This is a genomic window from Streptomyces sp. NPDC005805, from assembly GCF_040630445.1.
Classification (GTDB): Bacteria; Actinomycetota; Actinomycetes; order Streptomycetales; family Streptomycetaceae; genus Streptomyces.
Window position 1 is genome coordinate 1 of sequence record NZ_JBEXXN010000061.1, and the last position, 45,955, is coordinate 45,955.

Annotated in this window: 34 protein-coding genes and 4 pseudogenes; 26 read left to right on the plus strand and 12 right to left on the minus strand. The window is 74.2% G+C overall.

The features are described from left to right. From ABZ457_RS25975 to ABZ457_RS26040, 14 genes and pseudogenes are all read left to right on the plus strand, one after another. The coding region (locus ABZ457_RS25975; RefSeq protein WP_359161776.1) for a cbb3-type cytochrome c oxidase subunit I at positions 1-434 on the plus strand (434 nt) is incomplete at its 5' end. Next, the gene (locus ABZ457_RS25980) at positions 431-796 is read left to right on the plus strand and encodes a hypothetical protein (protein WP_359161779.1); all 366 of its coding nucleotides are present in this window, start codon (positions 431-433) and stop codon (positions 794-796) included. The genes ABZ457_RS25975 and ABZ457_RS25980, both read left to right, overlap by 4 nt. 125 nt (positions 797-921) lie before the next feature. Then, on the plus strand, positions 922-1,509 hold the full coding sequence (locus ABZ457_RS25985) for a DinB family protein (protein ID WP_359161782.1): 588 nt from the start codon (positions 922-924) through the stop codon (positions 1,507-1,509). Positions 1,510-1,639: 130 nt separating this feature from the next. Next, positions 1,640-2,734, plus strand: coding sequence for a winged helix DNA-binding domain-containing protein (locus ABZ457_RS25990; RefSeq protein ID WP_359161785.1), 1,095 nt, complete (start codon positions 1,640-1,642; stop codon positions 2,732-2,734). A gap of 102 nt (positions 2,735-2,836) precedes the next feature. After that, positions 2,837-3,409: a GNAT family protein gene (locus ABZ457_RS25995; RefSeq protein ID WP_359161788.1), complete on the plus strand. Its 573-nt coding sequence runs from the start codon at positions 2,837-2,839 to the stop codon at positions 3,407-3,409. A 67-nt stretch (positions 3,410-3,476) separates the two neighbouring features. Beyond that, a pseudogene (locus tag ABZ457_RS26000) lies at positions 3,477-3,923 on the plus strand (MFS transporter); the annotation flags it as partial. 86 nt (positions 3,924-4,009) lie between these two features. Then, a pseudogene (locus tag ABZ457_RS26005) lies at positions 4,010-4,879 on the plus strand (LysR family transcriptional regulator); the annotation flags it as partial. Positions 4,880-5,622: 743 nt separating this feature from the next. Further along, positions 5,623-6,189 carry a PASTA domain-containing protein gene (locus ABZ457_RS26010; protein WP_359161791.1) on the plus strand — a complete coding sequence of 189 codons (567 nt, stop codon included), beginning with the start codon at positions 5,623-5,625 and terminating at the stop codon, positions 6,187-6,189. Positions 6,190-6,266: 77 nt separating this feature from the next. Continuing rightward, positions 6,267-6,749 carry a hypothetical protein gene (locus ABZ457_RS26015; protein ID WP_359161794.1) on the plus strand — a complete coding sequence of 161 codons (483 nt, stop codon included), beginning with the start codon at positions 6,267-6,269 and terminating at the stop codon, positions 6,747-6,749. Between the two features lie 278 nt (positions 6,750-7,027). Next, positions 7,028-7,447: pseudogene (locus tag ABZ457_RS26020) on the plus strand (DUF6354 family protein); the annotation flags it as partial. Between the two features lie 2 nt (positions 7,448-7,449). Further along, the gene (locus ABZ457_RS26025; RefSeq protein ID WP_359161796.1) at positions 7,450-8,580 is read left to right on the plus strand and encodes a 50S ribosomal protein L11 methyltransferase; all 1,131 of its coding nucleotides are present in this window, start codon (positions 7,450-7,452) and stop codon (positions 8,578-8,580) included. Between the two features lie 223 nt (positions 8,581-8,803). After that, complete coding sequence (locus ABZ457_RS26030) at positions 8,804-9,238, plus strand: VOC family protein (RefSeq protein ID WP_359161799.1); 435 nt, start codon at positions 8,804-8,806, stop codon at positions 9,236-9,238. A gap of 508 nt (positions 9,239-9,746) precedes the next feature. After that, positions 9,747-10,967 (plus strand): cation:proton antiporter, encoded by a 1,221-nt coding sequence (locus ABZ457_RS26035; RefSeq protein WP_359161802.1) that lies wholly within the window; start codon positions 9,747-9,749, stop codon positions 10,965-10,967. A gap of 197 nt (positions 10,968-11,164) precedes the next feature. After that, positions 11,165-23,761, plus strand: coding sequence for an amino acid adenylation domain-containing protein (locus tag ABZ457_RS26040; RefSeq protein ID WP_359161805.1), 12,597 nt, complete (start codon positions 11,165-11,167; stop codon positions 23,759-23,761). 48 nt (positions 23,762-23,809) lie between these two features. On the opposite strand, the gene ABZ457_RS26045 is transcribed toward ABZ457_RS26040, so the two are convergent. After that, positions 23,810-24,541: an alpha/beta hydrolase gene (locus ABZ457_RS26045; RefSeq protein WP_359161808.1), complete on the minus strand. Its 732-nt coding sequence runs from the start codon at positions 24,539-24,541 to the stop codon at positions 23,810-23,812. Between the two features lie 213 nt (positions 24,542-24,754). On the opposite strand from ABZ457_RS26045, the gene ABZ457_RS26050 reads away from it, so the two are divergent. After that, a complete protein-coding gene (locus tag ABZ457_RS26050; RefSeq protein WP_359161811.1) occupies positions 24,755-25,642 on the plus strand; it encodes a bile acid:sodium symporter family protein in 888 nt (295 codons plus the stop codon). Between the two features lie 36 nt (positions 25,643-25,678). On the opposite strand, the gene ABZ457_RS26055 is transcribed toward ABZ457_RS26050, so the two are convergent. The 6 genes and pseudogenes from ABZ457_RS26055 to ABZ457_RS26080 form a co-directional block, all read right to left on the minus strand. Then, positions 25,679-26,647: an NAD(P)H-quinone oxidoreductase gene (locus ABZ457_RS26055; RefSeq protein ID WP_359161814.1), complete on the minus strand. Its 969-nt coding sequence runs from the start codon at positions 26,645-26,647 to the stop codon at positions 25,679-25,681. Between the two features lie 85 nt (positions 26,648-26,732). Beyond that, a complete protein-coding gene (locus ABZ457_RS26060; protein WP_359161817.1) occupies positions 26,733-27,689 on the minus strand; it encodes an MMPL family transporter in 957 nt (318 codons plus the stop codon). Between the two features lie 310 nt (positions 27,690-27,999). Further along, positions 28,000-28,971: pseudogene (locus ABZ457_RS26065) on the minus strand (MMPL family transporter); the annotation flags it as partial. A gap of 125 nt (positions 28,972-29,096) precedes the next feature. Continuing rightward, the gene (locus ABZ457_RS26070; protein ID WP_359161869.1) at positions 29,097-30,341 is read right to left on the minus strand and encodes an NADH:flavin oxidoreductase/NADH oxidase family protein; all 1,245 of its coding nucleotides are present in this window, start codon (positions 30,339-30,341) and stop codon (positions 29,097-29,099) included. A 190-nt stretch (positions 30,342-30,531) separates the two neighbouring features. Then, positions 30,532-31,245: a type 1 glutamine amidotransferase domain-containing protein gene (locus ABZ457_RS26075; protein WP_359161820.1), complete on the minus strand. Its 714-nt coding sequence runs from the start codon at positions 31,243-31,245 to the stop codon at positions 30,532-30,534. Positions 31,246-31,285: 40 nt separating this feature from the next. Further along, on the minus strand, positions 31,286-32,347 hold the full coding sequence (locus ABZ457_RS26080) for a DUF3533 domain-containing protein (protein ID WP_359161823.1): 1,062 nt from the start codon (positions 32,345-32,347) through the stop codon (positions 31,286-31,288). Positions 32,348-32,601: 254 nt separating this feature from the next. Between ABZ457_RS26080 and ABZ457_RS26085 the strand changes: the two genes are divergently transcribed. The 4 genes from ABZ457_RS26085 (at position 32,602) to ABZ457_RS26100 (ending at position 37,110) form a co-directional block, all read left to right on the plus strand. After that, a complete protein-coding gene (locus tag ABZ457_RS26085) occupies positions 32,602-33,576 on the plus strand; it encodes an alpha/beta hydrolase (protein ID WP_359161826.1) in 975 nt (324 codons plus the stop codon). A gap of 195 nt (positions 33,577-33,771) precedes the next feature. Then, complete coding sequence (locus ABZ457_RS26090; RefSeq protein WP_359161829.1) at positions 33,772-34,692, plus strand: acetoacetate decarboxylase family protein; 921 nt, start codon at positions 33,772-33,774, stop codon at positions 34,690-34,692. 14 nt (positions 34,693-34,706) lie between these two features. Then, on the plus strand, positions 34,707-36,317 hold the full coding sequence (locus ABZ457_RS26095; protein WP_359161832.1) for a succinic semialdehyde dehydrogenase: 1,611 nt from the start codon (positions 34,707-34,709) through the stop codon (positions 36,315-36,317). Positions 36,318-36,495: 178 nt separating this feature from the next. Further along, entirely contained in the window at positions 36,496-37,110 is a 615-nt protein-coding gene (locus ABZ457_RS26100) for a TetR/AcrR family transcriptional regulator (protein WP_359161835.1), read from the plus strand. Between the two features lie 33 nt (positions 37,111-37,143). On the opposite strand, the gene ABZ457_RS26105 is transcribed toward ABZ457_RS26100, so the two are convergent. Continuing rightward, positions 37,144-37,569, minus strand: a complete 426-nt coding sequence (locus ABZ457_RS26105; protein WP_359161838.1) for an arsenate reductase ArsC — start codon at positions 37,567-37,569, stop codon at positions 37,144-37,146. A gap of 116 nt (positions 37,570-37,685) precedes the next feature. On the opposite strand from ABZ457_RS26105, the gene ABZ457_RS26110 reads away from it, so the two are divergent. Together ABZ457_RS26110 and arsB are read left to right on the plus strand one after the other, a co-directional pair. Beyond that, positions 37,686-37,991 carry a metalloregulator ArsR/SmtB family transcription factor gene (locus tag ABZ457_RS26110; RefSeq protein WP_359161841.1) on the plus strand — a complete coding sequence of 102 codons (306 nt, stop codon included), beginning with the start codon at positions 37,686-37,688 and terminating at the stop codon, positions 37,989-37,991. Beyond that, entirely contained in the window at positions 37,988-39,073 is a 1,086-nt protein-coding gene (gene arsB, locus ABZ457_RS26115; protein ID WP_359161844.1) for an ACR3 family arsenite efflux transporter, read from the plus strand. The genes ABZ457_RS26110 and arsB overlap by 4 nt, the downstream gene beginning before the upstream one ends. Positions 39,074-39,106: 33 nt before the next feature. Here arsB and ABZ457_RS26120 read toward each other — a convergent pair whose 3' ends face one another. Both ABZ457_RS26120 and ABZ457_RS26125 read right to left on the minus strand, forming a co-directional pair. Further along, a complete protein-coding gene (locus tag ABZ457_RS26120) occupies positions 39,107-39,610 on the minus strand; it encodes an N-acetyltransferase family protein (protein ID WP_359161847.1) in 504 nt (167 codons plus the stop codon). Further along, entirely contained in the window at positions 39,607-39,969 is a 363-nt protein-coding gene (locus ABZ457_RS26125) for a metalloregulator ArsR/SmtB family transcription factor (RefSeq protein ID WP_359161850.1), read from the minus strand. The genes ABZ457_RS26120 and ABZ457_RS26125 overlap by 4 nt, the downstream gene beginning before the upstream one ends. 126 nt (positions 39,970-40,095) lie before the next feature. Between ABZ457_RS26125 and ABZ457_RS26130 the strand changes: the two genes are divergently transcribed. The 3 genes from ABZ457_RS26130 (at position 40,096) to ABZ457_RS26140 (ending at position 42,635) form a co-directional block, all read left to right on the plus strand. Beyond that, positions 40,096-41,484: an NAD(P)-binding domain-containing protein gene (locus ABZ457_RS26130; protein WP_359161852.1), complete on the plus strand. Its 1,389-nt coding sequence runs from the start codon at positions 40,096-40,098 to the stop codon at positions 41,482-41,484. A 78-nt stretch (positions 41,485-41,562) separates the two neighbouring features. Beyond that, positions 41,563-41,904, plus strand: a complete 342-nt coding sequence (locus ABZ457_RS26135) for a metalloregulator ArsR/SmtB family transcription factor (RefSeq protein WP_359161855.1) — start codon at positions 41,563-41,565, stop codon at positions 41,902-41,904. After that, positions 41,904-42,635, plus strand: a complete 732-nt coding sequence (locus tag ABZ457_RS26140) for a cation transporter (RefSeq protein WP_359161857.1) — start codon at positions 41,904-41,906, stop codon at positions 42,633-42,635. The genes ABZ457_RS26135 and ABZ457_RS26140 overlap by 1 nt, the downstream gene beginning before the upstream one ends. On the opposite strand, the gene ABZ457_RS26145 is transcribed toward ABZ457_RS26140, so the two are convergent. Next, entirely contained in the window at positions 42,623-42,796 is a 174-nt protein-coding gene (locus ABZ457_RS26145) for a hypothetical protein (RefSeq protein WP_359161859.1), read from the minus strand. The two genes, ABZ457_RS26140 and ABZ457_RS26145, sit on opposite strands and share 13 nt — an antisense overlap. A gap of 440 nt (positions 42,797-43,236) precedes the next feature. Between ABZ457_RS26145 and ABZ457_RS26150 the strand changes: the two genes are divergently transcribed. After that, on the plus strand, positions 43,237-44,349 hold the full coding sequence (locus ABZ457_RS26150; protein ID WP_359161861.1) for a glutamate--cysteine ligase: 1,113 nt from the start codon (positions 43,237-43,239) through the stop codon (positions 44,347-44,349). A 28-nt stretch (positions 44,350-44,377) separates the two neighbouring features. Here ABZ457_RS26150 and ABZ457_RS26155 read toward each other — a convergent pair whose 3' ends face one another. Next, on the minus strand, positions 44,378-45,343 hold the full coding sequence (locus ABZ457_RS26155; RefSeq protein ID WP_359161863.1) for a pirin family protein: 966 nt from the start codon (positions 45,341-45,343) through the stop codon (positions 44,378-44,380). Positions 45,344-45,485: 142 nt separating this feature from the next. Between ABZ457_RS26155 and ABZ457_RS26160 the strand changes: the two genes are divergently transcribed. Beyond that, positions 45,486-45,833, plus strand: a complete 348-nt coding sequence (locus ABZ457_RS26160; protein ID WP_359161866.1) for a tetratricopeptide repeat protein — start codon at positions 45,486-45,488, stop codon at positions 45,831-45,833. Positions 45,834-45,955: the final 122 nt, after the last annotated feature.

Below are 45,955 nucleotides of genomic sequence, written 5' to 3' on the forward strand. Positions count from 1 at the left end.
CCGGCAAGATGCTCGACGAACGCCTCGGGAAGATCACCTTCTGGACCCTGTTCATCGGCTTCCACGGCACCTTCCTCGTCCAGCACTGGCTGGGCACGGAGGGAATGGTGCGGCGCATCCCGGACTATCTGGCGGCGGAGGGGCTGACGACCCTCAACACGGTCTCCACCATCAGCTCGTTCGTCCTGGGCCTGTCGATCCTGCCGTTCCTGTACAACGTCTGGAAGACGGCCAAGTACGGCAAGCCCGTCGCGGTGGACGACCCGTGGGGCTACGGCCGCTCCCTGGAGTGGGCGACGTCCTGCCCGCCTCCGCGGCACAACTTCCTCACCCTGCCCCGCATCCGCAGTGAATCCCCGGCGTTCGACCTGCACCACCCGGAGATCGCGGACCCGGCGGCGGCGGATTCCGCCCGGGAGTTGGTCTCCCGGTGACGGCGACGGACGGGCACCGGGCCGAGGCCCGCGCCCTGGTGAACGACATCGAGGGGCATCTGCTGCTCTCCGCCACCCGGGAGGAGGGCCGGCGGGCGGCGGAACGGTTCGCCTCGGACCTGTGGCCGGCCGGCTCCGAACGGGAGCTGGTGTGCGCCCGGTTCGAGGCGGAGTACCTGGCGCTCGCCCGCGAGTCCTGGCAGCGCACGGCCACGCGGGCCGAGGAGTTGCGCGCCGAGTACGAGGAGGCGTTCCGCGTCCTGCGCCGCCGGCTGCTGGCGCGGTGCGCGGCGGGGTGCGCGGTGTTCCTGGCCGTGGCGCTGACGGCGGTCCTGGCCGTGGTCCGGGGCGCGGGCGGCTGACCGCGTGGCACGGTTCGTCCGTGGACACGCGGCATAGCGGACAGGATCTGTCCTCGATGGCTGTCACGGTGGGTCCAGTGCCGCACCAGGGCACGACGAGGACGACCCGGAAGGATTCGATCACCATGTCCGCTGCCACGCCCACTCCCCCGACCACCACCGCCCTGGACGGGGAGCGCGCCGACCTGCTCGGCGCGCTCTCCACCGCGCGGGCGGCCCTGCTCACCACCGTGCGCGGGCTGGACGACGAGCAGGCCCGCCGGTCCCCGACGGCCGGCACCCTCTGTCTCGGCGGCCTGGTCAAGCACGTCACCGCGATGGAGGAGCGCTGGACGCGCTTCGCCGTGGAGGGCTCCGAGGTGCTGCGCTTCGACCTCCCGGAGGGCGTCACCTGGGAGGACCTCGCGGCCGGCACCGCGCGGGAGGTCCCCCAGTGGGCGATCGAGCACGAGGCCGGCTTCCGTATGGAGCCCGGCGAGACGCTGGCGGGGCTCCTGGAACGCTACGAGGAGGTCGCGGCCCGGACGGCCGAACTGGTGGCCTCGGCACCGGACCTGTCGGCCACCCATCCGCTGCCGGAGGCGCCCTGGCAGAAGCCCGGTGAGGTACGCAGCGTCCGGGGCGTGCTGCTGCACATCATCACGGAGACCGCGCAGCACGCCGGACACGCGGACATCGTGCGCGAGACGCTCGACGGGCAGACGTCCACCTGAGCGCGCCCGCCCCGCGACGCCCGCACGGACCACCGCCGCACCGCCCGAACCACCGCCCGACGGAAGGAACGCCCACCGCCATGCACCCGCACCCGCACCACCGGCCGCCCGGCCACCGGGACGTGGGCCCGTGACCGTCGCCGTCCTCGACCGGCGGGCGCTCAACCGCGCCGCGCTCGCCCGGCAGTTGCTGCTCGACCGCGCCGGACTCCCCGCCCTGGACGCCGTCCGCCACCTGTGCGGACTCCAGGCGCAGGAACCGCAGGAGCCGTTCACCGGGCTGTGGTCCCGGCTGCGCGACTTCGACCCGGCGTCACTGTCGGAGCTGCTGACCGGGCGGCGCGTGGTGCGCACCCATCTGATGCGCCGCACCGTCCACCTGCTCACCGCCGAGGACACCCTCGCCTGGCGGACCCGGCACGACGCGATGCTCCTCCAGCGCGTCGTCGGGGTCTACCGCGGTCGGCTCGATGGCGTCGATCCCGCCGAACTCGCCGCGGTGGGACGGGAGCTGACGGCGGACGGCGAACCCCGCCCGGTGGGTGAGCTGGGCCGGGCCCTCACGGAGCGCTGGCCGGACGCGGGCCCCCGGCCGCTGGGCGAGATGCTGCTCGCCGTCCTCCCGATGGTGCAGTGCCCGCCGCGCGGGGTGTGGCGCGCCAAGGCGGCCGGGGCGCGGCACGCCGCTCTGTCCTCCTGGCTGGGCCGGGACGCGGCCCCGGCCCCGGACGACCCGTCCGATCCCGTGGGCCAGGACCTGGTCCGGCGTTATCTGGCCGCGTACGGCCCCGCCGCCTCGGCGGACCTGCGCGCCTGGTGCGGGGTCTCGGGGCTGCCCGCCGCGGTGGCCGCGGTCCGCGAGGAGCTGGTCACCTTCCGGGACGAGCGCGGCCGGGAACTGCTCGACCTCCCGGACGCGCCCCGCCCGGACCCCGACACCCCGGCCCCGGTGCGCTTCCTCCCCGCCTTCGACAACGCGATCCTCGGCTACCACGACCGCAGCCGGATCATCGACGACGAGCACCGGGGCCTGTCCGTCGCCGGGGAACGCGTCGTCCTGGTCGACGGCCGCGTCGCCGCGACCTGGACCGTCCGTGAGGACACGATCTCGGTCACCCCGCTCCACCGCCTCACCCCCACCGCCCGCGACGCGGTCGCCGAGGAGGGCCGCGCGCTGGCGTCGTTCCTCTCGGAGGGGGAGAGCGAGCGGGTGCGGGTGGGGTGAGGCCGGGATCACACAATCACGCTGTGCCGCCCGGTCGTGAGGACCGGACCGGGATCGGATATTCGGTGTTCTGCCCGCCCCTTGGGACACAAGATGGTGCGCATGACTCTGGCCACCCCCGTACTGCACACCGCCCGCCTGCGGCTGCGGCCCTTCACCGACGCCGACGCGGACCACCTCTTCGCGCTGCACAGCAGCACCTGTGTGATGCGCTACTGGGACTCCCCGCCGTGGACCAAACACGCCCGCGCCGACCGCTTCATCGCGATGTGCCGGAAGATCGCGGACGAAGGCACCGGGGCGCGGGTGGCCGTCGACCGCGCTTCCGACGGTGCCTTCGTCGGCTGGTGCGGTCTGACCGGATGGAACCCGGACTGCCGCAGTGCGTCGCTGGGCTACTGCCTCGACGACGCGATGTGGGGCCACGGCTACGCGACCGAGGCCGCGCACGCCTTGCTGCGGTGGGCATTCGACACACTGGACCTGAACCGGGTCCAGGCCGAGGCCGATACGCGCAACGAGGCATCCGCCCGGGTACTGGAGAAGGTCGGATTCGTGCGTGAAGGGACGTTGCGGGAAGACTGCGTCGTGAACGGCGAGGTCTCCGACTCGTGGGTGTTCGGTCTGCTCAGGCGGGAATGGCAGCCGTCGGCCGTGCCGACTCCGGCCCGCTGAGAGGCCGGGCCGCTCGTCCGACGTCCGGGGCGCGGGTCCGGCCGCTCGCGGCGCGGGCAGCGGCCTGGTGGCGGCGCTGACGCTGACCACGGGACTGGTCGTCCAGCCGTTCGCGGCCCGGCTCGACCACACCGGCAGCGCGCGGGCCACCCTCGCGGCCGTGGCGACCGTGATCGCCGGACTGCTCACCGGGGCGCTCGCGGTGCACCGGGGGTCGGTGGTCCTGGTGCCGGCCGCGGCGGTCGTCCTCGGTGCCGGATACGGGCTCACCCTGGTCTCCGGGCTGAAGGAGACGGAGCGGCTGACGCCCGAGCACGCGCGCCCGTCGGCGGCCTCCCTGTACCAGGGCACCACCTCCATCGGCTTCCTCGCGCCGCTGCTGCTCGCGGTCACGGCGGGCAGCGTCTCCTATCCGGCGCTGCTGGTCGCGATGGCGGCGGTCGGGCTGCTGTGCCTGGTGGTCACGGCCGCGTACAGCCGCCGGCATCTGCCTGCCACGGACGGGGTCCGACCGGGTTCTTCGGCGGCGGCGCCACCGCCCGGCGCGCCGGCCGTGGTAGCGATGTACCGACCGGACACCGACCACCCCGAGGGACAGCGATGCTCTTCCGCCAGCTCGAATACCTGGTGTCCCTCGCCCGGGAGCGGCACTTCGCCCGTGCCGCGCAGTCCTGCCACGTCTCGCAGCCGGCCCTGTCCGAGGCGATCCGCAAGCTGGAGGACGAGCTGGACGTCCTCCTGGTCCAGCGGGGCCGGACCTACGAGGGACTGACCCCCGAAGGCGAGCGCATCGTGGTGTGGGCCCAGCGCATCCTGGCCGACCGGGACGCCCTCAAGGACGAGGTCACGGCCCTGCGCACCGGTCTGAGCGGGCGCCTGCGGATCGGCTCGGTCCCGACCGCGTCCGGCGCCGTCTCGCTTCTGACGGCCCCGTTCTGCGCGGCGCACCCGCTGGTGACGGTGGAGGTGGTGACGGACCTGCGGTCGGAGGAGACCCTCGAACGCCTGCGGGGCTTCGAGCTCGACGCCGGACTCACCTATCTCCACGAGGACCTGGGCGAGCACTTCCGGACCGTCACCCTCTACAAGGAACGGTACGTTCTGCTGACCGGGGTCGCGGACGACCCCGCCCGCCGGACGACGGCGACCTGGGCGGAGGCGTCCCGTCTGCCGCTGTGCCTGCTGACTCCGCGTATGCAGGGCCGTCGGGTCCTGGACGCGGTCTTCACCGAATCCGGCCTGCGGGCGGCCCCCCGCGTCGAGACCGACTCGGTCGCCTCCCTCTTCGCCCACGTCCGGACGGGCCGTTGGGCGAGCATCGTCCCGCAGGCATGGCTCCACGTCTTCGGCGTCCCACCCGGAATGCGCGCACTGCCCCTGGTCGACCCCGTCCGCACGGTCCCCATCGGCCTGGTCATCGCCGCCCGCGAACCGGACTCCGCCGTGGCCCGCGTCCTCCTGGACACGGCCCACGAGGCGGGGCTGTCGGGGGTGGAGGGGGGTGAGGGGGGCGGCGGGGCGGCCGACCGTGGGCCTTCCGGCCGGTGGCCCATGGACACCGGGCCGGCTCCCTGGCAGCGGCGGGGGTACGCGCGCACGTCATCGAACACGGCGGCCGGGCGGCCCGGGTGTGCCGCACGAACGGGTGGATGCGTCCCTGGGGTGCGGACGAACACTTCGGACGGGGCATCGGCCACACGAGGCCCGTGGCAGCTCGGCCCGGTACAAGACGAACGCGCCGACGGCGAACCATGCGGCACCAGCACCGGCGTCTTCGACGGACCAGCCGCGGCGCCGCGGCTGCTCTGCGAGGATGATCCCCATGCGGCAGGGCCCAAGCGAGGCAAAGAAAGCGCAAAGGCCTCCCGAAGAAGCAGCTCAGCAAGTGTGGTTCCCGCGCAGGCGGGGGTGTTCCGGCTGTTTCGTCCCAGGGGGACCATGAACTTCACCACGCGTACCCGCGCGGTGTTCGACCATGTCGCGGCCGGGCTGACCGAGAACACCGGCTACTTCGTCCTGATCAACTGTTCGACCGGGGGACGCCGGAGGTCGACAACCGGCTCGCGAACGGCCGCAAGGCGGTCGGCATCAACGGGACGGCTGCGACCGGCCTGAAGGACGGCGAGGTCGAGTACGAGGCCAACACCCGCCGGACCTGCCCCGCCTGACCCATCTCTCATCCACCGCCTACGCCCGCAAGGAGGACGTATCCCATGAACGGCAGCTACCCGCCTCCGCACCAGCCCTACCCACCGCAGCCGTACCAGACGCCCGCGCCTGCGGTCCGTCCCCTGCACAAGATGAAGCGGGTCTGGGCCGGTGGCGTCGCGATCCTGGTCATCGGCACCGGCTGTGGTGCGGCGATGAGCGAGAACGACGGCACGGCCCCGGCCGGTTCGGCGAAGGCCGGGCCCCAGCCGACGGTCACGGTAACCGCCACGGCCACCGAGACGGCCCGGCCGACGGCCACGGCGACGAAGACGGTCACTGCGACCCCGGCGGAGAAGCCGAAGAAGGCGGACGACAAGCCCGCCGAGAAGGCCCCGACCGTCGAGATGGGCACCCTGCCCAACCTCGTTGGCCTGACCCACCAGGACGCCCAGGACACCGCCCAGGCGGCCGGGTTCTACTCCCTGCGGGAGAAGGACCACACGGGCATGGAGCGGATGCTGCTCATGGACAGGAACTGGAAGGTGTGCAAACAGGAGCCCACCCCGGGCAAGCACGCCGTCGAGAAGACGATCACCCTGTACTCGGTGAAGCAGACCGAGTCCTGCTGACCGCGCACCGCCGGGCGGCGGCCCGCGCCCCGGGCCGCCGCCCATCCACCCGCCACCACCCCGGAAAGGACCCCGCGATGCGCACCGTGCGGGCCGCCGCCACCCTCGTCCTGCCCGCCCTGCTGCTCCTGACGGCCTGCCAGAACAGCGACCGCACCGGCGCCGAGCCGTCTCAGCCGCCCGTCACCGTGCCTGTCGAGCCGTCTCCTTCCGAGACCATGTCGGAGGCCGAGCGGGAGGTGTACGGCGTGTTCGGTCAGAACGAGAAGAACCTCGAAGAGATGGCGCGGCAGGGCGCTGAGGCGGCCGCCAACGACCCGTTCGCCGACCCGAAGACGGCCGACCTGGCCGACCTGACCGGCGGGTCTCTGGAGTTGGGCGAGCGCCTCGCGGAAGCGGCCGGGTTCCGGTACGTCGTCAGCGAGGATGCTCTCGGGCAGGATCGGGCCCAGGTGCCCGGCAACTGGGTCGTCTGCAGCCAGACCCCCGGACCCGGCACGTACCAGTTCGAGGTCCTCGTGACCCTGCAGACCGTCTTGGACGGCGAGACCTGCCCCTGACCCCGGAAGAAGACGGCCATGATCGAGAAGAATCAGGTGTACCGGGCCATGGAGCCCGGCGGCCCCCGGATCAAGGTGACTGACGGACGACCGGGGTTCGGCTACGACTAGGGCAAGGTCCAGGTCGTCACCCTCACCGCCGACGGCCGCGAGCTGCTCCTTCGCCGGATAGAGGCGTCGCAGCTCCACACCAGCCCCACCACCCGCCACGGCGTGCCCCGCGAGCACGGGTACATCTTGGAGGAGAAATCGTGATCGCATAGGACGTTCAGCCCGGGCAGTTGTTCCGGGACCTCGCGCCGGACATGAAGGAGCGGGACCGGCGGATGCGGGTCCTGGGCATCGAGGGGAGCTGGGCCCGGCTGGCCGTTGAGCACGACCTCCGCGGCCAGGTGGGCAAGGAGACGTACGCGAGCCTGATCCGGCTGTGCAGCGGCGCGTTCGAGCTGCTGAAGGACCCCGCGCAGGCGGGGCTGTTCCGGGGACCATCACCGCCCGCACCCTCTCCCGCTTTCCTGCCGACCGGTAACGTCAGGCAGCAGCGCCTGGCCGACATCGTGCTCAGCCCCGAATACGCGGCTGCGCCCGCTGTGGTCGGCCCCGATCGCCAAGGACGGCCGGCCGCCCGACGACTCCGGCGACTGAAATCCCGCCGACACCGAGGCCCCCGGCCTGCCCCGCCTACGACCAGGAGCTGACGATGCAGTGGGAGAAGCACGCAACGACCCTCGCCGAGCAGGCGACGGACCCCGGGTCGCGGTGGCGGCCTCTCGTCGCCGCCGTCCCGCGCCACCGGTTCATGCCCCGCTGGTGGCATCGCCGCGCCGGCGCCTGGGCGCTGCGCGACGGCCCGTCGGACGAGACCGCCTGGGCACAGCACGCCTACGCGGACCGGTCCGTGATCACCCGTGTCGGGCCGCACCACGCGGACTTGGCCGCGTACGGAGGCGCCCCGGCCGGGCTGCCCACCTCGTCCGCGACCCTCCCGAGCCTGGTCGTACGCATGTTCCAGCACGCCCGCATCGCCGACGGCTGCGAGCTCCTGGACATCGGCACCGGCTCCGGCTACGGGGCCGCCCTCGCGGCGCTGCGGCTGGAGGAGCACCGGGTCACCAGTATCGACGTCGACGAGTACCTGGTGAACGCGGCCCGGCAGCGCCTGGACCGGATCGGACTGCGCCCACAACTTGAGGTGCTGGACGGCACAGGCGTACTGCCGGGAGAGTACGACCGGATCGTGGCCACCGTCGCCGTGCGCCGGGTCCCGCCCTCGTGGCTCGCCGCGCTGCGCCCGGGCGGACGCCTGGTCACGACGATCAGCGACACCACGCTGATCGTCACCGCGGAGAAGCGGGAGGACGGCACCGCCGTCGGCCAAGTGGAGTGGGACAGAGCCGGCTTCATGCAGGCCCGCGCCGGGGACGACTACCCGGACACCCTGCCCGAAGGGCTCCGGGACGCCGCCCGGAACCGGGACGGGGACTCCGTCACGGGGAGCGACTTTCCGGCCCTCGACATCCAGGAGGCCTGGGACGTGGCCGCGATGCTCTCGATCGAGGCGCCGGGGACCCTGTACGGCTTCGACGAGACCGACGGCCACCGGGTGACGTGGCTCGCGCACCCGGACGGCTCGTGGGCACGGGCGTCGTCGAACGGCACCGGGCCGACCATCGTGCACCAGAGCGGTCCGCGCCGCCTCTGGGAGGTCCTGGACGGCATCCGCGGCTACTGGCTCACCCACGGCGAACTCCCGGTCCGCGGAGCCCGCGTCCTCATCACGCCGGACGGCCGGACCCGGCTGGCACGCGCCGGCTGGCGGGCCACGCTCTGAACGCGGGTCCCGCGCCCGGCCCCAGCCTCACGCCCCACAAGACGTGCGGATGAGCGTTGACGGGGCACACGCACCCCATGACGTTCACGGTCCTGACCCTGACCCCACTCGTGCTGGCCGTCCTCGTCCTGTACCGCCCCGGGCGTCACGCCCACCGGCGCCGACGGCACGCCCGGCGGTGAGGGACCCCCGAGCCGACGGCGCCGCTGCGTAGGGTCGGCCCATGGCGTACACCTTCGATGTGACGGTCGACTCGGCCACCCCGCATGCGCTCGCCGACTGGTGGGCCGAGGCCCTGGGCTGGGAAGTGGAGCCGGGGGACGAGGCGTTCATCCGGCGGATGGTCGCCGAGGGGCGGGCGAGTGAGGAGGACACCACGACGCACCACGGCGTCCTGGTGTGGAAGGCCGGTACCGCGATCCGGGACCCGGAAGGCACGGACCGGACGCCGCGCATCCTGTTCCAGCTCGTGCCGGAGCCCAAGGCGGTCAAGAACCGGGTGCACCTGGACGTGAAGACGGGGCCCGACGAGCCCCGGGCCGTCGTCGAGCGGCTGATCGCCAAGGGGGCGACGTTTCTGCACCACGGCAGTCAGGGCCCCTACGCGTGGACCACCCTCGCCGATCCCGAGAACAACGAACTCTGCATCCTGGGTTGAGCGGGCCCGCCCCCCCAGTACCGTTCCGGACCGCCCGTCACCGTTCCGGCCCGCCCAGCCCCTGCGGGTCCGCCAGGGATGCCATGTCCGTCAGGAGGGGGTCGCGCAGGGCGGCGGCCGCGAGGCGATCCAGGGCCCGGCGGCGCACCGTGAGCGCCGGCCGCGACCAGGAGGTCGCGTGCGCTGCTCGTGACGGGGCGCGGCGGGCGGGCCCGGCGCGAGGTCGTCGTCCGCGGCGGATCCGCAGTCCGGTTCGCGGTCCGGTTCGAGGGACGGTTCGCGGTCCGGTTCGGCGGTCGGCTCGCGGGCCGGTCCGGGGGACAGTTCGCGGTCCGGTTCGCGGGTCACGGCGGCCGGCCTCCCCCGGGGCCGCCACCGGGGCGCCGTCCTGTGCGTGCCGTCGGGGTGAGCATGGGCGGGCGCGCCGGCGGCAGCACCCGCCGGGTCGGGGCGCGCGCGGGCGGCGCGTCGCGCCCGGGAGGCCGGCGCGACCAGGTATGAGACCTGCATGTCCCAACCCGGCACCCTCGTCCTGATCATGGCCGCCGCCGTGCTCGCGCCCCTGCTCGCCGACCTGGCGGGCCGTCGGATGCGCGTCCCGATGGTGGTCTTCGAGATCGCGCTCGGCGTCCTCCTCGGTCCGCAGGTCCTCGGCTGGGCGCACGGTGGCCAGGTCACCGACACCCTGGCCGACCTAGGACTGTGCATGCTGATCTTCCTCGCGGGATACGAGATCGACTTCGCGGCCGTCCGGGGGCGGACCCTCAACCGGGCGCTGCTGGCCTGGCCGGTCTCCCTCGCGGCGGGCATCGGGATCGCCCTCCTCTTCGCCGACGAGCACGGGCTGTCCGGGGTGTTCGTGATCGCCACCGCGCTGACCAGCACCGCCCTGGGCACCGTACTGCCGATTCTGCGGGACGGCGGCGACCTCGACACGCCCTTCGGCCGGACGGTCTCGGCCTTCGGGGCCGTGGGCGAGTTCGGCCCGGTGGTCGCCGTCGCCCTGCTGCTCAGCGGCCGGAAGCCCGGCGAGTCCGCCGTGCTGCTGGTCCTGTTCGCGGTCATCACGGCGGCCGCCGTCTTCTGGGCGCTGCGGCCGAGGCCGCCCTGGTTCTCCCGGCTGGTCGACGAAACCCTGCACAGCAGCGCCCAGTTCGCCGTCCGCTTCGTGATGCTGCTCCTCGCCTCGATGCTCGGCCTCGCCACGGCGTTCGGCCTGGACATGCTGCTGGGCGCGTTCGCCGCGGGGGTGGTGACCCGGCTGGTCCTCCAGAGCGCGGCCCCGGAAAACGGGCGGGAGGTCATGGGCAAGGTGGAGGCCATGGGGTTCGGCTTCCTCGTCCCCCTCTTCTATGTGGTGACCGGCATCGAGTTCGACCTCGACGCCCTGCTCCACGACGGCGGCGCGCTGCTGCTGGTCCCGGTGTTCCTGCTGCTGTTCGTCCTGGTCCGGGGCGGTCCCGTGTACGCCTTCGCGCCACGGGAGCCCGGCCGCGCCGACCGGGCGGCCCTGGCGCTGTTCTGCTCGACCTGTCTGCCCCTGGTGGTGGCGATCACGACCATCGGCACGGACCAGAAGATCCTCGGCACGGACACGGCGGCGGCCCTGGTCGGCGCGGCGATGATCTCCGTCCTGGTGCTGCCCCTCCTCGCCACGAGGATCGGACGCGGCGGCGCGGCGGGCCGCAGGACGGGGGCGCGCCCGGCGGACGAGACGGAGGCGTGGTGAGGTGAGGTGAGGGCACACTCGGCGCGTCGGTCCCGGGAGGTAGGCGGGCTCCTCACTGCGGTTGATTCCCCACGATCGGGAGGCTCATAGGATCATCACCGAGGGCGTTGACCGGTTGACCGCGGCGGAGCCCTCGGCGGGGGAAGAACGACCAGTGCGCGCGGTGCCGTGCGCGTGACGAACGGACCGTTGTGCCGGTGGACGACGACAAGACACTGCTGGACGTGCTGCTGGACGCGGTGCGGGAGGCTCCCGGGCAGACCGTCGTCCATGTGCGCGGGGACGGCGGCGAGTTGACCGTCACGCTGCGCGAACTCCTCGGCGAGGCGATGCGCGTGGGCGGGGGTCTGCGGGCGGCCGGGGTGGCGCCGGGGACCTGTGTGCCGTTGCTCGCGGACCGCGGCGAGGACTTCCAGGCGATGTTCTGGGGCGCGCTCGCCGCCGGTCTGGTGCCCGTGCCGCTGGCGCCCGACGTCCGGCGCGTGGGGCCCGTCTGGGACCAGCTGGGCCGGCCGCCCGTCGTCGTGGACGCCGCGAACGCGTCCGTGGCGGAGCAACTCCCGGACGGGGCAAGGCCGCTGGCCCTCGCCGCGCTGCGCGAGGGGCCGGTGCTGCGGGAGCCGGTGGCCGTGGCGCCCGACGAGGTCGCGTTCCTGCAGTTCTCCTCGGGGAGCACCGGCGCGCCCAAGGGCGTGGAGGTCACCCACCGTGCCGTGCGCGCCAACCTGGAGCAGATACGCCGGGCCTCGGCGCTCTCCGCCGACGACGTCGTGGTGAGCTGGATGCCGTACTTCCACGACATGGGGCTCATCGGGACCCATCTCGCCCCGCTGGCCGCCGGGGCCCGGCAGGTGAAGATCGGGCCGCTGACCTTCGCGAAGCACCCCCGGATGTGGTTCGAGGTGGCGGCCCGGCACCGGGCCACCGTGCTCTCCGCCGCCAACTTCGCCCTCGCGCTGGCCGTACGGCGGGTCCCCGACGAGGTCCTGGCCGGGCTGGACCTGTCGGCCGTGCGCCTGCTGCTGGTGGGGGCCGAGCCCATCGCACCGGCGGTGTGGCGGGACTTCGCCCGCAAGACGCGTCCGGCGGGGCTGGACCCGGCGGCGGCCCAGCCGGTCTACGGACTGGCGGAGGCGACCCTCGCGGTGACGTTCCCGCCGCCCGGGGAGGTCGCCGAGCCGCTGGCCCTGGACCGTGCGGCGCTGAGCCGGGGTGAGGCCGTGGACGCGGCGCCGGGCGACGCGGCGGCCGTCGAGCTGATGGACGTCGGCTCCCCGGTCGCGGGCTGCGCGCTGCGGATCACGGACGACGCGGGCGCGGACCTCGGGGACCGGCGGGTCGGTCACATCCTGGTGCGCGGGCCCCAGTTGGCCCGCGGCTACCACGGGCTGCCGGAGGTGAGCGCCGAGGTCTTCGCCGACGGGTGGCTGCGCACCGGCGACCTGGGCTTCCTGCGCGACGGACGGCTCTGTGTGACCGGGCGGCACAAGGACGTGCTGTTCCTCAACGGCCGTACGTTCCACGCCCCGGACATGGAGGAGGTCGCCGCGGCGACGCCGGGCCTGCCGCGCGGGACCTGCGCGGTGGTCGGCTCCACCGACCCGTCGACGGGCGCCGAGCGCGTCGTGGTGTTCGTACCCTGGGCCGGTCCGCCGCGCGAGGCGGCCGAGGCGCTCGGCCGGGTCGCCGCCCGGGTGCGCGAGGCGCTGCTCCACGACGACGTACGGGTGCTGGCCCTGCCGCCGGGCGCCTTCCCCCGGACGACGAGCGGGAAGCTCCAGCGGCAGCGGCTGCGTGAGCGGTACGAGGCGGGTGAGTGGGGCGGGGGTCATGGGGGTCCGTCCGCCGTCCCGGAAACGGCCGGCCCGTCCGCGCGGGCCGGGGCGGGACCGGAGTCCCGTGCCGGGGCGCCTCGGCGGGAGGCGGGGGTTCCGCGTACGCGGGCCGAGGCCGAAGGGGTGGTCCGGGAGATATGGGCCCGGGTGCTGGGGCTGCCCGCGGGGTCGATCGGGCGCGAGCAGCGGTTCGGGAGCCTCGGGGGGACCTCGCTGCGCGCCATGGAGGTCCTGGTCGCGCTGGAGGAGACCTTCGGTACGACGCTGCCCCCGGCGGTGATCCGCGACCACGGCACGGTCGCCGCGCTCGCCGCCGAGCTGCTGCGGACCGTCCCGGCCACCGGCACGGACGGCGCGGCGAGCACGGACGGCGCGGCGAGCGCGGACGGTGCGGGCAACGGAAGCGCCCGGGCGGGCAACGAGGGCGACGCATCCCATGCGGGCGGGCCCGCGCCCGGTCCGGCCGCCCCCGCCACCACGGCCACGTCCGCCGCCACGGCCACGTCCGCCGCCGTCATCGGTATGGCCTGCCGCTTCCCCGGCGCCGACACCCCCGAGGCGTTCTGGGACCTCCTGACCGCCGGTCACGACGCCGTCGCCCCCGTGCCCGAAGGGCGCTGGGGCACCGGACGGGACACCTCCCGTCCGCGCTGGGCCGCGCTGCTCGACGCCCCCGAGCGCTTCGACGCCGGGTACTTCGGCATCGACGAGGCCGAGGCCCGCGCACTCGACCCGCAGGCGCGGATCTTCCTGGAGCTCGCGCACGAGGCCCTCGAACGGGCCGGGTACGCGGGGCCCCGGCGGCACGGCCGCCGGGTCGGCGTCTTCGCGGCCGTCGGGGAGAGCGGCTACCGCGAGGTACTGGAACGCGCCTGCGCCGACGGGCCGCCGCTGCCCGGCACCCTCACCGGGAACCTGCCCAACCTGATCGCCGCCCGGGTCTCCCAGTGCCTCGACCTCGACGGTCCGGCGCTCGCCGTGGACACGGCCTGTTCCTCGGGGCTGGTGGCCCTGCACCTGGCACGGCGCAGCCTGCTGGACGGCGAGTGCGATCTCGCCGTCGTCGGCGGCGTCAACCTGCACCTCACCGGCACCGCGCACCGGCTCCTGGAGGAGGCGGGGGCCCTCTCCCCCACCGGGCGCGGCCGCGCCTTCAGCGCGGACGCCGACGGCTTCGTCCCCGGGGAGGGCGGTGCGGCGCTCGTCCTGACACGGCTGGACGCGGCCCGGGCCGCCGACGACCACGTCCTCGCGGTGGTCCGGGGAACGGCCGTCAACAACGACGGCCGGTCGATGAGTCTTCTGGCACCCAATCCGCTGCGCCAGCGCGAGGTCATCACCCGCGCCCATGAGGCGGCGGGCACCGACCCGGCCTCGGTGAGCTATGTGGAAGCGCACGGCACCGGCACGGCGGTGGGCGACCCCATCGAACTCCGTTCTCTCGCCCACGCGTTCCCGGCGCGGCCCGACGGCAGCCCCCGGCTGGTGGGTTCGGTGAAGACGAACGCCGGCCATCTGCTGAACGCGGCGGCCCTGCCCGCCCTGGTGAAGGTCGTCCTGGCCCTGGGGCACCGCAGGCTCCCGCCGTCCCTGCACCACGCGCCGCCCGCGCCGGGGCTCGCGCCCGCCGGATTCTCCGTGGTGACCGAGACCCGGGACTGGGTCTCGCCCGAGCCGCTGCTCGCGGGGATCAACGCCTTCGGTTTCGGCGGCACCAACGCCCACGCCGTCCTCGAAGAGGCACCGCCCCGCCCTGCGCGCGCCACGCACGGCACCGGGAACGCACAGGGCGCCGGGGCCGCACACGGCACCGGTCCGCACCTGCTGACCCTGTCGGCCCGCAGCGCGTCCGCGCTGCGGGAGGCGACCGCGCGGCTGGCCCGCCACCTGGACGAGCACCCGGAACTCGCCGAAACCGAAGGGGACGTCTGCCTGACGGCGAGCACCTCGCGGGACGACGGCCCCCACCGGCTCGCCGTCGTCGCGGACGGCGACCTGCGCGACCGGCTCGCCGCCGCGCTCCGGGAAGCGGACGGGCACACCGGGCGCGTCGCCCGTTCCCGCCCGCGCCTCGTCTTCCTCTTCCCCGGGCAGGGCGCCCAGTTCCCGGGCCGGGACCGGGCCCTGTACCGCACGGCGCCCGTGTTCCGGGAGACGCTGGACGAGGCGTCCGCGCTGCTGGGGCCGGTACGCGGGCGCCCCCTGCGGGACTGGTGCCTGGACCCGGAGGTGGACGTCGCCGCGCAGGCCGCCACGGAGGTGGCGCAACCCCTGCTCGTCGCGTCCGGGGTGGCCCTCGCCCGCCAGTTGCGGGCCTGGGGCGTGGAGCCCGACGCGGTGGCCGGACACAGCGTCGGGGAGCTCGCCGCCGCCTGTGCCGGCGGGACGCTGAGCCTGGGCGACGCCGTGCGGTTCGCGGCCGAACGCGGGCGGCTGATGGGCGCGTTCACGGAGCCCGGCGCCATGCTCGCGGTCCGCGGCGGCGAGGACGCCGTGGCCGCCGTGGTGGCCGGGGCAGGCGGTGACCTGGTGGTGGCCGCGTACAACGGCCCCGGGTTCCAGGTCCTCTCCGGCAGCGTCACGGCGGTGGAACGCGCCGCCCGTGAGCTGGACGGGCTGGGCGTTCCGGCACGCCGTCTACGCGTCCCCCACGCCTTCCACTCGCCGCTGATGCGTCCCGTCGCCGAACGGCTCGCCGAGGCGGCGCGCGGGCTCATGCCGCAGGCCCCGGCCGTCCCGTTGATGAGCACGGTCACCGCCGAGTGGCAGCCGGTCCTCGGTCCGGAGTACCTGCGCGACCATGCCCTGCGGCCCGTGCGCTTCGGGGACGCCGTGGCGCGCCTGGCCCGGGAGGGCTACGACACCTTCGTGGAGATCGGGCACGGCCCGACCCTGTCCGCGGCGGCACAGGCGGCAGCGGCAACGGCGACGGAGGCCGGGGCGGCGGAGGCGGTGGTGACGCCCGCCCTGCCCGGCGGTTCCGGCTCCGGTCGCGGGGCGCTGCTGGAGACCGTCGGCCGGCTGTGGTCCCGTGGCGTGCCCCTGGACCGCACCGCGCTCGACGCGGGCCACCGCCGGGTTCCGCTGCCCACCTACCCCTTCCAGCGCGCGCGTTACTGGCCGGACCCGCCGACGGCCCCGCTGCACCGGGTCCGGTGGGAGGAGGCCGCACCGGACGGCATCCAGGACACGACGGATACGGCGGCCCCGGCACGCACCGTCCTGCTGACCGGCCCCGACACCGTGTCCGCCGACCGGCTCGCGGCGGAGCTGGCCGCCGAGGGCGTCCCGGTGCGCACCGGAGGCGAGGGACCGGCGGACACCGTCCTGCTGGTGGCCGGGTCCGCGCCCGTCCAGGAGGACGCGGACGCGCTCGCCCGGACGCAGGCCGAGGCGCTGGCGGCCTTCGACACGGCGCTGGCCCTGCTGGACGAGAGCGGGGCGAGCCGGCTGGTGGTGGTGACGGAGGACGTCCACACCACGGGCCACGGGCGCGAACGGCCGCGCCCCGCGCAGGCCGTCCTCGGCGGACCGCTGCTGGCCCTGCCGCAGGAGACCCCGGGCTGCTCGGCCATCGGCGTCGACCTCTGTTCGCTGGACACCCCGGCCCAGCGGCTGGCGGCCGTGCTCGCCGAACTCCGGGCGGCGGACGCACCGGGCCGGTCCAGCGCGGTCGCCTGGCGCGCGGGCCGCAGGCTCGGCCGGGAGCTTGTGCCCGTGGTCCCGCCGGGCGGGGCGGTGTCGCCGCTGCCGGCGGACGGCACCTTCCTGATCACCGGAGGCGGCGGCGGAATCGGCGGCGCGCTGGCCCGGGATCTGGCCGCGCGGGGCCGCCCCACGCTGATCCTCGCCGGGCGCTCCGCCCACCCTCCGGCGGGCCTCGTCGAAGAGCTGCGCGCACTGGGCGCCACCGTCCACTACCGGACGGCGGATGTGACAGCGGAACGGGACGTGGACGCGCTGCTGCGTCAACTGCCCCGGCTGGACGGCCTGTTCCACGCGGCCGGGGTCGTCCGGCCGGGCACCCTGCGCACCCGGGACGCGGACGGGACGGCCGAGGCCCAGGCGGCCAAGACCCGGGGCACCCTGCTGCTCGCGCGGGGCCTGCGACGGCACGGGCTCGACCCGGCGGTCCGGGTGGTCCTCTCCTCCGTCTCCGCCCTGCTGCCCGGCCTGGCGGGCGCGTTGAGCGACTACGCCGGGGCCAATGCCTTCCTCGACGCCTTCGCCGCGTCGGAGCGGCGGGCAGGGCGGCCGTGGCAGTCCGTGAGCCTCGCCGCCGTCGCCGGGACGGGCATGGCCGCCGCCCTCGGCACCGGGACGGCCCGCGGCTCCTCGGCCGCGCCACCACGGCCCGGGGGCCGGCCGCTGGACGCCGGTACCGTGTTGGCGGCGCTCCGCACGGCGTGCGCGGTCGACGCTGCGCATCTGCTGATCGCCGACCCGGCGGGCCCGGTGCTCGCCGACCCCGCGCGCCCCTTCCTCGCCGACGCGACGCGCTCCTTCCTCGCCGACCCGGCCCCGTCGTCACACGGTCGGGCGGACCTCGCACCGGGCGGGGTGAGCGCGGCGGCCGCCTCGGTCCCGGCCCCGGACGCCCGCCCGGAACCGCCCGCCGCCGCCTCGCAGAGGACGCCGGGCCCCGGGACGGCCGACGCGGACACCGCCGCGCTGCTGCGCCAGCTGCTCGCCACGGCACTGCGGCTGCCGCCCGCCGAGATCCCCGACGACGCGCCGTTCCTCTCCCTCGGCCTCGACTCCCTCACCGCCGTCGACCTCGTCCGGCGGCTCGAACGGGAGCTGGGCACCGACCTGCCCGCGACCCTCTTCTTCGAGTACCGGACGGTCCGCGAAGTCGCCGCCCATCTGGACACCGCGGCCGGGAACTCGGCCACAACCGCCCCCGGGACCCCCGCCCCCTCCCCCGTCACGGACGGCGAGCCGTTCCCGCTGACCCCCGGGCAGCGCGCCCTCCACACCGGCGGCCGGCTGTATCCGGACCTTCCCGCCCACGGCTACCTCCGCCAGACCGTCCACGGGCCGCTGGACGCCCGGCTCCTCGGCCGTGCGCTGGCCGCGCTCGCCGAGCGGCACCCCATGCTGCGGATCAGGGTTCGCGACACGACCGACGAGCACGGCGCGCCCTCGACACACCAGTACGTCGCCCCCGCCGCCGAGTTGTCCGACTGGTACGAGGTCCGCGAGCGCACCGGCGGCGTCGAGGAGCTCGAAACCACCCTGCGCAACCGGCCGTTCGATCTGGCCGCCGAGCCTCCTGTCCGCGCGCTCCTGGTCCGGGAGAGCGAGGAGCCGGCCCACCTGGTCCTGGTGATCCACCATGTGGCGGGGGACGGGTTCAGCCTCAACGTCCTCGCCCAGGAACTCTGGTCGCTCTACACCGCCCTGGCCGAGGGGCGCGAGCCGTCGCTGCCTCCGCTCGCCGGCGACTTCGCCCGGCACGCCGCCGCCCTCGCCGAGGAACGTTCCGCCCCGGCCGGTGCGGCGGCCCTCGCCGCCGACCTGCGCCACTGGTCGCAGCGGCTGAGCGCCCGGGGCGGGGCGCTGCGGCTCCCGTACGACGGCGACCCCGGCGCCCTGCCCGGCGGGCCCCTGACCGCGTGGCACAGCGCGCTCGACGCGGCCGGGACCACCGCCGTGGAGAAGCAGGCGGCCGCCCACGGGGTGAGCCTCTTCCATCTGCTGCTCGCCGCGCAGGTGCGGTGCCTGGCGCGGTGGAGCGGGCAGCGCGAGATCGCGGTGAACGTGGCCCGCGCTCGCCGGGACGCCCGGCTGCCGGGGCTCGACCGGCTGGTGGGACCGCTCGCCGACACCCTGCCCCTGCTCTGTACGACGGACCCCGACGAGCCGGTGGGGGCCCTGGCCCAGCGGATAGCGCGCATCTGGCTGGAGAGCGAGCAGCATGCGGTCCCGACCAGCCTCGATCTGGCGCGCCTGCTCCCGGCCGACGCGGCCCAGGCCGGACCCCGCACGGTGAGCCCGGCCGGTTTCAGCTTCGCCCGCTTCCCGGCCGTGCTCGACGGGCGGTGCCCGGTGACGGTCCGGCCGTCGGCGGCCGGGACCGGTACCGCCGCGACGCGGCTGAGTCTGCTCTGCTGGCAGGACGGGACGGGGCTGCGCTTCTCCTGGAACTTCCCCGTCCGCCTCTTCGACCCGGCGACGGTGGCCCGCCTGGACCGCGAATTCCACGAGGAGCTGGCCGCGCTCACCACCGCGCCCGCGACACCGGCGGACCGGCTCGACGCGGGCCCGGCCCCGGAGTCGGGCGCGGGCGCGGCCCCGGGCTCAAACGCGGCCCCGTCTCCGGAGTCGGGCTCGGCCTCCGGCTCGGGCGCGGGCCCGGGTTCGGGTTCGGGTTCGGAGACGGCCTCGGACCCGGGCTCAAACGCGGCCCCGTCTCCGGAGTCGGGCTCGGCCTCCGGCTCCGGCTCGGGCGCGGGCCCGGGTTCGGGTTCGGAGACGGCCTCGGCCCCGGCGTCGGCGTCGGCGTCGGCGTCGGCGTCGGCGTCGGCGTCGGCCACGATCGTGGCCCGGCTGCTCGCCCGGTTCCGGGCCACGCCCGACGCCATTGCCGTCGACACCGGTGCCACCACCCTCACGTACGCGGACCTGGACCGCGCCTCCGGCGCGCTCGCGGCCCGGCTGGCGGCGTCCGGCGTCACCCCGGGGAGCCTGGTCGGGCTCCTCACCGAGCCCGGTGCCGACGCCGTCGTGGCGGTGGTCGCCGTGCTGCGCGCGGGTGCGGGCTGGGTGCCCCTGGACCCCGCCCACCCGGCCGCGCGTCTCCGGGACCAGCTCACCCGCTCGGGCGCGCGTACGGTGCTCTGCCACGCGGCCACCCGGGAGGTGGGCGAAACCCTCGGCGGCGTGACCCTGTTGTCCGTCGACACGCCGGAGACCGACGACCCCGCACCCCGCCCCGGAGCCGGTCCGGACGTTCCCGTCGACGCCGGCACGCTCGCCTATGTGATCTTCACCTCCGGCTCCACCGGCCGGCCCAAGGCCGTCCCCATCACCTACCGCTCGATGGAGAACTACCTCGGCTGGGCCGTCGACACCTTCGGCTACGACGCGCACGACCGGCTCGCGCAGACGGCCTCGCTCTGCTTCGACGCCTCCGTCCGCCAGCTCCTCGCCCCGCTGCTGGTGGGCGCGACCGTGGTGACCGTCGACCGGGACCTGCTGCGTGACCCCGAACTCCTGCTGGAGCACGTCGAACGCGCCCGGATCACCGTGTGGAGTTCGGTCCCCACCCTCTGGGAACAGCTCCTCGCCGCCGCCGAGGCGCGGGTCAGGAGCGGCGCGGCGCGGCCCGACCTGTCGGCCCTGCGGTGGATCCACGTCGGTGGCGAGGCCCTGTCACCCGCCCATGTGCGCCGCTGGTTCGACCTCTTCGGCGACGGACAGCGCATCGCCAATCTGTACGGCCCGACCGAGGCGACCATCAACACCACGTGTCACCTCATCCGTTCGCGCCCCGGCGAGGAGGTGCGACGGCTCCCGATCGGCCGCCCGGTCGCCGGGACCGAGGTGGCGGTCGTCGGCCCGGACGGGGAGCCCCGGGAGCCGGGCGAAGCGGGCGAGCTGCTGATCGCCGGGGTGGGACTGACACCCGGCTACCTCGGCGAACCGGCCCTGACCGAGGCCGCGTTCACCGTCCGCGACGGGCGGCGCTGGTACCGCAGCGGCGACCGCGTACGGGTCTGTCCGGACGGCACCCTCGACTTCCTCGGGCGGCTGGACGACCAGGTGAAGATCCGGGGCAACCGCGTGGAGCCGGGCGAGGTCGAGGCCGTCCTCCAGGCCCATCCGGACGTGGTCCGGGCCGTCGTCCTCGTCCTGGACGGGCGGCTGGCCGCCTTCGTGACCCATGGACCGGACGCGCGCGGTGCGGACGCCGTGGCGCTGCGGCGTCATCTCTCCGGGACGCTGCCGCCGTACATGGTCCCCTCCCGGATCACCTCGGTGGACCGGATGCCGCTCACGGGGACGGGCAAGATCGACCGGCAGGCGCTGCTCGCCCTCCCGGCGCCCGGGCCGACCGCCGCGCCGGAGCCCGCGGAGGGCACGCGCACACCGCCCCGGACACCGACCGAGGTCCGGCTCGCGCGGATCTGGTCCCTGCTCCTGCGGACCGACGAGGTGTGCCGGGAGGACGACTTCTTCGCGCTGGGCGGCGACTCGCTGCTCGTGCTGGAGGTGTTCGCGCGGCTGGAGCAGGGCGGCGAGCAGGGCGGGCCCCTGCCGAGGCCGACCGTCGTCTACCGCCACCGCACCCTGGCCGCCCTCGCCACCGCGATCGACACGGCCGCGGCCGAGGTCGACGCGGCCGGGGGCGCCGCGACCGGGGTCAGCGGGCCCGGGGTCGACGCGGCCCCTGCCGGCGGTCCCGCGGCGGACGCACCCCCGGGGCCGGCCCCGGCGGGGCCCGCGCCCTTCCCCGTCACCCCGAGTCAGCGCGGCTTCCTGCTGGCCGAGGCCCTCGCGCCGGGCCGTACCTCGTCCGGGCTCACCCGGCTGCGCCTGCGCGGTGCCCTCGACACCGCCCTGTTCCAGGCCGCGGTGGACACGCTGGTCGCCCGGCATCCGATGCTGCGCACCGTCTTCCCGGCCGGGGCGCGCCCCGCGACGCAACAGGAGCTTCCCCCGTCGCTGCGTCTGCCGGTCGACTTCGAGACCCTCGCCGCCCCGGACGCCCCGGACGCCCTGGAGGCGCGGGTGGACGCCGAACGGGCGCGCCGCTTCGAGCCCTGGGCGTGGCCGCTGCTGCGCCTGCGGGTGCTCACCCTCGCACCGGAGGAGCACGTACTCCTCGCGCACGCCCACCATCTGATCGGCGACGGCTACAGCGCGGCGCTCCTGGTGCGGGAGCTGACGACCGTGTACGAGGCTCTCGCCCGTGGTGAGGAACCGTCCCTGCCGGCCCTGCGCGGCACCTTCCGCGACTACGCCGTACGCCTCGCCGTACCCGCCGCGCGGCGGGAGGGCGGGGACCGGTGGGCGCGGCTGAGCGCGCCCTACCGTCCCCCGGTGCTCGGTGCGGGCCCCGGGCCCGGCGAGGCGGACCGTCACGCGCCTTTCCACACCCGCGGTATGACGATCGGGGCGGACCAGGTGGAGAAGCTGCGCGGCCTCGCCGGGCGCGCGGGTGCCACCCTCTACGCGCCGGTCCTCACCGCCTACTACCGGGCGCTCGTGGCGGCGACCGGGCGGGCGGACCTGGTGCTCGGTCTGGCGGTGAGCGGCCGCGACCACTCCCTGCCGGACGCGCACCGGGTGTTCGGCCCCTTCGCGGCGGCCGTGCCCCTGCGCCCGGCCGGACCGGACTCGGGGCGGCCCGGCGACGCGGACTTCGGCGACGATCTGCGGCGCGTCGCCAGCGAGGCGACGGCGGCGCGGCTCCACGAGGGGCCCGTACCGGCGCGGCCCGACGGACTGCCCCTGGCCTCGCAGTTCTTCTTCACCTATCTGGACTTCTCCGCCCTGGACGCCGCCGCGCCGGGCCCGGCGCGCGGCCGGGCCCTGACCGTCGAACGGGAGGGCGGCGACAGCGCGTACGCGCCGCCGCCGATCGGTACGGATGTGTTCCTGGCGGCCGCCCTCGACGGCGGGCGGCTGCGGCTGACCGTGCGCGGGTCCGCGACGGCGTTCACCCCGGCCGCCCTGGACGCGTTCGCCGAAGCGTTGCGCGAGGCCCTGGCGCAGGCGGCGGCCACCTCCCCCGGGAGCCGGCCCGCCGCGACGCCCCCACCGGCCCCGGCGCCGACACCCACCCCAGCCCCCGCCCCGGAACCCGCCGTGGACGCCGCCCTGGTCGGCTATCTCCCCTCCCCCGCCCATCTCGCCCGGCTGGCGCACCTCCCGGAAGCCGCGCTGCCGCGTGAGGAGCTGCGGTCGCTGCTCTTCCCCGACGGGCGGCCGCGCCTCCTGGAGACGCTGAGCACCCCGCTGGGCAGCTCCGGCTTCGTGTGCCTGCCCCTCTTCGCGGACGAACTCGCCCCCGGGGACGCCCTGCTGGGGCACACCGTCCACGGCACGGAGCTCGCCGCCTCCCTCGGCGCCCGGTCCGTCTCGCTCGCCGGGATGATCCCCTCGCTCACGGGCTACGGGTTCGATGTGCTGCGCGCCCTCGGCCCCGGCGGCACCGGGCCGTCCGTCGCCGTCACCACGGGCCACGCCGCCACCGTCGTCTCCGTGGTGAAGACCGTGCACGCCGCCCTGGAGGCGACCGGGCAGCGACTGGGCGGTCTCACCGTGGCGTTCGTGGGGCTCGGCTCGATCGGCGCGTCCTCGCTGGAGCTGCTGCTCGACCGGGCCGCCGAGCCGCCCGCCCGGCTTCTGCTCTGCGATGTCCCGGGCAGCCGACCCCGGTTGACCGAGCTGGCCGACCGCCTCCGCGCACGGGGTCTCGCCGGTGCCGTGGAGGTTCTCGCCTCGGGCGGGGGGCTTCCCGACGCGGTGTACGGGGCGCGGCTGATCGTGGCGGCGGTCAGCGGTGGCGGCGCCCTCCTCGACGTGGACCGCCTGGAACCCGGGACGACCGTGGTGGACGACTCCTTCCCGCACTGCTTCGACACGGCCCGCGCCCTCGACCGGATGACCCGGGCCGGGGACGTCCTGGTCGTGGGCGGCGGGCTGCTGACCGTGGGGCCGACCGAGCGGCGGGTGGCCGAGGGGCTGCCGGCCGCCGCGGTGGCCGGCCATCTCGCCCGGCCCTCCCTCGCGGACACCATCGCCTCCTGCCGTCTGGAGTCCCTGCTCCACGCCTCGGGTGCGGGCGTACCGCTGGTGCACGGCACGGTCGACGCCCCTACCGGGCTGGCCTACTGGGCGGCGGCGGAGGCCACCGGGACCCGCGCCGCGCCCCTGCACCTGGGGACCCGTGCCGTCGACCCGACGGCGCTCGGCTCGTTCCCCGGGACTCGGGGCGCACGGCGATGACGCGGGCGGCGGCGGGGTCAGGGGTGCCGCGTTCAGCGGTGACGGCGCTCAGCCGTGAACGGCCGTCTCCCGGGCGAAGCGGCGGACCGCGTCGGTGAAGGCGTCCGGGTCGTCGAAGTTCGCCAGATGCCTCGCCCTCGGGATCAACTCGACGCGGGCGTGCGGATGCGCGCGCACGAACTCCCTCTCGCCGGACCGGAAGACGGTGTCCTTCTCGCCGTTGAGCAGCAGGACGGGCGTCTTCACCCGTCGCAGGGAGTCCGCGTCGAAGCGGCCCAGCACCTCGCCCCAGGCGGCCGGCAGGGTGTGGAAGGCGTAGCCGGCGCGGATGGTGGCGTCCACCACCTCGGGCGGGTAGAGGCGGCGCAGCAGGGCGTCGTTCCAGCGGGTCAGCCGGTCCGCCGGCAGACGGGGGACGAGTCCCGCGATCCACCGGTACGGGGCCGACCACCCGCCGCGCGTCGAGGCGCTGGCGCCCGCGAGGACCAGCCCGCGCAGGCGCTCCGGGTGCCTGTGGGCGAACTCCAGTGAGGCGTAACCGCCGAGGGAGTGCCCGACGACCACCGCCGGTCCCCGGTCCAGCGCGTCCACCGCGTCGGCGATGACGTCGGCCGCCGCTTTCAGGCTCCAGGGTTCGGTGGACCGGGCGCCGTGGCCCGGCAGGTCGACCGCCGTCACCGCGAACTCCTCCTGGAGGGCGGCGAGCTGAGGGCTCCACTGGCCCGCGCTGAACCTCGTCCCGTGGACGAGGACGATGGATGGTGTGTCCGCTGCCGTCATGACTCCCCCCGAGTTCACGCGTTCCTCGGACCGACTCTACCGGTGCCGACCTGACCCGTGACCAATGTTGACAGTGCTCACTCCCGCGCTTAGTGTGCGCGGAACGATCGGCACCCGGGCCGGCCGGAGGCCCGGCCCGCTCCCGGCCCCTCCTCCCCTCGCATCCCCCGCACTTGCTCCGCGCCACCCTCGCCCCTGGAGACGAAGCCGCGCATGGACACTCCCCTCGCCACCGTGTTCCTTCCGCTCGCCCTCGCCGTCATCATGTTCGGCCTCGGCCTGTCCCTCACCGTCGACGACTTCCGCCGGGTGCGCCGCCACCCGCGGGCCGTCGTCGTGGCGATGGCCTGCCAGCTCCTGGTCCTGCCCGTCGTCTGCTTCGGCCTGGTGGTCGCCTTCGACCTCTCCCCCGTGCTCGCGGTCGGCATGATGCTGCTGGCCGCCTCACCGGGCGGGACGACGGCGAACCTCTTCAGCCATCTCTTCGGCGGCGACGTGGCCCTGAACGTCACGCTCACGGCGGTGAACGCGGTGCTGGCCATCGTGACCCTGCCGGTCATCACCAATCTCGCCCTGGGGTACTTCGAGCCGGACATAGGACAGGACGGCCTGGGGCTGCAGTTCGGCAAGGTCCTCCAGGTGTTCGCCCTGGTCCTCGTCCCGGTGGTGGTCGGCCTGGTCGTGCGCCGCCGCTCGGAGGGCTTCGCGCTGCGCATGGACCGCCCGGTGCGGCTGCTGTCGGTCGTCGTCCTCGTCGCCGTCATCATCGGCGCGCTGGTCGCCGAGCGGGACAACATCGTCGGCTACCTGGTGGACGTGGGACCGGCGGCGCTGGTCTTCTGCGTGCTCAGCCTCACCACGGGGTACGCCGTGCCGCGGCTGGCGCGGCTCGACAAGCGGCAGTCGATCGCCTGCTCCATGGAGATCGGTGTGCACAACAGCGCCGTGGCCATGACCCTGGCGATCAGCGTCCTCGGCAGCGTCGGCCTGGCAGTTCCGGCCGCCGTCTACGGGGTGCTCATGTACCCCGTGGCGGCTCTCGCGGGGATGCTGATGACCCGGGGTTCCCGCCCCGCCGAGGAACCCACGCCGGCCGCCTGAGCGGGACCGGCCACCGGGAGGGCCGGCGGCCTCGGGTCAGGCGCTCTCCTCGTTGACGAGGAGGATCTTGCCGAGGTGCCCGCCGGCCTCCATCAGGCGGTGCCCCTCGGCGGCGTCGGCCATGGGCACGGTCCGGTCGACGACAAGCTGCACGGCACCGCTCTCGATCATGGGCCAGACGTGCTTCTGGACCTCGGCCACGATCTCGGCCTTCTGCTCCTTGGAACGGGTCCGCAGGGTGGTGCCGTGCACCGACGCCCGCTTGAACACCAGCTCGGCCAGGTTGAGCGGCGCCTCCAGCCCCTTCTGCAGGCCGATCACGACCAGCCGGCCGTCGGGGGCCAGCGAAGCGACGTTCCGCTCCAGGTAGTCACCGCCCACGACATCGAGGATCACGTCGTACGGGCCGTGCTCCGTGAAGTCCTCGGTGCGGTAGTCGATCGCCAGGTCGGCGCCCAACTCCCTTGCCCGCTCGGCCTTCTCCGGCCCGCCGACGGTCGTGACGACCCGGGCGCCCAGAGCCTTGGCGACCTGGATCGCCATGGTGCCCACACCGCCGGCGCCGCCGTGGACGAGGATCGTCTCGCCCGCCGTGAGACCCGCGGTCATGACGATGTTGGACCAGACCGTGGCGGTGGTCTCGGGAAGCCCCGCGGCCTCCACCAGTCCGATGCCCTTGGGGACGGTGAGGAGCTGGCCCGCCGGGACGGCGACCTTCTGCGCGTAGCCGCCGCCGGTCAGCAGGGCGCAGACCTCGTCGCCCACCTGCCGGCCGGTGACTCCCTCGCCGAGGGCGCTGATCCGGCCGGAGACCTCCAGGCCGGGGTACGGCGACCAGCCGGGCTGGAGGGGGTACAGGCCCCAGCGCTGCATGACGTCCGCGCGGTTCAGGGCGCTCGCCACCACATCGACGACCACCTCGCCCGCGGCGGGCGCCGGGTCCTCGGCGTCGGTCCACTCCAGGACCTCGGGACCGCCGTGCTCCTTGATCGACACAGCCTTCATGACCACTCCGTTCTCACCACCACAAGGGCAGCTGTCGCTTTGTTTCCTTTGTTCCTTTTGTTCGTGTATACGCGAGCCCTCTGGTTCACACCGCGCCGGACACCTCCTTGCCGCGGGCGCTCTCCTCCACGGCCGCCGCCGGCCCGGCCGGAGCCGCCGCGGGCAGCCGCGCGCCCTCGATGTCGACGTCCGGGAGCAGCCGGTCGAGCCACCGGGGCATGCTCCAGGCGCGCCGCCCGAGCAGTGCCATGGCGGCGGGCACCAGCGTCATCCGGACGACGAAGGCGTCGATGAACACACCGAAGGCGAGCGCGAAGCCGATGGCCTTGATGATCGGGTCCGCGTTGAAGACGAATCCGCCGAAGACCGCGACCATGATCAACGCGGCGGCCACGACGACCCGCGCGCTGCGGGAGACGCCCTGGGCGATCGCCTCGGCCGGGTCCCCGCTGTGCTCGTAGTGCTCGCGCATCCGGCTGACGAGGAACACCTCGTAGTCCATGGCGAGGCCGAAGAGCACACCGGTGAGCAGGATCGGGAGGAAGCTGGTGACCGGCCCGACGGCCGCCACGTCGAGCAGTCCGTTCAGATGGCCCTGCTGGAAGACCCAGACCGAGGCGCCCAGGCTCGCGCCCACCGAGAGCAGGAATCCGAGGGCCGCCTTGAGCGGTACCAGGACCGAGCGGAAGGCGATCGCCAGCAGGATCAGGGCCAGGACCACGATGACGCCGATGAACAGGGGCAGGGCGTCGCCGAGCTTGTCCGCGACGTCGATCGCCATGGCCGTCTGTCCGGTGACGTAGAGGGCGCCGCCCGCGGCGGCGATCTCGGGCGCCTGGTCGCGCATCCGGTGGACCAGGTCGGTGGTGGCCTCGGCGTCGGGGCTCGACTTCGGTACGACGGACATGACCACGACACCGCCGGAGGGGCCGGCGACGGGCGGCGAGACGGCGGCCACGTTGCTGTCGGCGGCCAGTGTGCCGCGCAGCGCGGTCACGGTGTCCTGCCGCTCCTCCGCCGGGACGCCTTCGGTGTCCACCACGGTGATCAGGGTGGCGTTGAAGCCGGGTCCGAAGCCCTCGGTGAGCAGGTCGTAGCTCTTGTGCTGGGTGCTCGCCTCGGGCTGGGAGGCGTAGCTCGGCAGACCGAGGCGCAGGTCCTTCGCGGGCAGGGCGAGCGCCAGCAGGCCCAGGACACCGGCGAGCAGGACGACGGCCGGGGCGCGGGTGACCGTACGGGCCCAGGCCAGTCCCCAGGAACCGGCGGGACGGCCCGTGCCCTTGCCTGCCCTTCCGCTTGCTCTTCTTCCTGGGCCCGCGCGGGCGCATCCGCTCGCCGAACACGCCGAGTACGGCCGGGAGGAGGCTGATGGCGACCAGGACGGCGATCAGGACGGTGGCGGCGCCGGCGAGGCCCATGATCGTGAGGAAGGGGATGCCGGTGATGGCCAGGGCGGCGAGGGCGATGACGACCGTGGCGCCGGCGAAGACGACCGCGCTGCCGGCGGTGGCGGTGGCCCGCGCGATCGACTCCTCCCAGTCGGTGCCGGGGTCGGCGAGCTGCTCACGGTGCCGGGAGATGACGAAGAGCGCGTAGTCGATGCCGACCGCGAGGCCGATCATCAGGGCGAGCACGGTCGCGGTGCTCGTCATCTCGACGAAGCCGGAGACGAACATCGTGCCGAGGACGCCGACGGCGACGCCCAGGAGCGCGGTCAGCAGCGGCAGTCCGGCCGCGACGAGGGAGCCGAGCGCGACGGCGAGGACCACGAAGGCGATGACGACGCCGACCAGTTCGGCCGGGCCGCCCGCCTCGGCCTGCGGAAGCATGGCCGAGCCGCCGAGTTCGACCTGCATCCCGGCGTCCCGGAGGGGCTGCACCGCGTGGGCCAGTTCCTCCTTGGCCTCCTCCGGGACCTCGGGGGCCTCCTCGGTGAAGCGGACGTCGGCGTAGGCGATGGTCCGGTCGGCGGACACCGCGCCGGTCCCGGCCGGATCGGAGACGGCGACGACACCGTCCACGGCCGCGGCCTCGCCGAGGACGCCGTCGAGCGCCTTCCGCTGCGCCGGGTCCGTGACCGTCGCGCCCTCGGGGGCGGCGACCACGATGCGTACGACACCGCCGGCGGCGGGCGGGAACTTCTCCTTGAGCAGGTCCTGCGCCTCCTGCGATTCGACGCCGGGGACGCTGAACTCCGTGGACGTCTTTCCGCTCAGGGTCGCGCCCAGTCCGCCGACGACGGCGAGGACGAGTATCCAGGTCGCGATCACCCAGCGGCGGCGGCGGACCATCCAGCGAGCCCAGGCGTACAGGCGTGAGGCCATCGGTGGTTTCCTAACGATGAGCAAGGGGGGTGTGTACGGGGTGGAACGGGGCGCCGGCGCCCCGGAGGCGGGCACGACCCGCGCACGCGACCGGCGGGTGGCGCGGTCGCGCTCCGGGCCGTGGCTCAGGCCGCGCCGTGCGACTCGGCGAGCCAGGCGCGGTAGCTGCGCAGGGCGCGGCGCTGCCTGCGCTGCTCGGAGATCAGGGCGATCGCCGGGTGGGTGCCGGGCCGGGGGTCGCTGCCCCGGGCGATGCGGCGCAGCTGGTGGCGGACCTGCGCCATGCCGGCGGCCGAGGCGAGGGCCTTGTCGGACCACGTCACCGGACGCAACTGCCGGTCGGCCTCGCCGCCCCGGCGCCAGCGCTCGGGCAGGTCGGGGGTGACCGCCAGGGCGGTGCCCATCCCGATGACGGCGACGCCGCTGCCGAGGACCTGCTCCGCGGTGTCGCGCCGGGTGATGCCGCCGGTGAGCATCAGCGGCAGGGGGCTGGTGGCGACCAGGTCCTTGGCCAGGTCGAGGAAGTACGCCTCCCGGGCCCGGGTGCGGCCGTCGGCGGCGCGTCCGGTCATCGCGGGGCTCTCGTAGCTGCCGCCGGACAGCTCCACCAGGTCGACGCCGAGCGGTTCCAGCATCCCGATCACCCGGCGCGCGTCGTCGGCGTCGAAGCCGCCCCGCTGGAAGTCGGCGGAGTTGAGCTTCACGGCGACCGCGAAGGCGGGTGAGACCTCGGCCCGGACGGCGCGGACGATGTCGAGCAGCATCCGGGCGCGGTTCTCCAGGGAGCCGCCCCACTGGTCGGTGCGCGTGTTGACCAGGGGGGACAGGAACTGCGACAGCAGATAGCCGTGGGCGGCGTGGATCTCCACCCCGTCGAAGTCGGCTTCCTCGGCCCGGCGGGCGGTGACCGCGTACCGGGTGACGGTGTCCTCGATCTGCCGCGGGGTCATGGCGGTCGGCCGGCCGAAGCGGCTGCTGTGCTTGCCGAGGGAGACGCCGACGTCGGACGGGCCCCAGACGACGCCGGGCATGTCGGCCTGGATCTGCCGGCCGGGGTGGTTGATCTGCATCCAGATCGCGCCGCCGCCCGACTTGCCGGCCCGGGCCCAGTCGGCGAACGGCTGGAGCGGCGCGTGCTCGTCGAGTACGACTCCCGCCGGGCCGGTCAGCGCCTCGGCGTGCACCATCACATTGCCGGTGATCAGCAGCCCGGTGCCGCCGGCGGCCCAGCGGCGGTACAGCGCGAGCAGCTGCCGGTCGGGGAGCTGGCCGGCACCGGCCATGTTCTCCTCCATGGCCGCCTTCGCGATCCGGTTGCGCAGCACCTGCCCGGAGCGCAGGGGCAGGGGCGAGAACAGCTCGCGGGTCATCACGGGTCCCTCTTTCGTCATCGACGGCAATGTATGCACCACTCACATTAAGGCAGCAATGTGAGTGGTGCAAACATCAGAGGGTGTGGGATGGCTCGCAGCACCGCCGCGCACGGTCAGGCAGTGCCTGCCGCGCCGCCCCTCGGGGCGGACCGATGCGCGAGACGAGGGGCAGAGGCGCCCCGGCCGTCTAGCGTGCCGCGCCCGCGCGCACGTCGGCGACGATGCGTTCGGCGAGGGGCTCGGAGGAGGGCGGGTTCTGGCCGGTGTACAGGTTGCGGTCGACCACCACATACGGCCGCAGCGGCAGACGCGCCTTGGAGTACCGCGCGCCGCTCTCCCGCAGGCGGTCCTCCAGCAGCCAGATCGCCTTGCGTCCGAAGCTGTTGAACTTCTCCTCCAGGTTGGACAGCCCCGTCATCCGGTAGCCGGTGAACGGCCACGAGCCGTCCTCGTTCTTCGCCGCGAAGGCCGCCGCCGGCGCGTGGCAGAGCAGGGCGAGCGGCTTGCCCGAGGCGAGGACCTTCGTGATCAGCGCGCCCGACACGGGATCGACCGACAGGTCCTCCATCGGCCCGTGCCCGCCGGGGTAGAAGACCACGTCGTACTCGCCCGGGTCGATCTCCGCCAGCACCCGCGGCGTGGCCAGCTCCGTCTTGATCGAGTCCAGGTAGGTCGCCACCTCGCGGAGCTTCTTCGGCCACCCCGCCGTACGCGACATGCTCAGCCGGTCCAGGGTGGGGACCTTCCCGCCCGGCGTCGCCACCGTGATCTCCCACCCCGCCCGCGAGAAGATCTTGTGCGGCATCGCCAGTTCCTCGCCCCAGAACCCCGACGGATGGACCTCCCCGTCCCGCAGGGTCCACCGGTCCGCCGCGGACACCACGAACAGCACCCCGGTCATACGGCCTCCTCCACTGAGCCCATCATCCGCCCCGAGGGGGTCACGGGCTACCGCTCGCCACCGGCCCCGGCTCCGTCTCCGCGCCCGGCCCCGGTTCCGGGGACCGGCGCTGCCGCAGCACCGCGGCGACCATCGTGACCAGGATGCCGGCGACCGCCCACGCCGCGAGCACCAGCAGGGCCGAGGTCATGTTGTTGCCGTCGAAGTAGGAGATCGAACGGGCCGCCCAGGTGCCCGCGCCCGGTGGCAGGGCGGGGCCGATCGCCTCCCAGAAGGGCGGCAGCATGGGCGCCGGGAAGGCGCCGCCCGCGCTCGGGTTGCCCGCGATCACGATGATCAGGATCGCCAGCCCGATGCCCACGACCCCGAAGAGCCCCTGCAGGGCGAGCGTCGCGGCGCCGACCGCGAAGATGATCAGCGCGCCCAGCCCCCACAGCGCCCACACCCCGCCCGGCAGTGCGCCCAGGACCGGCCCGACGATGACCGCGCCGCCGAGCCCGCCGACGAGCGAGACCAGGGTCATCGTGCCCAGCCGGGTCGCCGCGCGGACCGGGTTGGCCGGGCGGGCCCCCGCGCTGATCGCCAGGATCGACGCGCACAGATAGGCGCCGACACACCAGCCGATGACCAGATAGAACGAGGACAGGCTGTTGAAGTCGGAACTGGAGACCGGGGTCACGTCGACCGTTCGGGCGGTACGGCCCTGGGCCTCCTCCACGTCCGCGATCAGCGCGCCGAGCGCCAGGGACAGGGCCCGGCCACCGCCGGACGCGACGAGCAGGGTGTCCCGGGTGCCGGCGGGGTCCACCACGAGCGCGCCGTCGAGGTCCCGGTTCATGATCTGCTCCCGGGCCGTCCGTTCGTCGGGGAGGGCGCGGGCGTCCAGCGGCGTGCCGGGCAGCTCGTTCAGCCGGGTCACCGTCTGCCCGGCGGCGGCTCCCGGTGCCACGACACCGAAGGCCACCTCCTTGAGCCGGGGTTCGTGCAGGGCGCCGACATAGGAGGCGACGAACAGCAGTTGCAGGACGATCACTCCGACGACCAGCAGCGTGGCCCTGGGGGTGACCGCGTCCTTCACCTCGGACAGGGTGCTCTGTTTCATGGTGTCCACGGTCGGCGAGGTCGGGTACGCACGCTGGCCCGGGGCACCCGAACGGCTGGCGCCGGACTCCCCGGCGCACCGGACTGCCGCCCGCCCGGACACTCCCTGGGCACCGGTTGCGCTTCATGCCCGAGGTATGAGGATGGACGGGGGGTGTGAACAGCCCGGGGCGGCTGTACAGGGGGGAGTCAAGGCGCGGCCGCGAGGCCGCGGAAACAGAGGGCACCCGTGTGCCCGCACGACAGGGAGTGGACATGTCCGAGCTTCCCCCGCCGATCACCCCCTATCTCGAACCCGCCGCGAAGGAGCTGTGCGAAGCGACCGATCCCCATCCGCGGATCTACGAAGTGCCCCCGGAAAAGGGCCGGGACATCCTCCTGAGCCTGCAGAGCGACACGAGCGTGCCGCGCCCCGACGTCGACGAGGAGTGGGTCGACGTGGACGCGGGCGAGTGGGGGACCGTCCGTACCCGCGTCATCCGGCCCAAGGGGTCCACCGGGCAGCTTCCGGTGGTCGTCTACATCCACGGCGCCGGCTGGGTCTTCGGCGACGACAGGACCCATGACCGCCTCTTCCGCGAACTGGTCGTCGGGGCGGGCGCCGTGGGCGTCTTCCCCGTCTACGACCGGGCGCCGGAGGCGAAGTACCCCACCCAGGTCGAGCAGAACTACGCCGTGGGCCAGTGGGTCATGAAGCACGGGGCGGAACACGGGATGGACACCTCGCGGGTGGCGGTGACCGGCGAGTCGGTCGGCGGCTGCATGTCGGCGGTCTTCGCGCTGATGAACAAGGAGCGCGGCGGCATCGACCTCAAGGCCCAGGTGCTGCTCTACCCGGTGGCCGACGCCGACTTCGACACCCCGTCCTACCTCCAGTTCGCCGAGGGCTACTACCTCACCCGGGACGGGATGAAGTGGTTCTGGGACGCGTACACCACCGACCCCGCGCAGCGGGCCGAGCGCTACGCGTCGCCGCTCCGGGCGACCGTCGAGCAGCTGAGGGGCCTGCCGACCACACTGGTGATCACCGACGAGGCGGACGTCCTGCGGGACGAGGGCGAGCAGTACGCCAACAAGCTGCGCGAGGCCGGCGTCGACGTCACCTCCGTCCGGGTCGCGGGGATGGTCCACGACTTCCTGCTCCTGGACAGCCTGCGCGACACCCGCGCGGCCAACGTCGCGCGCAAGCTCGCGATCGACGCGCTGCGGACGGCGCTGCACGACGACTGACCGCACTGTCCGTCCCCCGTACGTGAGCGCCGCACGGCGCACGGTCCGGGTCCCCTGGACGCCCTTCGCGGGCGCGGGCGGGCCCGGACCTTTCCCGTCGGCCTCGCGGCACGGGAGACCTTCAGGTGTTGACGGTGCATACATTGCGCGTTACCTTCATGTGAGCACTGCAAACATGAGAGAGGAACCCGCACCATGCCTACGACTCCGAAGGAGACCGTCAAGGTCGACCTGGGTGGCCGTTCGGTCTCCGTGCCGAAGGGCGGTCTCTACGACCGGTACCGGATGGACCCCGACCTCGACGCCATCGCCCGCGACCCGCGCGTCAGCGGCGTGGACTTCTTCCGGCGGCTGCCGAAGATCAAGGTCGATTCGCCGATCGGCGAGACCCTGACCCCGAACTTCTACTACCGCGTCTCGACCGCCCGGCTCACGATGCTCGCGCCCTCCCGCGCGATCCGCTCCCGCCTGCCCCGGGATCTCGACCCGCTGGAGCTCGCGCCCGGCCTCGGTTTGATCTCGGTGATGTTCTTCCGCTACGACGTGTGCGACATCGACTTCTACACCGAGGCCGCCGTCGGCATCGCCGTGAAGCCCGCGCGGCACGGCGGGCTCGGCTTCGTCGACCTCGTCGCGGGTCTCAAGAACGAGCATCTGGACTCCTACGTCCTGTCCCTGCCCGTGAGCACCGAGATCGCCCAGGTCCGCGGGCACGACGGCTACGGCTTCCCGAAGTGGGTCACCGGCCTCGACGTGGACATCGACGACCGCCGGACGACGGCCCGGGTCGCCAACGACGCCGGCGGGACGGACCTGTCGCTCGTCGCGAACACGCCGAAGCAGACCGCTTACCCGAGCGGTGAGCGCGTCACCTCGCTCACCTCGTACACGACCATCGGTGACGCCTGGCACTCCACCCTCAGCCAGACCCATGTGCTCAACGCGGGCACCACCCGTTCCCGGCGCGGCGTCAGCCTGGAGGTCGGGGAAGGCCGCATGGCCGACGACCTGCGGTCGCTCAAGCCGAAGAGGGCCATCCAGTTCGACGTGGTCACCGAGGGGCAGCTCGCCCTCCACATGCCCGTCCCCACCTCGATCCGCAGCCGGAACAAGTGACGAGGAGCACCGCCATGACCACCGAACACGCCACCCGCCCCGCCCCCTCCCCCGCCACCGCCCGCGGCCCGGCCCTGCCGGCCACCCTGGCCCCCGCCCGGCTCGAACGGCTGGCCGCGCGGGTCTCGGCCGCCCCGGACGCCGAGCGGGTCACCACCCACGCCCCCTACACCGGGGTGCCCCTCGCCGACCTGCCCGTCTCCGCGCCGGCCGATGTCGAGGAAGCCTTCGTCCGCGCCCGCAGGGCGCAGAAGTCCTGGGCGGCGACGCCGATCGCGGAGCGCAAGAGGATTCTGCTGCGCTACCACGACCTGGTCCTCGCCCGGCAGGACGAGGCGCTGGACCTGATGCAGGCCGAGAACGGCAAGACCCGCCGCGACGCCTTCCTCGAAGTGGTCGACATCGCGATCACCTCCCGGTACTACGCGCGCAACGCCGCCAAGTACCTGAATCCCAGGCGCCGTCGGGGCGCGATCCCGCTGCTGACGCACACCACCGAACTCCGCCACCCCAAGGGGGTCGTCGCCATCGTCTCGCCGTGGAACTACCCGCTGAGCATGGCCGCCGGCGACGCCATCGCGGCCCTCGCGGCGGGCAACGCCGTCGTGCAGAAGCCCGACACCCAGACCGCGCTCACCGCCCTGTGGTCCCTGGACCTGATGTACGAGGCCGGACTGCCCGCCGACGTCTGGCAGATGGTGGTCGGGCGGGGCAGCTCCATCGGCGGGGCGCTGATGGACAACGCCGACTACATGATGTTCACCGGCTCCACCGCGACGGGCCGCCAGATCGCGAGCGACGCGGGCCGGCGCCTGATCGGCGCCTCCCTCGAACTCGGCGGCAAGAACGCCATGATCGTCCTCGACGACGCGGACATCGACAAGGCCGCCGAGGGCGCGGTGGCCGCCTGCTTCCCCTCCGCCGGGCAGCTCTGCGTCTCCGTCGAGCGCCTGTACGTGGCCGAGTCCGTCCGCGAGAAGTTCCTCGCCGCCTTCGTCGCCCGGACCAAGGCGCTCAAGATCGGGGCCGCGTACGACTACAGCGTCGACGTCGGCAGCCTCACCACGCCGTCGCAGCTCAGGACGGTGACCGAGCACGTCGACGACGCCGTGGCCAAGGGGGCCACCGTGCTGGCGGGCGGCCGGGCGCGGCCGGAGCTCGGCCCGCTGTTCTACGAGCCGACCGTCCTCGCCGACGTCACCCCCGAGATGACCCTGCACGCCCACGAGACCTTCGGCCCCGTCGTGTCCGTCTACTCCTACCGCGACGTCGACGAGGCGGTGGCCCTGGCCAACTCCTCGCCGTACGGCCTCAACGCCAGCGTCTGGTCCCGCGACGGAGCCCGGGGCCGCGCCGTCGCCGCCCGGATCCACGCCGGCACCGTCAACGTCAACGAGGCGTTCGCGGCCGCGTGGGGCAGCATCGACGCCCCGATGGGCGGTATGGGCGACTCCGGGCTCGGCCGCCGCCACGGGGCCGACGGCATCCTCAAGTACACCGAGCCGCAGACCGTCGCCCACCAGCGGATTCAGGGGTTCACCCCGCCCGCCCGCATCTCCCCCGAGACCTGGGCCGGGCTGCTGAGCGGGGCGCTGAAGGTCATGAAGGCGGCCGGGATGCGCTGAACGGTGTCCGCCGCGCGCGACCGCCGTGGCCCCGGTCGCGGCAGGGCAGGGATGGGGCAGGGATGGGGCGGCCTGCCCCGCGGCAGGTTCGCCTCCTCCCTGTCGATCACTTAGGATGTATACGCCGTTCACATCGAAAAGGTGGCAGAAGCACCACAGACGTTCAGGAGTGTGACCCGTGGCCCAGACCGGCTCGTACCACCACGGCGATCTGCGCGCGGCCTCCCTGCGCGCCGCGCGGGAGCTGCTGGAGGAGAACGGCAGCGGCGCGCTGTCCCTGCGCGCGGTCGCCCGGCGGGCCGGTGTCTCCCCGACCGCGCCCTACCGGCACTACGCGGACCGTGACGCGCTGGTCTCCGCCGTCGCCGCCGAGGGGTACCGCGAGCTGACCCAGGCGCTGGCCGCCGCCCACCCCGCCCCCCGGACGCCCGACGACCTGGCCGAAGTCGCCGTCGTCTACGTCCGGTTCGCGCTGGAGCACCCCGCCCTGTTCCGGGCGATGTTCGCCGAGCCCTGCGACCCGAGCAGCGAGGAGCGCGTCGCCGCGACCGAGGTCATCACGGAGTACGTCCAGGCCATCGTCCGGGACGCCTTCCCGGGCACGGACGCGCCCGCCCTGGCGACCACGGTGTGGGCACTCGTCCACGGACTGGCCTTTCTGCACCTCGACGGCAAGCTCGACACCTCGACCCCCGAGATCGTCGCCGAGCAGGTCCGGGCGGCCGTGCAGGCGCTCTTCACCGTCGCGCCCGCGCTGTCGGGGCGGGCCGCCGAGCCGTCCCGCCCGGTCTAGTCGACCGGCGCCGCCTCCCCCGCGACCGGCCGGTCAGGGGGTTCGCGTCCCCCGCCCGGCGTCGATCTCGGCGACCAGACCCTCGACCAGGCCCCTGATCTCGTCGCGGATGGGGCGGACCGCCTCGACGCCCTGCCCGGCCGGGTCGTCGAGGCTCCAGTCGAGGTAGGTCCTGCCGGGGAAGTACGGGCAGGCGTCCCCGCAGCCCATGGTGATGATGTAGTCCGATGCCCGGGCCGCCTCGGGGGTGAGGACCTTGGGCCTCTGGCCGGAGATGTCGATGCCCAGCTCGGCCATGGCGGCGACGGCGGAGGGGTTGATCCGGTCGCCCGGGAGGGAGCCGGCGGAGCGGACCTCGACGCGGTCACCGGCCAGGTGCCGGAGGAAACCCGCGGCCATCTGGGAGCGGCCGGCGTTGTGGACGCAGACGAAGAGCACGGAGGCGAGCGGAGCGGTCATCGGGTCTTCCTCAGGTCTTCCTCGGGGGCTGGGGTCGCGGGGTTCAGGAGGTTCGGGGAGGTTCAGGAGCCCCGCCTCGCTGGTATCAGCGGAGGCTGATGTGACAGTATCAGCCCATGATGACGTCAGTCGACACTGATCTGATGCGGGTGCTGAGCGATCCCCTCCGGCTCCGGATCGTGACCCTGCTCGCCCGCGAGGCGCTGTGCACCACCCACCTGGTGGAGGAGACCGGCGCCCGGCAGACCAATCTCTCCAACCACCTGAGAGTCCTGCGCGAGGCCGGGGTCGTGGACACCGAACCCTGCGGCCGGTTCACCTACTACCGGCTCGCCCCCGAGGTCATCGAGACGCTCGCCGGCCAGTTCACCGCCCTCGCCGCCACCGCCCGTGCCAACGCCGGCTCCAAGAGACCCTGTTGACGCCCACCCGAGCACCCGCCCCGGCCGGGGACACCCCGGTCGCCGCGAGGCTGTCGACGCCGGACCGCCTCCTCGCCGTCTGGATCCTGCTCGCCATGGCCCTGGGCCTCGGGGTGGGGCGCCTGGTCCCCGGACTGGACGACACCCTGGCGGCGGTCGAGATCGGCGGCATCTCCCTGCCGATCGCCGCGGGTCTGCTGATCATGATGTATCCGGTCCTGGCGAAGGTCCGCTACGACCGGCTCGACGCCGTCACCGGTGACCGGAAGCTGCTGATCGTCTCCCTGGTCGTCAACTGGGTCCTGGGGCCGGCGGTGATGTTCGCGCTGGCATGGGTCTTCCTGCCGGACCTGCCCGAGTACCGCACCGGCCTGATCGTCGTCGGCCTCGCCCGCTGCATCGCCATGGTCATCATCTGGAACGACCTGGCCTGCGGCGACCGCGAGGCCGCCGCCGTCCTGGTCGCCCTCAACAGCGCCTTCCAGGTGGTCGCGTTCGGCCTGCTGGGCTGGTTCTACCTCGACCTCCTGCCCGGCCTGCTCGGCCTGGGCGAGGGTGAGGGCCTGGACATCTCCGCGTGGAAGATCGCGCTGAACGTCGTCGTCTTCCTCGGCGTCCCGCTGCTGGCCGGGTTCCTGACGCGCCGCGTCGGCGAGAGGAGACTCGGCCGCGAGACCTACGAGTCCGCGTTCCTGCCGAGGATCGGCCCCTGGGCCCTGTACGGCCTGCTGTTCACGATCGTCGTCCTCTTCGCCCTCCAGGGCCGGACCATCACCTCGCAGCCGCTGGACGTGGCCCGGATCGCGCTGCCGCTGCTGGTGTACTTCGCGGTGATATGGTTCGGCACCTTCGCGCTCGGCAAGGCCATCGGCCTGAACTACGGGCGCACCACGACCCTCGCGTTCACGGCCGCGGGCAACAACTTCGAACTCGCCATCGCCGTCGCCATCACCACCTTCGGCGTCACCTCCGGCCAGGCCCTCGCCGGCGTCGTGGGCCCGCTGATCGAGGTCCCGGTCCTGGTCGCGCTGGTGTACGTCTCGCTGGCCTGGCGCAGAAAGTTCACCCCGGACCGGCGGTAGGCCCCGCCACGGGCCGGGGCCGGCGGAGGGCGGTCACGTCACGGCGGTGCTGCGGCGCTCCACGAGGGTCACGTCCCGCCACACACCGTGGTGCCGGCCGATCCGCTCGCGGGTGCCGATCACCCGGAACCCGGCCCGCGCGTGGACGGCGAGGCTGGCGGTGTTCTCGGGGAAGATCCCGGACTGGATCGTCCAGATCCCCGCCGCTTCCGTCGAGTCGACCAGCGCCCTCAGGAGCACGGCGGCGACACCCCGGCCACGGGCACCGGGGTGGACGTAGACGGAGTGCTCGACGACACCCGCGTACGCACACCGGTCGGACACCTTCGACGCGGCGACCCAGCCCAGCACGCGGCCGGTCCCGGCCAGCGCGACGAAGCGGTGGCCGGGCAGCCTCGACGCGTCGAACTGCTCCCAGGCCGGCGCCGCGGTCTCGAAGGTGGCGTTCCCCTCGTCGATCCCGGCCCGGTAGATCGCGATCACCTCCCCGGCGTGCGCGGCCGTGAGCGGCACCACCCTGACCTCGGGAGCCGTCATGCGGCGGCGGCCCTGGTCAGCAGCGCGCCCATGGCGGCCAGCACGGCGGGCTCGACGCGGTAGTACACCCACGTTCCGCGCCGCTCGGAGGACAGCAGGCCCGCCTCCTTCAGCTTCTTCAGATGATGGGAGACGGTCGGCTGGGAGACACCGACATCGGAGATGTCGCATACACACGCCTCCCCGCCCTCGTGCGACGCCACGGCCGAGAACAGCCGCAGGCGCACCGGGTCGCCGAGCGCCTTGAACATCACGGCGGTCCGCTCGGCCTCCTCCGCGGTCAGCGGCCGCTCGGTGAGCGGCGAGCAGCACGGCTCGACGGCGAGTGGGAGCAGCGGCAGCGCCTTCGTGTTCGACATACGTCGATATTGGCACACCAGCGCAAGCATTTCGATGGCCGCCTATATTGACATTTGCCAAAACAGCAGGGACGCTGAGGGCACGGGATATCGACAAGCATCGAAACACAAGGGGATGAGCACGCCATGAACACCACCAGCGCCACCACCGAGCGCCTGCCCGTCGTGGTCGTCGGAGCCGGCCCGGTCGGTCTGGCCGCCGCCGCCCATCTGGTCGACCGCGGCATCGAGCCGCTGGTCCTGGAGGCCGGCGCGCAGGCGGGCGCGGCGGTGCGCGAGTGGGCGCATGTGCGGCTCTTCTCCACCTGGGGCGAGGTCACCGACCCGGCCGCCGAGAAGCTCCTCGCCCCGACGGGCTGGGTGAAGCCCGACGCGCGGACTTACCCGACCGGCGGGGACTGGGCCGAGCGCTACCTCCAGCCGCTCGCCGACGCCCTGGGGGGCGCGGTCCGCCTCGACGCCCGGGTCACCGGCGTCTCCCGCACCGGGCGGGACCGGCTCGTCGACGCCGACCGCGAAGCCCAGCCGTTCACCGTCCATGCCACCCACGGCGACGGGCGCGAGGAGCGGATCCTGGCCCGCGCCGTCATCGACGCCTCCGGTACCTGGGCCGCCCCGGGCCCGGCCGGGGGCGACGGCCTCCCCGCTCCCGGCGAGCGCGCGGCGGCCGAGCGGATCTCCTACCGGGTCCCCGACCTGAACGACCCGGCCGTACGGGCCCGTTACGCCGGCAGGCGCACCGCCGTGATCGGCTCCGGCGCCTCCGCCTTCACCGCCCTCGCCGGCCTCGCCGACCTGGCCAGGTCCGCGAACGGCACCGGCACGCACGCCACCTGGATCCTGCGCCGGGGCATCTCCGGCTCCACCTTCGGCGGCGGCACCGCCGACCGGCTCCCCGCCCGCGGCGCGCTCGGCCTCGCCGCCAAGGCCGCCGTCGACCAGGGCCACGCGGATGCCGTCACCGGCTTCCGCACCGGCGCCGTCGAACGCGGCACCGACGGCCGCCTCACCCTGGTCGCCGAGGACGGCCGGCGTCTCGACCCGGTCGACGAGGTCATCGTCCTCACCGGCTTCCGCCCGGACCTGTCCTTCCTCGGCGAGCTCCGTCTCGGCGTCGACGAGCGCCTCCAGGCACCGGTGGCGCTCGCCCCGCTGATCGACCCGAACCAGCACTCCTGCGGCACCGTCCGCCCGCACGGCGCCAAGGAGCTCTCCCACCAGGAGCAGGGCCTCTACCTGGTCGGGATGAAGTCCTACGGCCGCGCCCCGACCTTCCTCGCGCTGACCGGCTACGAGCAGGTCCGCTCCGTGGTCGCCGCCATCGCCGGCGACCACGAGTCCGCCGGGCGCGTCGAACTCGTCCTTCCGGAGACCGGGGTGTGCGGCGGCGCCGGTCTCTTCGACGAGTCCGCCGCCACCGACGAGACCGCGACGGACGGCGGCGGCTGCTGCGCGCCCGCGCCCGCCGTGATCCAGCTCGGCACCACCACCTCGGCGCCGGCCTGCGGCGCATGACCGGGCCGCCCCGAGCCGGGACTCCCACCCTTCGGTTCACCATTTCCTGAATTCAGGGTGTCGTGTACTGTCGCGGCTATGCTCCCTCTCGCCACCGACATCGACATCGACGCGCTGTCCCGGTTCGGCCGCGCGCTCGCCGATCCGATCCGCTGCCGTATCCTCCTGGCCCTCCGTCAGGCCCCGGCCCACCCGGCCGACCTGGCCGACCGTCTGGACATCTCCCGCACCCGGCTCTCGAACCACCTCGCCTGTCTGCGCGACTGCGGCCTGGTCGTCGCCGTCCCCGAGGGCCGCCGGGTGCGGTACGAACTGGCGGACGCCCGGCTCGGACACGCCCTGGACGATCTGCGCGGTGCGGTCCTCGCCGTCGCCAACGACCGCACCTGCCCCGACGCGGACGCCAAGGACTGCTGCTGATGACCACACCGCCCACCCTCGAACCCGCGCCCGACCGGCGGGCGCGACTCACCCGGCGTATACGGCTCCTGGTCGCGGCGACCATCGTCTACAACGTGATCGAGGCGGTCGTCGCGATCACCGCCGGGACGCTGGCCTCCTCCACCGCCCTGATCGGCTTCGGCCTCGACTCGGTCATCGAGGTCTCCTCCGCCACGGCCGTCGCCTGGCAGTTCTCCGCCTCCGACCACGCCGTGCGGCAGGCGCGGGAGAAGACGGCGCTGCGCGTGATCGCCGTCTCCTTCTTCGCCCTCGCCGCCTATGTCACCGTCGACTCCGTGCGTGCGCTGACCGGCGCGGGCGAGGCGCAGCACTCCACCCCGGGCATCGTGCTCGCCGCGCTCTCCCTCGCGGTGATGCCGTTCCTGTCGGCGGCCCAGCGCCGGGCCGGCCGGGAACTGGGCTCCGCCTCCGCGGTCGCGGACTCCCGGCAGACCCTGCTCTGCACCTACCTGTCCGCCGTCCTCCTCGTCGGCCTGCTCCTCAACTCCCTGCTCGGCTGGTCCTGGGCCGACCCGTTCGCCGCCCTGGTGATCGCCGCGATCGCGGTCAAGGAGGGCCGGGACGCCTGGCGCGGCAAGAACTGCTGCGCGATCCCCGTCCCGGAAGCCACGGAGAACGCCGCCGGGGGGTGCGGCTGCGGCCCCGGCAGCACCTGCTGCACACCGGCCGGGGCGGGTCAGGGGCGGTAGACCAGTTCGACCGCGACGCCGGAGATGAGCGCCCAGACGCCGATACTCAGCAGTAGCCAGTTGTCGAGCACGGTACCCGCGCCGACGAGTACGGCGGACACCAGAATGAGGACGACGACCGATCGCCGGACAGCTCGGTCGGGGCGCCAGATCGAGAGCATGCGCGCAAACTACCCGGCACGGGCCGGGCCATCGCGACGCTGACGCTTCCCGAACGCCTCCTTGACGGAATTCTGACGCCACTCCGGCGCCGTTTCGACGCCGTTTCGACGCCGTTTCGACGTCCCGGGGTCCCGAACCAGAACATGACCGTCCCGACGATCGCCGCGCCGTCGTCTCTCTCCTCGGCGGGCGTCCCCTCATGGGCGGGCAGTTCGGTCACGGTCATGTGCGGCCTCATTGGTGGACCCCGCTTACCCGCCCCGCATGAGCCCCGCCCGGGTGCGCCGGTCGGCCAGTCCCTCCCCGGCCAGTCCCTCGCCGGCCAGGACGCCGCCGCGCGGGTGGAGGTGTGCCGGAGGACAGGTGTGCCGTCCTCAGGACGGGGCACGGTGGGTACACCGCCATGAGGCCGGGGGAAGCCGAGCAAAGGGACGGTGGCATGCGCAGCGTGGGCGTGGAAGAGGAACTTCTGCTGGTGGACCCGGGCAGTGGGGCGCCGATGGCCGTCTCCGGTTCGATCCTCGCCGCCGCCGACCGGCACGCCGAGCACACCGACGCGGGCGACGCGGACCACCCGTTCGAGACGGAACTGCACAAGGAGCAGCTGGAGTTCGCCACGGAGCCGGTGACGGAGATGGGCCGACTGCGGGAGGAGATCGTCCGCTGCCGCGCCGAGGCGGCCCGGCACGCCGAGTCCGCCGGGGCCGTGGTGGCGGCGCTCGCCACCTCACCGCTGGCGGTCGAGCCGTCCCTGAACACCGGCACCCGGTACCAGTGGATGGGCGAGCAGTTCGGTCTGACCGCTCAGGAGCAGCTCACCTGCGGCTGCCACGTCCATGTGTCGGTGGACAGCGACGAGGAGGGGGTGGCCGTCCTGGACCGCATCCGCCCCTGGCTGCCGGTCCTCACCGCCATGAGCGCCAACTCCCCCTTCTGGCAGGGGCAGGACACGGAGTACGGCAGCTACCGCAGCAGGGTGTGGAACCGGTGGCCGTCCGCCGGGCCGGTCGACGTCTTCGGCTCCGCCGACCGCTACCACGAACAGGTCGCCGCGATGGTGGAGACCGGTGTGCTGCGCGACAAGGGCATGATCTACTTCGACGCCCGGCTCTCCGCCGCCTTCCCCACCGTCGAGATCCGCGTCGCCGACGTGTGCCTCGACCCCGGCGCCCCGGTCCTGCTGGCCGCCCTCGCACGCGGCCTGGTCGACACCGCGGCCCGCGACTGGCAGGACGGCATGCCGCCGGCCCGCGTCGGTAGCGGCCTGCTCCGCCTGGCCTCCTGGCGCGCGGGCCGCTCGGGCCTGGACGGCCCCCTGCTGCACCCGGAGACCCTGCGCGAGACCTCGGCCGCGGACGCCGTCGACGCCCTGTACCGGCATGTACGCGAGTCCCTGGCGGACCACGGCGACGAGGACCTGGTCCGTGAGGGCATCACCCGTCTCCTCGCCGACGGCAACGGAGCCCGGGCCCAGCGGCGCCTGCTCGACGAGACCGGGGACCTCGCCCGGGTCGTGACCCGCTGCGCGGAGATCACCGCCGGTGGCTCCTGAGGCCCCGCGGCCGCCGCAGAACGCCCGGTCACCGCACCCGCCCCCGCGGCTTCAGCGCCACCGGCGGGAGTTCCGGGGCCGGGAGGCGGTCGCCGGCGTAGCCGTGGACCTCGCCGAAGCGGGAGCCGTGCGTCCAGTCCTCGCGGGCGCGTTCGACCTCCTCGTGGCTGCGGCCGATGAAGTTCCACCACATGACGATCTCCTCCTCGAACGGCTCGCCGCCCAGCAGCATCAGGCCCGCGTCCGAGGCGGCGCGCAGGGGGAGTTCGGTGCGGCCGCAGCCGAGGTAGAGCATGGAGCCCGGGAGGACGGGGACGCCGTCGACGTGGGCCTCGCCGGACATCGCGAGGACCGCGTACTCGAAGTCGGGGTCCAGCGGCAGGCGGGCCTCCGCGCCCGCCGAGAGGGCGAGGTCCGCGCCGACGATGGGGGTGTACGCGGTGCCCGGCGAGGTGGCGCCGTCGAGCGAGCCGAGGATCACGGTGGCGGTCAGCCCGGGCGCGGTGACGCGGGGCAGGTCGGTGTGGTGCCGGAAGTGGGGTTCGACCTCGCGGTGGGCGTCGGGCAGGGCGACCCACAGCTGGGCGCCGTGCAGGTGGCGGGCGTGCGGGCGCGGGCTCTCCTCGGAGTGGCTGATCGCCCGGCCGGAGGTCATCAGGCCCAGCTCCCGGGGGCGGATCGTCGCCAGCGACCCCGTGCTGTCGCGGTGCAGGACCTCGCCCTCGTGCAGCCAGCTCACCGTCTGGAGTCCCATGTGCGGGTGGGGCGGGACCTGCATACCGGGCTCGTCGGCGATGTCGTCGGGCCCGTAGTGGTCGACGAACGCCCACGCGCCCACCATGCGCCGGCCCAGGTTGGGCAGGAGCCGGCGGACCTCGGTGGACTCGCCGAGCAGGACCCGCCGGGGGCTCAGCAGCTCGCGCACGGGCTCGGCGACGACGAAACCGCGGCCGCCGCAGACGGAGGGAGTGGCCTGGCGATCGAGATTGCTCATGCCGCACAACCTAGTTGTCCGCCGGGCCCGGTGGGGGTGACGCGGCGGGCCCGAGGGGTGGCGGAATGCGCGGCGCGCCGCCGGTGTTGGCAGGTCCGTAGGGCCACAGGAGCCACAGGGGAAGACGCGGGAAGGAGCAGCGGTGAGTGAGACCTACTTCGAGTTCGGGACGCCGGCCGAGCGCTGGGACCGGGCGGGGATGTTCTTCGACGCCAGGGAGTACGTCACGGCCGCCCGCATCCTGACCGGTCTCGTCGCCGAGTCCCCCGAGCAGATCGCCCCGCGCCTGCTGCTGGCCCGGGCGTACTACCACTCCGCGCGGCTGGGCAGGGCGGAGGCCGAACTGCGCGCCGTGCTGGAGCGCGACCCGGTGGAGCAGTACGCGCGGCTGATGCTGGGCCGCACCCTGGAGCGCCAGGGCCGCCCGGACGAGGCGGCCCCGCACCTGCGGCTCGCGGCGGCCATGTCCGGTGATCTGCCCACGGATTGACGGAGCGTCAGTACAGGGCGGCGGGGGGGCCGGCAGGACGGCGGGGGCGGCCGGGGGGGTGGCGGGCCCCCCCCCCCCCCGGGGCGATACCGCCCCCCCCCGCCCCCCCCCGGGCTGTGCCC

Bases quoted from the DNA above. Each gene is read 5' to 3' on its own strand.
- ABZ457_RS25985 (WP_359161782.1), top strand. From the start codon at position 922: ATGTCCGCTGCCACGCCCACTCCCCCGACCACCACCGCCCTGGACGGG.
- ABZ457_RS25995 (WP_359161788.1), top strand. From the start codon at position 2,837: ATGACTCTGGCCACCCCCGTACTGCACACCGCCCGCCTGCGGCTGCGG.
- ABZ457_RS26010 (WP_359161791.1), top strand. From the start codon at position 5,623: ATGAACGGCAGCTACCCGCCTCCGCACCAGCCCTACCCACCGCAGCCG.
- ABZ457_RS26015 (WP_359161794.1), top strand. From the start codon at position 6,267: ATGCGCACCGTGCGGGCCGCCGCCACCCTCGTCCTGCCCGCCCTGCTG.
- ABZ457_RS26025 (WP_359161796.1), top strand. From the start codon at position 7,450: ATGCAGTGGGAGAAGCACGCAACGACCCTCGCCGAGCAGGCGACGGAC.
- ABZ457_RS26030 (WP_359161799.1), top strand. From the start codon at position 8,804: ATGGCGTACACCTTCGATGTGACGGTCGACTCGGCCACCCCGCATGCG.
- ABZ457_RS26035 (WP_359161802.1), top strand. From the start codon at position 9,747: ATGTCCCAACCCGGCACCCTCGTCCTGATCATGGCCGCCGCCGTGCTC.
- ABZ457_RS26045 (WP_359161808.1), bottom strand. From the start codon at position 24,541: ATGACGGCAGCGGACACACCATCCATCGTCCTCGTCCACGGGACGAGG.
- ABZ457_RS26050 (WP_359161811.1), top strand. From the start codon at position 24,755: ATGGACACTCCCCTCGCCACCGTGTTCCTTCCGCTCGCCCTCGCCGTC.
- ABZ457_RS26055 (WP_359161814.1), bottom strand. From the start codon at position 26,647: ATGAAGGCTGTGTCGATCAAGGAGCACGGCGGTCCCGAGGTCCTGGAG.
- ABZ457_RS26070 (WP_359161869.1), bottom strand. From the start codon at position 30,341: ATGACCCGCGAGCTGTTCTCGCCCCTGCCCCTGCGCTCCGGGCAGGTG.
- ABZ457_RS26075 (WP_359161820.1), bottom strand. From the start codon at position 31,245: ATGACCGGGGTGCTGTTCGTGGTGTCCGCGGCGGACCGGTGGACCCTG.
- ABZ457_RS26080 (WP_359161823.1), bottom strand. From the start codon at position 32,347: ATGAAACAGAGCACCCTGTCCGAGGTGAAGGACGCGGTCACCCCCAGG.
- ABZ457_RS26085 (WP_359161826.1), top strand. From the start codon at position 32,602: ATGTCCGAGCTTCCCCCGCCGATCACCCCCTATCTCGAACCCGCCGCG.
- ABZ457_RS26090 (WP_359161829.1), top strand. From the start codon at position 33,772: ATGCCTACGACTCCGAAGGAGACCGTCAAGGTCGACCTGGGTGGCCGT.
- ABZ457_RS26095 (WP_359161832.1), top strand. From the start codon at position 34,707: ATGACCACCGAACACGCCACCCGCCCCGCCCCCTCCCCCGCCACCGCC.
- ABZ457_RS26105 (WP_359161838.1), bottom strand. From the start codon at position 37,569: ATGACCGCTCCGCTCGCCTCCGTGCTCTTCGTCTGCGTCCACAACGCC.
- ABZ457_RS26110 (WP_359161841.1), top strand. From the start codon at position 37,686: ATGATGACGTCAGTCGACACTGATCTGATGCGGGTGCTGAGCGATCCC.
- ABZ457_RS26120 (WP_359161847.1), bottom strand. From the start codon at position 39,610: ATGACGGCTCCCGAGGTCAGGGTGGTGCCGCTCACGGCCGCGCACGCC.
- ABZ457_RS26125 (WP_359161850.1), bottom strand. From the start codon at position 39,969: ATGTCGAACACGAAGGCGCTGCCGCTGCTCCCACTCGCCGTCGAGCCG.
- ABZ457_RS26130 (WP_359161852.1), top strand. From the start codon at position 40,096: ATGAACACCACCAGCGCCACCACCGAGCGCCTGCCCGTCGTGGTCGTC.
- ABZ457_RS26135 (WP_359161855.1), top strand. From the start codon at position 41,563: ATGCTCCCTCTCGCCACCGACATCGACATCGACGCGCTGTCCCGGTTC.
- ABZ457_RS26140 (WP_359161857.1), top strand. From the start codon at position 41,904: ATGACCACACCGCCCACCCTCGAACCCGCGCCCGACCGGCGGGCGCGA.
- ABZ457_RS26145 (WP_359161859.1), bottom strand. From the start codon at position 42,796: ATGCTCTCGATCTGGCGCCCCGACCGAGCTGTCCGGCGATCGGTCGTC.
- ABZ457_RS26150 (WP_359161861.1), top strand. From the start codon at position 43,237: ATGCGCAGCGTGGGCGTGGAAGAGGAACTTCTGCTGGTGGACCCGGGC.
- ABZ457_RS26155 (WP_359161863.1), bottom strand. From the start codon at position 45,343: ATGAGCAATCTCGATCGCCAGGCCACTCCCTCCGTCTGCGGCGGCCGC.